Annotated in this window: 44 protein-coding genes, 1 tRNA gene and 1 riboswitch (1 of these 46 running past the window's edge); of the genes, 26 read left to right on the forward strand and 19 right to left on the reverse strand. The window is 63.7% G+C overall.

All coding sequences use genetic code 11. The features are described 5' to 3' along the window. On the forward strand, positions 1-255 hold the final stretch of the coding sequence (locus NCS28_RS11045) for a DUF72 domain-containing protein (protein ID WP_250513863.1). Its footprint begins 819 nt before the window's first position; only the last 255 of its 1,074 coding nucleotides appear in the window; its start codon lies off the left edge, out of view; its stop codon occupies positions 253-255. 7 nt (positions 256-262) lie between these two features. Here the strand turns inward: NCS28_RS11045 and msrA are convergent, their stop codons facing one another. Further along, a complete protein-coding gene (gene msrA / locus NCS28_RS11050; RefSeq protein ID WP_250513864.1) occupies positions 263-814 on the reverse strand; it encodes a peptide-methionine (S)-S-oxide reductase MsrA in 552 nt (183 codons plus the stop codon). 320 nt (positions 815-1,134) lie between these two features. Here msrA and NCS28_RS11055 point away from each other — a divergent pair, with 320 nt between their 5' ends. Next, positions 1,135-1,647, forward strand: coding sequence for a flavin reductase family protein (locus NCS28_RS11055; protein ID WP_250513865.1), 513 nt, complete (start codon positions 1,135-1,137; stop codon positions 1,645-1,647). A gap of 3 nt (positions 1,648-1,650) precedes the next feature. On the opposite strand, the gene NCS28_RS11060 is transcribed toward NCS28_RS11055, so the two are convergent. After that, entirely contained in the window at positions 1,651-2,154 is a 504-nt protein-coding gene (locus NCS28_RS11060; protein ID WP_061119413.1) for an Lrp/AsnC family transcriptional regulator, read from the reverse strand. A gap of 133 nt (positions 2,155-2,287) precedes the next feature. Between NCS28_RS11060 and kynB the strand changes: the two genes are divergently transcribed. The 3 genes from kynB to kynA are packed head-to-tail and all read left to right on the forward strand — an operon-like array spanning position 2,288 to position 5,078. Beyond that, positions 2,288-2,914, forward strand: a complete 627-nt coding sequence (kynB, locus tag NCS28_RS11065; RefSeq protein ID WP_250513866.1) for an arylformamidase — start codon at positions 2,288-2,290, stop codon at positions 2,912-2,914. A gap of 26 nt (positions 2,915-2,940) precedes the next feature. Next, a complete protein-coding gene (gene kynU / locus NCS28_RS11070) occupies positions 2,941-4,191 on the forward strand; it encodes a kynureninase (RefSeq protein WP_250513867.1) in 1,251 nt (416 codons plus the stop codon). An 11-nt stretch (positions 4,192-4,202) separates the two neighbouring features. Next, entirely contained in the window at positions 4,203-5,078 is an 876-nt protein-coding gene (kynA, locus tag NCS28_RS11075; protein ID WP_250513868.1) for a tryptophan 2,3-dioxygenase, read from the forward strand. Positions 5,079-5,082: 4 nt separating this feature from the next. Here kynA and NCS28_RS11080 read toward each other — a convergent pair whose 3' ends face one another. Continuing rightward, positions 5,083-5,883: an IclR family transcriptional regulator gene (locus NCS28_RS11080; protein WP_250513869.1), complete on the reverse strand. Its 801-nt coding sequence runs from the start codon at positions 5,881-5,883 to the stop codon at positions 5,083-5,085. Between the two features lie 144 nt (positions 5,884-6,027). Between NCS28_RS11080 and NCS28_RS11085 the strand changes: the two genes are divergently transcribed. The 4 genes from NCS28_RS11085 to NCS28_RS11100 all read left to right on the forward strand — a co-directional run bounded on the left by NCS28_RS11085 (position 6,028) and on the right by NCS28_RS11100 (position 8,856). After that, positions 6,028-7,218 carry an acyl-CoA dehydrogenase gene (locus NCS28_RS11085; protein WP_250513870.1) on the forward strand — a complete coding sequence of 397 codons (1,191 nt, stop codon included), beginning with the start codon at positions 6,028-6,030 and terminating at the stop codon, positions 7,216-7,218. Positions 7,219-7,475: 257 nt separating this feature from the next. Beyond that, positions 7,476-7,778, forward strand: a complete 303-nt coding sequence (locus tag NCS28_RS11090) for an ElaB/YgaM/YqjD family protein (protein ID WP_250513871.1) — start codon at positions 7,476-7,478, stop codon at positions 7,776-7,778. Positions 7,779-7,956: 178 nt separating this feature from the next. Then, positions 7,957-8,337: a phage holin family protein gene (locus tag NCS28_RS11095; protein WP_250513872.1), complete on the forward strand. Its 381-nt coding sequence runs from the start codon at positions 7,957-7,959 to the stop codon at positions 8,335-8,337. 21 nt (positions 8,338-8,358) lie between these two features. Next, positions 8,359-8,856 (forward strand): DUF3318 domain-containing protein, encoded by a 498-nt coding sequence (locus tag NCS28_RS11100; protein ID WP_250513873.1) that lies wholly within the window; start codon positions 8,359-8,361, stop codon positions 8,854-8,856. Positions 8,857-8,866: 10 nt separating this feature from the next. Here the strand turns inward: NCS28_RS11100 and NCS28_RS11105 are convergent, their stop codons facing one another. The 7 genes from NCS28_RS11105 to glyA form a co-directional block, all read right to left on the reverse strand. Then, the gene (locus NCS28_RS11105; RefSeq protein ID WP_250513874.1) at positions 8,867-9,331 is read right to left on the reverse strand and encodes a type IV pilin protein; all 465 of its coding nucleotides are present in this window, start codon (positions 9,329-9,331) and stop codon (positions 8,867-8,869) included. A gap of 9 nt (positions 9,332-9,340) precedes the next feature. Continuing rightward, positions 9,341-9,823: a pilus assembly PilX family protein gene (locus NCS28_RS11110; RefSeq protein WP_250513875.1), complete on the reverse strand. Its 483-nt coding sequence runs from the start codon at positions 9,821-9,823 to the stop codon at positions 9,341-9,343. Beyond that, on the reverse strand, positions 9,820-10,608 hold the full coding sequence (locus NCS28_RS11115) for a PilW family protein (RefSeq protein ID WP_250513876.1): 789 nt from the start codon (positions 10,606-10,608) through the stop codon (positions 9,820-9,822). Before NCS28_RS11115 ends, NCS28_RS11110 begins: the two co-directional genes overlap by 4 nt. Next, entirely contained in the window at positions 10,605-10,988 is a 384-nt protein-coding gene (locus NCS28_RS11120; RefSeq protein ID WP_250513877.1) for a type IV pilus modification PilV family protein, read from the reverse strand. Before NCS28_RS11120 ends, NCS28_RS11115 begins: the two co-directional genes overlap by 4 nt. Then, positions 10,985-11,527: a GspH/FimT family pseudopilin gene (locus NCS28_RS11125; RefSeq protein WP_250513878.1), complete on the reverse strand. Its 543-nt coding sequence runs from the start codon at positions 11,525-11,527 to the stop codon at positions 10,985-10,987. Before NCS28_RS11125 ends, NCS28_RS11120 begins: the two co-directional genes overlap by 4 nt. 165 nt (positions 11,528-11,692) lie before the next feature. Further along, complete coding sequence (nrdR, locus tag NCS28_RS11130) at positions 11,693-12,175, reverse strand: transcriptional regulator NrdR (protein ID WP_250513879.1); 483 nt, start codon at positions 12,173-12,175, stop codon at positions 11,693-11,695. Positions 12,176-12,193: 18 nt separating this feature from the next. Continuing rightward, a complete protein-coding gene (glyA, locus tag NCS28_RS11135) occupies positions 12,194-13,441 on the reverse strand; it encodes a serine hydroxymethyltransferase (protein ID WP_250513880.1) in 1,248 nt (415 codons plus the stop codon). A 166-nt stretch (positions 13,442-13,607) separates the two neighbouring features. After that, positions 13,608-13,706: riboswitch (ZMP/ZTP riboswitch) on the reverse strand. 206 nt (positions 13,707-13,912) lie between these two features. On the opposite strand from glyA, the gene ydfG reads away from it, so the two are divergent. From ydfG to NCS28_RS11190, 11 genes are all read left to right on the forward strand, one after another. Continuing rightward, a complete protein-coding gene (ydfG, locus tag NCS28_RS11140; RefSeq protein ID WP_250513881.1) occupies positions 13,913-14,659 on the forward strand; it encodes a bifunctional NADP-dependent 3-hydroxy acid dehydrogenase/3-hydroxypropionate dehydrogenase YdfG in 747 nt (248 codons plus the stop codon). Between the two features lie 127 nt (positions 14,660-14,786). Beyond that, entirely contained in the window at positions 14,787-15,248 is a 462-nt protein-coding gene (ybgC, locus tag NCS28_RS11145; RefSeq protein WP_250513882.1) for a tol-pal system-associated acyl-CoA thioesterase, read from the forward strand. A 165-nt stretch (positions 15,249-15,413) separates the two neighbouring features. Beyond that, positions 15,414-16,091, forward strand: coding sequence for a protein TolQ (tolQ, locus tag NCS28_RS11150; RefSeq protein WP_016346195.1), 678 nt, complete (start codon positions 15,414-15,416; stop codon positions 16,089-16,091). A 13-nt stretch (positions 16,092-16,104) separates the two neighbouring features. Next, positions 16,105-16,548: a protein TolR gene (gene tolR, locus NCS28_RS11155; RefSeq protein ID WP_250513883.1), complete on the forward strand. Its 444-nt coding sequence runs from the start codon at positions 16,105-16,107 to the stop codon at positions 16,546-16,548. Further along, positions 16,545-17,636 (forward strand): cell envelope integrity protein TolA, encoded by a 1,092-nt coding sequence (gene tolA / locus NCS28_RS11160; RefSeq protein ID WP_250513884.1) that lies wholly within the window; start codon positions 16,545-16,547, stop codon positions 17,634-17,636. Before tolR ends, tolA begins: the two co-directional genes overlap by 4 nt. Positions 17,637-17,754: 118 nt before the next feature. Continuing rightward, positions 17,755-19,047 carry a Tol-Pal system beta propeller repeat protein TolB gene (gene tolB, locus NCS28_RS11165; protein ID WP_250513885.1) on the forward strand — a complete coding sequence of 431 codons (1,293 nt, stop codon included), beginning with the start codon at positions 17,755-17,757 and terminating at the stop codon, positions 19,045-19,047. Between the two features lie 55 nt (positions 19,048-19,102). After that, positions 19,103-19,609 (forward strand): peptidoglycan-associated lipoprotein Pal, encoded by a 507-nt coding sequence (gene pal, locus NCS28_RS11170; protein ID WP_008342807.1) that lies wholly within the window; start codon positions 19,103-19,105, stop codon positions 19,607-19,609. A 33-nt stretch (positions 19,610-19,642) separates the two neighbouring features. Next, complete coding sequence (ybgF, locus tag NCS28_RS11175) at positions 19,643-20,392, forward strand: tol-pal system protein YbgF (RefSeq protein ID WP_250513886.1); 750 nt, start codon at positions 19,643-19,645, stop codon at positions 20,390-20,392. A gap of 143 nt (positions 20,393-20,535) precedes the next feature. After that, positions 20,536-20,611, forward strand: a tRNA-Lys gene (locus NCS28_RS11180). A 151-nt stretch (positions 20,612-20,762) separates the two neighbouring features. Further along, a complete protein-coding gene (locus tag NCS28_RS11185) occupies positions 20,763-21,848 on the forward strand; it encodes a helix-turn-helix transcriptional regulator (protein WP_250513887.1) in 1,086 nt (361 codons plus the stop codon). Then, on the forward strand, positions 21,845-22,669 hold the full coding sequence (locus tag NCS28_RS11190) for an SIR2 family NAD-dependent protein deacylase (protein WP_250513888.1): 825 nt from the start codon (positions 21,845-21,847) through the stop codon (positions 22,667-22,669). Before NCS28_RS11185 ends, NCS28_RS11190 begins: the two co-directional genes overlap by 4 nt. Here NCS28_RS11190 and NCS28_RS11195 read toward each other — a convergent pair. Beyond that, positions 22,657-26,115, reverse strand: a complete 3,459-nt coding sequence (locus tag NCS28_RS11195) for an ATP-binding protein (protein WP_250513889.1) — start codon at positions 26,113-26,115, stop codon at positions 22,657-22,659. The two genes, NCS28_RS11190 and NCS28_RS11195, sit on opposite strands and share 13 nt — an antisense overlap. A gap of 3 nt (positions 26,116-26,118) precedes the next feature. Then, positions 26,119-27,375, reverse strand: a complete 1,257-nt coding sequence (locus tag NCS28_RS11200) for a metallophosphoesterase family protein (RefSeq protein ID WP_250513890.1) — start codon at positions 27,373-27,375, stop codon at positions 26,119-26,121. A 171-nt stretch (positions 27,376-27,546) separates the two neighbouring features. On the opposite strand from NCS28_RS11200, the gene NCS28_RS11205 reads away from it, so the two are divergent. Next, positions 27,547-27,801 carry a hypothetical protein gene (locus NCS28_RS11205; RefSeq protein WP_250513891.1) on the forward strand — a complete coding sequence of 85 codons (255 nt, stop codon included), beginning with the start codon at positions 27,547-27,549 and terminating at the stop codon, positions 27,799-27,801. On the opposite strand, the gene rsmA is transcribed toward NCS28_RS11205, so the two are convergent. From rsmA to NCS28_RS11225, 4 genes are all read right to left on the reverse strand, one after another. Further along, positions 27,783-28,607 (reverse strand): 16S rRNA (adenine(1518)-N(6)/adenine(1519)-N(6))-dimethyltransferase RsmA, encoded by an 825-nt coding sequence (rsmA, locus tag NCS28_RS11210; RefSeq protein WP_250490303.1) that lies wholly within the window; start codon positions 28,605-28,607, stop codon positions 27,783-27,785. The genes NCS28_RS11205 and rsmA overlap by 19 nt on opposite strands. A 33-nt stretch (positions 28,608-28,640) precedes the next feature. Continuing rightward, positions 28,641-29,633, reverse strand: a complete 993-nt coding sequence (pdxA, locus tag NCS28_RS11215) for a 4-hydroxythreonine-4-phosphate dehydrogenase PdxA (RefSeq protein WP_250513892.1) — start codon at positions 29,631-29,633, stop codon at positions 28,641-28,643. Positions 29,634-29,637: 4 nt separating this feature from the next. Further along, positions 29,638-30,981, reverse strand: a complete 1,344-nt coding sequence (locus tag NCS28_RS11220) for a peptidylprolyl isomerase (protein WP_250490306.1) — start codon at positions 30,979-30,981, stop codon at positions 29,638-29,640. 122 nt (positions 30,982-31,103) lie between these two features. Then, positions 31,104-33,494: an LPS-assembly protein LptD gene (locus NCS28_RS11225; RefSeq protein ID WP_250513893.1), complete on the reverse strand. Its 2,391-nt coding sequence runs from the start codon at positions 33,492-33,494 to the stop codon at positions 31,104-31,106. A 228-nt stretch (positions 33,495-33,722) separates the two neighbouring features. Here NCS28_RS11225 and NCS28_RS11230 point away from each other — a divergent pair, with 228 nt between their 5' ends. The 3 genes from NCS28_RS11230 to purB all read left to right on the forward strand — a co-directional run bounded on the left by NCS28_RS11230 (position 33,723) and on the right by purB (position 36,931). After that, positions 33,723-34,748 (forward strand): aminoglycoside phosphotransferase family protein, encoded by a 1,026-nt coding sequence (locus NCS28_RS11230; protein WP_250513894.1) that lies wholly within the window; start codon positions 33,723-33,725, stop codon positions 34,746-34,748. A gap of 7 nt (positions 34,749-34,755) precedes the next feature. Next, positions 34,756-35,457 (forward strand): N-acetylmuramate alpha-1-phosphate uridylyltransferase MurU, encoded by a 702-nt coding sequence (murU, locus tag NCS28_RS11235; protein WP_250513895.1) that lies wholly within the window; start codon positions 34,756-34,758, stop codon positions 35,455-35,457. Positions 35,458-35,542: 85 nt separating this feature from the next. Continuing rightward, positions 35,543-36,931 carry an adenylosuccinate lyase gene (purB, locus tag NCS28_RS11240; protein ID WP_250513896.1) on the forward strand — a complete coding sequence of 463 codons (1,389 nt, stop codon included), beginning with the start codon at positions 35,543-35,545 and terminating at the stop codon, positions 36,929-36,931. Positions 36,932-37,009: 78 nt separating this feature from the next. Here purB and NCS28_RS11245 read toward each other — a convergent pair whose 3' ends face one another. Together NCS28_RS11245 and NCS28_RS11250 are read right to left on the reverse strand one after the other, a co-directional pair. Continuing rightward, complete coding sequence (locus NCS28_RS11245; RefSeq protein WP_250513897.1) at positions 37,010-37,504, reverse strand: gluconokinase; 495 nt, start codon at positions 37,502-37,504, stop codon at positions 37,010-37,012. A gap of 10 nt (positions 37,505-37,514) precedes the next feature. After that, on the reverse strand, positions 37,515-38,879 hold the full coding sequence (locus NCS28_RS11250; RefSeq protein ID WP_250513898.1) for a GntP family permease: 1,365 nt from the start codon (positions 38,877-38,879) through the stop codon (positions 37,515-37,517). Between NCS28_RS11250 and NCS28_RS11255 the strand changes: the two genes are divergently transcribed. Then, positions 38,865-39,311 (forward strand): hypothetical protein, encoded by a 447-nt coding sequence (locus NCS28_RS11255; RefSeq protein WP_250513899.1) that lies wholly within the window; start codon positions 38,865-38,867, stop codon positions 39,309-39,311. The two genes, NCS28_RS11250 and NCS28_RS11255, sit on opposite strands and share 15 nt — an antisense overlap. A gap of 268 nt (positions 39,312-39,579) precedes the next feature. Here the strand turns inward: NCS28_RS11255 and NCS28_RS11260 are convergent, their stop codons facing one another. After that, positions 39,580-40,254, reverse strand: a complete 675-nt coding sequence (locus NCS28_RS11260) for a YadA family autotransporter adhesin (RefSeq protein ID WP_250513900.1) — start codon at positions 40,252-40,254, stop codon at positions 39,580-39,582. A 78-nt stretch (positions 40,255-40,332) separates the two neighbouring features. On the opposite strand from NCS28_RS11260, the gene NCS28_RS11265 reads away from it, so the two are divergent. Next, a partial coding sequence (locus NCS28_RS11265) for a hypothetical protein (RefSeq protein ID WP_250513901.1) occupies positions 40,333-40,778 on the forward strand: 446 nt, incomplete at its 3' end.

Genomic DNA, 40,778 nt, shown 5'->3' on the forward strand with positions numbered 1-40,778 from the left:
CTCATCGTGCGCTGGAGTCTGCACGGCGGCTTTCGCTATGAACAGGCGAAGGCGAAGTACGAGCCGTTCGACAAGATCGTCGACGAAGACCGCGATACGCGCGAGGCACTCGCTGAACTGGCCGCGCGCTATGCAATCGCGGGCCAGCCGGTGGTGATCGCGGCAAACAACAAGGCGGAAGGCTCGGCGCCGCTCACCTGCTTCGAGCTCGCGCGCGGCATCGCTGAGGAATGCGAGCGCGCGCGGAGCGGCTAGAAGCGCATCACGCCTTCAGCCGATGCGTGAACTTCTTGCGAAACTTCGCGACCTTCGGCGCGACGACCGCCGCGCAATAGCCTTGATTCGGATGTTGCGCGAAATAATTCTGGTGATACGCCTCGGCGGGATAATAGTCGTCGGCGAGCGGCACGACTTGCGTGACGATCGTCTTGTCGAAGACGTCCTCGCGCCCGAGTTCCTCGATGACGTCGAGCGCGATCTTGCGTTGCTCGTCCGAATGCGTGAACACGACCGAGCGATACTGCGTGCCGACATCGTTGCCCTGCCGGTTGAGCTGGGTCGGATCGTGCGTCGCGAAGAAGATCTCGAGAATTTCGCGATAACCGATGACCGACGGATCGAACACGACCTTCACCACTTCCGCGTGACCGGTTTCGCCGTCGCAGACCTGGTCGTAGGACGGATTCACGACCTTGCCGCCCGCATACCCCGATTCGACCGACTCCACGCCCCGCACCGCCAGAAACACAGCTTCGGTGCACCAGAAACATCCGCCGCCGAGCGTCGCGGTCTCAAGTCTCGCCTGTTCAGTCATGCCCAACTCCTCGTCAAGTGCATGCGGCCTCGCCGCGGATCATGCATATGGATGCGCCCGGCCGTTTCTTCAATCTTCCGGACGCGGTGAGTCGAGCTTACTGGGTTTGGGCGGGCCGCGCAGAAAGCCTCTCGTGTCAGAAAACTTGCTGCCGGAATACGGTCATTTGGCGGCCGGCGACTGCCGATTCCGATAGAATCGAGCCAAATCTCCAGCTTTTACATGAAATCTGAAAAGGTTCTTCCGACTGAAGCGCGACGCGCGGCCGGCTCGGCAGCACACGACACACTCGACCGCCCATTTGCCTGCTCATCTGCCAAATGACACGCGCCAAAACCCCGAATTTCGACCCCACCGCGTTTCGTGCCGCGCTCGGCCAGTTCGCAACCGGCGTCACGGTCATCACGACGCGGACCGAGTCCGGCCAGTTGATCGGCATCACCGCCAGTTCGTTCAACTCGGTGTCGCTCAATCCGCCGCTCGTGCTGTGGAGCCTCGCGACGAAATCGGCGTCGATGCCGGTGTTCCGTGCGAACAGCCACTACGTGGTGAACGTGCTCGCATCGTCGCAAATCGACCTGTGCCGGCGTTTCGCAACCGTCAAGGGCGACCGCTTCGCGGGCGTCTCGCACGCGGCCGGCGATACGGGCATGCCGGTGCTCGACGGCGCGCTCGCGTGGTTCGAATGCCATAACCGAAGCCGCTACGACGAAGGCGATCACGTGATCTTCGTAGGCGAAGTGGAGCGTTGCGGCGTGCGCGAAGACGTTACGCAAACCGCGCCGCTCGTCTTCCATGCGGGCGGCTTCCATACGCTGGGAACGCTGGAATAACGCTCAGGGCGTGTGCGCGCGTCCCGGCTGCTCGATCAGCGCGACAGGCACGCCCGCGTCGTCTTTCATCGTCTGAAGCACGATGTTCGAGCGAATGTCGATGACGCCTGGCGCCTTGTAGAGCTTCGACAGAATGAAGTCGGAGTAATGCTTGAGGTTGTGCGCGAGCACGCGCAGCACGTAATGCGTGTCGCCGGTGACGACGAACGCACCGACCACTTCCGGCCATTCGCGCACGGCGGCGGCGAACTTCTCGTGCCAGTTTTCCTGGTCGTTGCGCATCGAGACGTGGACGAATGCTTCCAGTTCGATGCCGAGCCGCTCGCGGTCGAGGCACGCGCGATAGCTCGCGATCACCCCTTCTTCTTCCAGCAGGCGCATTCGCCGCAAGCACGCCGACGGCGATAGCGAAATGCGCTCCGCCAGGTCCAGGTTACTGATCCGTCCATCTTCCTGCAGTACCGCCAGAATTCGGCAATCCGTTGCATCGAGCGTGAAGCCGGTCATTTTTGAGTCCCCTAGCCCGTTTCATCGAATTATGTTCTAAGCGCGACACTTTTGGGTGGTTATTTCGCAAGCACGTTTCGAGATAACGCGACTATGATTTGACGCAACTTCACAAATTCTGTTAGGGCGCGTCATGACGCTTCTGGACATTTCGCCACCGATCGGCACCGCCACTCCCGTCTGGCCGGGCGACACGCCGGTCGGCATCGAGCGCGTTTGGCGGATGGAAGCGGGCTCGCCCGTCAACGTCGCTCGGCTCACGCTCTCGCCGCACACCGGCGCGCACGCCGACGCGCCGCTTCACTACGACGAGCACGGCAAGCCGATAGGCGAAGTCGCGCTCGATACGTACCTCGGCGAGTGCCGTGTACTGCACTGCATCGGTGCTTCACCGCTCGTGACGCCCGAGCACGTCGCCGCGCATCTCGACGGCATTCCGGCGCGCGTTCTGCTGCGCACGTACGCGAACGCGCCGCTCGATGCATGGGACAGCGCCTTCACCGCCGTCGCGCCGGAAACCATCGACTTGCTGGCGAAACGAGGCGTGAAGCTCGTCGGCATCGACACGCCGTCGCTCGATCCGCAAGACTCGAAGACGATGGATGCGCACAAGCGCATCCGCGCCCACGGCATGGCGATCCTCGAAGGCATCGTGCTCGACGCCGTCGCGCCCGGCGACTACGAACTGATCGCGCTGCCGCTCAAATTCTCGACGCTCGATGCGAGTCCGGTTCGCGCCGTCCTGCGTTCGCTTTCCTGATGATCTACAAAAATATGGACTTTTCGATGAAACATCGTGACGAAGCCGCGTCTCTCGACCGCGACGATCCGCTTGCCGCGCTGCGCGGCCAGTTCGCCTTGGCCGATGGCGTGATCTATCTCGACGGCAATTCGCTCGGCGTGCCGCCCAAAGCCGCCGCCGCGCGCGCCGCCGAGGTGATTGCCGCCGAATGGGGCGAAGGCCTGATCCGCAGCTGGAACACGGCGGGCTGGTTCGCGCTGCCCAAGCGCCTCGGCAACAAGCTTGGCCCCCTGATCGGCGCGGGCGAGGACGAGGTCGTCGTGACGGACACGATTTCCGCGAATCTCTTCAAGATCCTGTCGGCCGCGCTCAAGCTCGCGAACGAGCGCGATCCGAAGCGGCGCGTGATCGTCTCCGAACGTTCGAACTTTCCGACCGATCTATACATCGCGCAGGGTTTGATCGAGCAGCTCGATCGCGGTTATGAACTGCGCCTCGTCGACGATCCTTCGGAATTGCCGTCCGCCATCGACGAAAACACCGCCATCGCGATGATCACGCACGTCAACTACCGCAGCGGCTACATGCACGACATGGCCGCGCTCACGCAGACGATTCATCGCGCGGGCGCGCTCGCCGTCTGGGATCTGGCGCATTCGGCGGGCGCGGTGCCGGTCGATCTTAACGGCGTCGGCGCGGACTACGCGGTAGGTTGCACGTACAAGTACCTGAACGGCGGACCGGGCTCGCCCGCGTTCGTGTGGGTGCCGAAGCGCCATCAGAACGCGTTCTCGCAGCCGCTCTCCGGCTGGTGGGGACACAGGAAGCCGTTCGAGATGAACCCGGTGTATCGGCCGGACGACGGCATCGGCCGGTTTCTTTGCGGCACGCAGCCGATCGTGTCGATGTCGCTCGTCGAATGCGGGCTCGACGTGTTCCTGCAAACCGACATAGAGACGCTGCGCCGCAAGTCGCTCGCGTTGAGCGATCTCTTCATCAGGCTGGTCAAGGAACGCTGCGGCGACTTCCCGCTCTCGCTCGCGACGCCGCGCGAGCATGCACGGCGCGGTTCGCAGGCGAGTTTCGAGCATCCGAACGGCTATGAGGTGATGCAGGCACTGATCGCGCGCGGCGTGATCGGCGATTATCGCGAGCCGCGCATTCTGCGCTTCGGCTTCACGCCGCTCTACACGCGTTTCGTCGACGTGTGGGACGCCGTCGAGATTCTGCGCGACGTGCTCGCGACCGAAAGCTGGCGCGCGCCCGAGTTCGCCGAGCGCGCATCGGTGACCTGAGGACATCGATCATGAACGAAACCAAGGGCTGTCCCTTCGGCCACGGCGCTGTGGAAACCGCGCAGGAAAAAGGCTGGCACGATGCCAAGCTAGATTTCTCCGATTCGATGAGCTACGGCGATTACCTCGGCCTCGATTCGATCCTCAACGCGCAACATCCGCTCTCGCCGGATCACAACGAGATGCTGTTCATCGTGCAGCATCAGACGAGCGAGCTATGGATGAAGCTCGCGCTCTACGAGTTGCGAGCGGCGCTGGCGGCCGTGCACCGCGATGAACTGCCGCCCGCGTTCAAGATGCTCGCGCGCGTCTCGCGCATCTTCGAGCAACTGGTGCAGGCGTGGAACGTCCTCGCGACGATGACGCCCTCCGAATACACCGCGATGCGCCCATATCTCGGGCAGTCGTCGGGATTTCAGTCGCATCAGTATCGGCAGATCGAGTTCATGCTCGGCAACAAAAATGCGCAGATGCTCAAGCCGCATGAGCATCGCCCGGAAATTCTCGAACAGGTGCGCGAGACGCTCGAAGCGCCCTCCTTCTACGACGAAGTGATCCGCTTGCTGGCTCGACGCGGCTTCGACATCGATCCGAAGCGGCTCGAGCGCGACTGGACGCAGCCGACGACGCACGATCCGTCGGTCGAGGCGGCGTGGCTCGCGGTGTATCGCGATCCGTCGCATCACTGGGATCTGTACGAGATGGCCGAAGAGCTCGTCGATCTGGAAGACGCATTCCGGCAATGGCGCTTCCGGCATGTGACGACGGTGGAGCGCATCATCGGCTTCAAGGGCGGCACGGGCGGCACGGCGGGCGCGTCGTATCTGCGCAAGATGCTCGATGTCGTGCTGTTTCCGGAGCTCTGGCACGTCCGGACCGTGCTCTGAACCGCTACGCGAGACGCGCGGCCAGCGCCTTCAGCCTCGGGCCGATCGTCTCGCGAAAATACGCCTCGTCCATCGACGACGCCGGGCCGCTGCTCGACAGCACGAGCCAGCGCCCGTTGCGCAGGTCGCGAAACGGCGCGGCGATGGCGTTGACGTCGTCGTGCCATTCGCGGAACGAATAACAGCAGCCGTCGCGCGCGAAGTCTTCTATCGCGCGGCGGGCGGCATCGACGATTGCCGTGTCTGCGTTTTTCGCGAGTTCGTCGAACAGCGCCTCGCGCGCCGCCGATTCCTGCACCGCGAGATACGCGCGGCCCATCGAGCTCGTGAGCATCGACAGGCGCGAACCGGGCGCAAGGCCGAGCGTCAGCGCCGTCTCGCTGCGAATGGTTTCCAGATAGATCATGTCGAGTCCGTCGCGGCAGCCGAGCGATACCGCCGCGCCGATCTCCCGCGCGAGCTCGCGCATGTGCGGGCGGGCAAGTTCCAGCGTGTCGGCACCCGCGAGCAGCGTGAAGCCGAGCGACAGCACGCCCGTGTCCAGCGCGTATTTGCCTGCGGGTTCGTCGAAGCGCAGATAGCCGAGCGTCGTCAGCGTGTAGGCGAGACGATTGACAGTCGCCTTCGGCAAGCCGGTGCGTTCGACGAAATCGCGATTGCCGAGCAGCGTCTCGCCGGGACGAAACGCGCGCAGCAGATCGAGCCCGCGTGCGAGCGCGACGACGAACTTGCGGTCGTCGATGTCCTCGGGCGATGGATGGCGCGATGAAATCGACGCGGAATTTCGGCTGGAATCGGCTGGCATCGGATGCTAAACTCGGACTGGATTTGCAAAACATTGTTTCGCCTAGCGGAACTCATGTCAAGCGCCGCGCGCGCCGGCGATCGGGGAAACTACATGGATCCCGACACGCTTTCGGCGCTTTTCGATGAAATCAGGAGATAGCACATGGCCGACGCCGCCCGATTTAACTGGGAAGACCCGCTCTTGCTGGATCAGCAACTGACCGAAGACGAACGCATGGTGCGCGACGCCGCGCACGCTTACGCGCAGGACAAGTTGCAGCCGCGCGTCATGCAGGCGTTTCGCGAGGAAAAGACCGATCCTTCGATCTTCCGCGAGATGGGCGAACTGGGCCTGCTCGGACCGACGATCCCCGAGCAATACGGCGGTCCGGGTCTCAACTACGTCTGCTACGGCCTGATCGCGCGCGAAGTCGAGCGCGTGGATTCGGGCTATCGCTCGATGATGTCAGTGCAATCGTCGCTCGTGATGGTGCCGATCAACACGTTCGGCAGCGAGGCGCAGAAGGAAAAATATCTGCCGAAGCTCGCGCGCGGCGAGTGGATCGGCTGCTTCGGCCTCACGGAGCCGAACGCGGGCTCCGATCCGGCCAGCATGACGACGCGCGCGAAGAAGGTGCAGCACGGCTTCTCGCTCTCCGGCACGAAGATGTGGATATCAAACTCGCCGATCGCGGATGTGTTCGTCGTCTGGGCGAAGCTGGAGGAAGACGGCCGCGACGAGATTCGCGGTTTTATCCTGGAGAAAGGCTGGAAGGGTCTGTCGGCGCCGGCGATTCACGGCAAGGTCGGCTTGCGTGCGTCGATCACCGGCGAAATCGTGATGGACGAAGTCTTCGTTCCTGAAGAGAACATCCTGCCGGACGTGCGCGGCCTGAAAGGTCCGTTCACCTGCCTGAACTCGGCGCGCTACGGCATTTCCTGGGGCGCGCTCGGCGCGGCGGAAGCATGCTGGCATACGGCGCGGCAATACACGCTGGATCGCAAGCAGTTCGGCCGCCCGCTCGCGGCCAATCAGCTGATCCAGAAGAAGCTCGCCGACATGCAGACCGAAATCACCCTTGGCCTTCAAGGCGTGCTGCGCCTCGGCCGCATGAAGGACGAAGGCACGGCGGCCGTCGAGATCACGTCGATCATGAAGCGCAATTCGTGCGGCAAGGCGCTCGACATCGCCCGGCTCGCGCGCGACATGCTCGGCGGCAACGGCATCTCCGATGAATTCGGCGTCGCGCGTCATCTCGTGAATCTCGAAGTGGTGAATACGTACGAAGGCACGCACGACATTCACGCGCTGATCCTGGGCCGCGCGCAGACGGGCATCCAGGCATTTTTCTAAGCAAGCCTGGTCACGATCCGAAAGGGCCGGCGCAATGTGCGTCGGCCCTTCGTCTTTCTGCCGTTTGTAACTTTCGATACGCGACTGAAACTTTTACGGGTCAGATCGTATCCATTTCAAGCGATGTCCATGTTTCGACGAGGCGCGAGGCGACTGGAACGGAACCTGCGTCAATCCGCCCGGCAGGATGCACGCCTCCTCGTCAGCGATCCCATCTTTGGTTACGATGCGCGTAACCTCACCGATTGGAGCCTTTAATGTCAGAACTCAACAAGGAGCGATTCATGTCGGATATCAAAACCGTACTCGCTGACGCCGAAGATCTCTTGAAGCAAGCGGCTACCGCCACCGGTGAACGCGCTTCCGAACTGCGCGAGACAGCCCTCACGCGCCTCAAGCAAGCGAAGGAAAAAGCCGCCGACGCGCAGGTCGTCGTGATCGAGCGAGGCAAGAAAGCCGCGCGCGCCACCGACGATTACGTGCACGAGCATCCGTGGGCGTCTATCGGCATTGCGGCGGGACTCGGCATGGTGATCGGGCTTCTGATCAACCGCAAGTAACGGCCGTTTCATCTCGATGGCCCGCGGATTGCTAACCTGCTTCTAGTCGCGGTCCCGTTGAACTGAACCGCGAGCGCCTTGCCCGGGCGCGCGGCTCGACACTCGCACCGGCCGGCCGCTTAATGCGCCGACCGGAACCACAAAAAAGCGGCATCAACGCGCTTCTCGCATACAAGCCATGACGACCGATCGGCCCACGCAGCAATCGTCCCCCGGACCGCTGCGACGAATTCTGAGCTCCGCCTTCGCCATCTTCGAGACGCGCCTTGAACTCATCGGTATCGAGCTTCAAGAGGAGAAGGAGCGTCTCCTCGGCGTGCTTTTCCTCGGACTCGCCGCAATGATGCTCGCGATGATGGCGCTCATCTCGCTGACGGTGCTGATCGCCATTTTCTTCTGGGACACCTATCGCTGGCAGGCGCTCGGCGGCATCACGCTGCTGTATGCGCTGATTGCCATTGCGTGCGGTCTACGCGCGCGCAGCAGTCTGCTCGATGCACCGAACATGTTCGACGACACGCTCGCCGAATTCCGCAAGGACCGCGACACGTTCCGCTGATCTCCGCGCCCGACCCAAGCCATGAGCCAACACGAAGACACCTTCAAATCGCCCAAGCGCGACAAAATGCAGAAACTGCGCACGCCGCACATGCGCGCGCTGCGCAAGGAACTGCTGATCGCCCGCGCGGATGTCGAGCGCATGGAATTGCGGCAAGCCACACACGATCTGCGCTCGTCCGTCACGCATTTCAGTTTCCTGCGCTTCCTTCTGCCGGGCGGCGGCTCGCGAGGCTGGGGCAAGCGCCGCGCGTCGTCGGGCGGTATCGGCGGCGTGCTCCGTTCGCTGCTCGGCTCGGGCAATATCGGACTGCTGCTCAAGCGGTACCCGATCGTCGGCTCGGTCGCGTCGCTCGTTCTCACCAAACCCGTGAGGACGAAGTTGCTGCACAGCGCCAAGCCCGTGCTCAAATGGGGTGGCCTCGCGCTTGCCGGATGGGAAGGCTGGCGCATCTATCAGCAGATGAAGAACGCCGCGCCCGAGACTTCGACCGACGCCGTCGATCCGACCGTCTTCTGATTTCATCGCATCAACCCTTTCCCGCCCAGCAGGACGTCGACTGTGCCGCATCGAGCGGCGTGGTCGATCCGGGCGGGTGATTCCAGCGTAGTCCGGTCGCGTCGATGACGAAGGCGCCGCAAGCGTCGTCCTGCATCGCGCCGGGTGCGACGGGCACGGCTTCGATCGCATAGCCGCCATTCGTCGGCGATTCCGGCAGCACCGCGACGCTGTAGGCCGCCGTCCCGCTGGGCGGCGCGCGATCGAAACCGGCGCCGAGCGTGAGCGTTTCACCGCTTTCCGACGTTTGCGCGAGCCGCGTCGTTTCGACGAACTGAACTGCGCGCGTCAATGCCGACGCCGCGTCGAGTCGATGCGCCTTCGCCACATGCGTTCGATACGTGGGAATGGCGAACGTCGCGATGATCGCGGCGACGCCCAGCGCAATCACCAATTCCAGCAGGCTGAAACCCTTTTTGTTCTTGCGTCCGTTCATGTCGTTTCCTCAAAACGGCCTGGCGACGACGCGCCGCCAGTGCTGCGTGCTCACGCCATCGGCGATATCGGTCCGAAGCTGAAGCCACGCCTCCGAATCCGCAGTCGCGCCGAAACCTCGCGACGTGACCAGATAGGATCCGCTTCCCCACGATTCGATCAGACACTGCGGCGCGCGACGCGCATACGGCCAGGCCGGAAACGGCGTGATCGCGGCGGCGGTCGGCCCTTCGAACGATGTCTTCGCGCGCCATCGGGACGGTTCGTCCTTCGACTGGCTCGTCGACGGCAGCGCGAGGGACAGCATCCGGCTGCATCGGATCAGCGCGCTGTCCGCTGCATGGAACGCCTGCGCGCGCTCACGCGTCGCGATGGTCGCGCGGCCCGCCACGGTCGATGTCTGCAACCAGGCGCTTGCGGTCACCAGCATCATCGCTGTGAGGATCAGGACGATCGGCAACGTGGCGCCGTGTGTTCGCGAACGTCGCTTCATTGCGCGCCTCCGGATGTCATCGCCGGCGAATTGCGTATCGCGATGCGCCGCCAGAAAACCTGGCGAACGCGGCCGTCGTCGGCATACGTCGGCGAGCCGTTGCAATCGACATAGTTCGTTCTCCGCTTTGCGTTCGCGGCGAACCCACGTACGACGACGCAAATGTCCGCGCCGTAGACATCGCGCCAGCGGTCGCGCGCGATACCCGAAGCGTCCAGTGACGATGGCGCGCCCGCCCGCCAGTACATCACGCGAATCCGTTCGATGCCTTCGACCATCGGCTGGGACTGCTTGCCGCCGCCCTCGCAGTAAAGCTCGGGCTCGCCGGTCGAACTGCTGGCCTTCGCATAAAAGCGATTCGTGACGATGGCATCGGAGACGGTCTGGCCGATGCAATCCGTCGGCACGCCTGTGCTCGACGGCCATGTGGACACGACGTCGGCGGCGTAGCGAACTTGCAGGCCGTCGGAATGTCCGGCAAGCGACTCGCACGATGCCGCCGACTCCGCGCCGACGACGCGGCCTTGTGCGCAACCGAATATCGATGCTTCGACGTTGGAATCCGGTCCGGACGCGAAACCGGCCATCTGAAGTTGCTGGCCCAGCATGTCGAGCGCGGTCGATCCGGCTTCGTGGATGCGGGCGGCGTCGGCGGCGCGATCGAACGCGGCGCGCTGCCCGCGATAAAGCGATAGCGACGCCGTCACGATCAACATGCCGAGCGCGAGCGCGATCGTCATTTCGAGCAGCGTATGGCCGCGCGATGAGAAGCAGCGTGAAGTCATCGCGCGAACGCCACCGCGATGCACGAAGTGAGCGGTTTTGCCTGCGGCTCGGGGCACGGGTCGGACCGATCTTCAGCACGCCAGCTCACCGTCGCGATACGCACGGCGTCCGCACGATCGGAGACCGTGACATCGCCCGCGGGCAGCATCGACGACGCCCTCGCCTGCCATTGCGACACGATCGCGGCCCGGTCCGCGTCGCGGCGAATGCCTTCGACGACCGAATCCGCGATCAGCGCCGCACGTTCGCGCAGCAAAGCCGCCCGCTCGCCGCGCGCGAGCGCGCTTTGCACGGCGACGAGCCCGAGCGCGCTGACCGCCGCGAGCGTCAACGCGATCATCACTTCGATCAGCGAATCGCCCCGCTGTGCGCCCTTCATGCCGACGCTCCGCAAGCGCCCTGCGTCATGCGTGCCCGGCCGCCTGCCGCGAGCCGTATGCATCGACGGGATGTGGCATTCGCGGCCGAATCTGCGCCGCGCGGACCGAGGTCGAAACTGCGGAATCCGCCGATCACTTGCCCCGCGGGCGGCGTGAAAGACAGTTCGGTCGATGTCCCGGCGATGGCGACCGACGTCATCGCCGGCTGCATGCGCAGGAGCGTCGAAACGCCATCGCGATCGACGAACAGGCCCCATCCGCACGACCAGTCGGTGACGCCGGCCTCGCAGCTTCGCCCGGCCGTCAGGCAATGACGCGACGCATCGATCCGGCAAAGCGTGACGCGCGCGCCGCGTTTTACGGCTTCGGCATGGGCCAGCGAGAGCGTGGAGAAGAGCGAGCGCGCCCGCGCATCGACCTGATCGCGCAGCTGCCAAGCGACGAACGACGGCGCGGCGAACGTCGCAAGGATCGCCATCACGGCGAGCACCACGCACAGTTCGACGAGCGTGAAACCTTGATTTGAAGCGTTGATCATCTGCAATCCTTATCGATCGAATCGAGCCGAAAGACGCAATCTAGCGAAAAGGAATGCACGCCGCCATTAGCCGAATGGCCGAGTGTTCACGCCGCCCGATGCCCGGCACACTGCGCGAGCGAATGACAGAAAATCAGGCTTGGGAGGGAAACGATGCGGAACGGATCAGCGCTTGCGCGAAGTCGATTTCTTCGGCGCGGCACGCCGGAATTCTTCGAGCACGTCTTCGAATTCGGAGACGTCTTCGAAACGCTTATAGACAGAAGCGAAACGCACGTAAGCGATGGTATCGAGCTGTCGCAACTCGTTCATGACGAGTTCGCCAAGACGTTCGCTCTGTACTTCGCGCTCGCCGCTGCCGAGCAGCTGATACTCGATGCGCGACGCGGCGGCGTCGATCGCGTCGGCTGCGACCGGACGCTTTCTCAGCGCAAGCTGCATGCTCGCGACGATCTTGCGACGGTCGAACTCGGTGCGGCTGCCGTCCTTCTTGACGACAGTCGGCAGCGCCAGTTCGACGCGCTCATACGTGGTGAAGCGCTTGTCGCACGCGGGACAGCGCCTTCGCCGCCGAATGGCCGCGCCATCCTCCGACACGCGAGAATCCACGACCTGGGTATCTTCGTGTCGGCAAAATGGGCAGCGCATCGGCGTTGTGCTCGCGAATTAACGGTAGACCGGAAAACGCTTGGTCAGGTCGGCCACTTGCGCGCGCACGCGCTCGATGTTCGCCTGGTCTTCCGGATTGTCGAGCACGTCGGCGATCAAGTTGCCGACGATCTCAGCTTCCTTCGTGCCGAAGCCGCGCGTGGTCATCGCGGGCGAGCCGAGGCGCACGCCGCTCGTGACGAACGGCTTTTCCGGATCGTTCGGAATGGCGTTCTTGTTGACCGTGATATGCGCGGCGCCGAGCGCGGCTTCCGCGGCCTTGCCGGTGATCTTCTTCGCGCGCAGATCTACGAGCATCACGTGGCTTTCAGTGCGGCCCGATACGATGCGCAGGCCGCGCTTCACCAGCGTTTCCGCAAGCACGCGCGCGTTGTCGATCACGGCCTGTTGATAAGTCTTGAATTCCGGCGACAGCGCTTCCTTGAACGCGACGGCCTTCGCGGCGATCACGTGCATGAGCGGTCCGCCCTGAATGCCCGGGAAAATCGCCGAGTTGATCTGCTTCTCGAATTCGGCCTTCATCAGGATCACGCCGCCGCGCGGGCCGCGCAGGCTCTTGTGCGTCGTCGTGGTGACGAAATCGGCGTGCGGCACCGGGTTCGGATATACGCCCGCTGCGACGAGACCGGCATAGTGCGCCATGTCGACCATGAAGTAAGCGCCGACGCTCTTCGCGATCTTCGACAGACGCTCGAAGTCGATCTTCAGCGCAAACGCCGACGCGCCCGCGACGATCAGCTTCGGCTTGTGTTCCTTGGCGAGCGCTTCGGTCTTTTCGTAGTCGATGTCTTCGGCCTCGTTCAGGCCGTAGCTCACGACGTTGAACCACTTGCCCGACATGTTGACCGGCGAGCCGTGCGTCAGGTGACCGCCTTCGGCGAGGCTCATGCCCATGATCGTGTCGCCCGGCTTGAGCACGGCGAAGAACACGCCCTGATTGGCTTGCGAGCCCGAGTTCGGCTGGACGTTCGCGGCTTCGGCGCCGAAGAGCTGTTTCACGCGGTCGATTGCGAGTTGCTCGACGATGTCGACATACTCGCAGCCGCCGTAGTAGCGCTTGCCGGGATAGCCTTCGGCGTATTTGTTCGTGAGTTGCGAGCCCTGCGCGGCCATCACGGCCGGGCTCGTGTAGTTTTCCGACGCGATCAGCTCGATGTGATCTTCCTGGCGACGGTTTTCCTGCTCGATCGCCTTGAGCAATTCGGGATCGACATTGGCGAGGGTACTTTCGGCTCTGTCAAACATACGTTTTCCGTGAGATCAAAACAGGTTGACCGGATCGCGCGTGCGCCACGTTCGAAGCAGACGCAAAAGACGCTGGAAACCGATGGAGTCCAGGCGCGACGGATAGAGGATGAATCCGGTTTCGCGGAACGGACAGCCACCGGCAACGCAGCGACGGCGTGCGGATCTCAGCTGCCCAGGCGAACGGCAAAACGACGCTCCGCGCTTCCTGGTGGGTCGCTCCACCTTGAATCCGAAGATTCTATCGCCAGTCACGCGGGGTTTGAGCGTTGTAGTTTAATGGGCGGACTTGCTTTAGGCAACCGGCTTCCCGACCATTTCAGGGCGCATATAGGCGCCTCAAAAGCACGATCGTTCGCACCCGCGATTGCTTGCCGCGCCGCATCAATGGAAGTACCCTTTGCGCCGTCGACGGACGCGCTTCCCGGCGCGCTCCGGCTTTACTCATCTCATTCCGTTCGGAGTCCGCTCATGATCGTTTTTGTCACCGGCGCGTCTGCCGGATTCGGCGCTGCCATCGCGCGCACTTTCGTGAAAGGCGGCCATCGCGTAATCGCCGCCGCGCGCCGCAAGGAGCGGCTCGTCGCGCTGTCGAACGAGCTCGGCGACGCGCTTCTGCCGGTCGAGCTCGACGTGCGCGACGAAAACGCGGTGCGCAACGCCATAGCGTCGCTGCCGGAAGCGTTCGCCCAGATCGATGTCCTCGTGAACAACGCCGGTCTCGCGCTCGGTCTCGAACCCGCGCAACGCGCAAATCTCGACGACTGGAAGAACATGATCGACACGAACTGCACGGGTCTCGTGACCGTCACGCACGCGATCCTGCCGGGCATGATCGAGCGGAATCGCGGCCACGTGTTCAATATGGGCTCGGTGGCCGGCACGTATCCGTACATCGGCGGCAATGTGTATGGCGCGTCCAAGGCGTTCGTGCGGCAGTTCAGCCTGAACCTGCGTGCCGACATCGCCGGCACCGCGCTGCGCGTGACCGACATCGAACCGGGACTGGTGGGCGGCACCGAGTTTTCCAACGTGCGCTTCAAGGGCGACGACAGCAAAGCCGCGACGGTCTATAAAGACGTGCAGGCGCTCACACCCGAGGACATCGCCGATGCGATCTACTGGATCGCAACGCGCCCCGCGCACGTCAACATCAACGCAATCGAGATGATGCCGATCGCGCAAAGCTTCGCTCCGTTGCAAATTCACCGCGGCTGAATCCGAGATATGCCTAAGGATTTGGCAGTCGTGCTTCCGGTTCCGGTAAAATGCCGCCGATGAATATTTGTCAAAAAGCAAGCCGGAGCGCGCTCGAGCGCCTCCGCGCGTGCGGAGCGGCGCAAAGGTGAGTGATCCGTTGACTTTCGAATGGCCGGTTCGGGTGTATTACGAGGACACCGACGCCGGCGGCATCGTCTTCTACGCGAACTACCTGAAGTTCTTCGAGCGGGCGCGCACCGAGTGGTTGCGCGCATGCGGCATCGACCAGCAGCGCCTCGCGGATTCGAACGGCGTCGTGTTCGTCGTGAGACGCACGTCCGTCGAATATTCGTCGCCGGCGCGCCTGGATGACGTCATTCGCGTCTTGAGCCGTATCGAGCGGCTCGGGCGCGCATCGGTGGATTTTCATCAGGAAGCGTGGCGCGACGGCGTGCTGCTCGCGAGCGGCGACATTCGCGTTGCGTCGGTGGATCGCGCGTCGGTTCGTCCGGCCGCCATTCCGGATGCGGTGCTCGACGGATTGAAACGCGGCCCGCACGCCGCGCTCGCCGCCGCGTCATGCGGCGCGAACCAGGATCGAGCCTGAACGATGAACTCATCGCACCCCGAAGCGAACCAATGCATCGGGACAGTGGAAGCACTAACGAGCACGAGCCGGCCGCGGCGCGGCTTTCGTTTGATTCACATCCTTTTCACGAAAGCATGACGCTTTGACCGGACGCCCCTTTTCGGGACGTAACAGCGGACCTTTATGAACAATACACAAGACCTGTCGATCGTTTCTCTCGTCATTCACGCGAGCCTGCTCGCGCAGGCCGTGATGGCGCTGCTGCTGCTGCTGTCGCTGCTGTCGTGGACCTTCATTTTCCGCAAGTGGTTTGCCATTCGGCGCGCGCGCGCGCAAACCGAGCGCTTCGAGCGCGATTTCTGGTCGGGCGGCGACCTGCAGGCGCTCTATCAGAGCGCGGCGAACAACCGCCACACCATCGGCGCGCTCGAACGTATCTTCGAATCCGGCATGCGCGAATTCCTGAAGGGCAAGGAGCGCCGCATCACCGATCCCGGCGCGATCCTCGACGGCTCCCGCCGCGCGATGCGCGCCGCGTTCCAGCGCGAAATGGACGTGCTCGAGGCGAATCTCGCGTTTCTCGCTTCGGTCGGCTCGGTGAGTCCGTATATCGGTCTCTTCGGCACCGTCTGGGGCATCATGAATTCCTTCCGCGGACTCGCAAACGTGCAACAGGCGACGCTCGCGAACGTGGCGCCGGGCATCGCCGAGGCGCTCGTCGCAACCGCGATCGGCCTCTTCGCCGCGATCCCGGCCGTGGTCGCATACAACCGTTACGCGCACGATATCGATCGCCTGGCGATCCGCTTCGAGACCTTCATCGAAGAGTTCTCGAACATCCTGCAGCGTCAGGCGCACTAAGCAAGGAGTCGCGATGGCAGGCCCCATTCGTTCCAGCATGCGCGGCAGTTCGCGCCGCGCAATGTCCGACATCAACGTCGTGCCGTACATCGACGTAATGCTCGTGCTGCTCGTCATCTTCATGGTGACGGCGCCGCTCGTTTCACCGTCCATCATCAACTTGCCGACCGTCGGCAATGCGCAACCGCAGGAGCAGCAGCCGCCGCTCGTCATAAACATCAAGGCGGACGGCAGCATGAACGTCCGCTACAAGGAAGAAGGCGGCGCGACGCAGGAGCAGAAGATGACGAAGGAAGAGTTGAATACCTTCGTGCTCAATCGTCAGGAATCGCATCCGGATCAGCCCGTCGTGATCGCGGCGGACAAGACCGTGAAATATGAAGTCGTGATGAACGTGATGTCCGATATGAAGGCCCGCGGCGTGAAGCGCGTCGGATTGCTCGTCAAATCGCAATGACTCTTTTGCACAGGCAGACACGCGCATCGTCCGCGCGACCGATTCGCCCGCCGCGCGAGCGTGGCACGGGCCGGGCGTTCGCGCTCGCGGCGTTGATGCACCTGTTGCTCGGCTGGCTGCTGTACCACGGCATCAACTGGCAGAACAACACGCCCGCGGGTTCGGAAGCGGAAATCTGGACCGAGATTCCTGACACGTCCACGCCGACTCCCCGCCCCGCTCCGCCGCCGCCCGCCCCGGTCAAGGTGCAGCCCGCACCGCCGCCCGCGAAGGACGAGGACGCGGACATCGCGTTGCAGGAAAAGAAGCGCAAGCAGCAGGAAGCGGCCGCCCGCGAGGCGCAGCTCGCGGAGCAGCGCCGTCAGCAGGAAGAGGCGCGTCAGCAAGCGGAAGAGAAGCGTCAGCAGCAACTCGCCGCAGCGGCCGCCGCGCAGAAGGCGATGCAGGACAAGCAGAAGCAGATCGAGCAGCAGCGTCAGGCCGAACTGCAAAAGCAGCAACAGAAGGCGCAGCAGGACAAGCAGCGCCAGCAACAGCAGGCCGAAGCGCAGAAGCAGGAACAGCTCAAGGACCAGAAGGAACAGCAGGAAGCTAAGGCGAAGGCCGATGCGCAAGCCAAGGCCAAGGCTGAGGCCGACGCCAAAGCGAAGGCTGCGGCGCAGGCGAAAGCCAAGGCCGATGCGGAAGCGAAGGCCAAAGTCGATGCCGAACGCAAGGCGCGCCTCGCGCAACTGCAGGGTCAGCTGGGCGGCGGCACGGCGGGAAGCGGCGAAGGGCTGGCGAAGAGCGGCACCGGCAAGGGCGCGGGCGGCAATGCGACCTCGCCGGGATACGCCGAGAAGGTGCAGCGTCGCGTGCGGCCGAACATCCACTGGGGCGGCGAAACCGCCGGGCTCGAAACGGTTGTTTCAGTTCGCTGCTCGCCTACAGGCACACTGCTATCCGCAGCTATCACCCGTTCAAGCGGTAACGAGCAATGGGACGCGGCAGCGTTGCGTGCAGTACAGAATTCCGACCCGATGCCCGTCGACATCGACGGCAAAGCGCCCGGCTCATTCACGATCACGCTGCGCCCGGCCGGAGGCTGATGCAGTGCTCGCGCGATCGGCATGAGAGCCGCTTTGGGCGGGAACGAATTGTGCGACCGCGGGTCTGTTCTGCAGTCCGCGGACACTTGAAAACGCTTTTATCTGGAACCTATACAGCATGAGTTTGATGACGAAGCTTGGCCTGAAAACGCTGGTCGCATCCTGCCTGATCGCAGCCGGCACCGCCGCACACGCCCAGTTGAACGTACTCGTGACCGGCGTCGGTTCGACCCAGTTTCCGATCGCGACAGCCAATTTCGCCAATGAAGCGAGTTCGCCGCAGCAGGTCAGCGCGATCATTCGGCAAGATCTGCAGAGAAGCGGCAAGTTCACGAATATCGACGCCGGCAGCGCGCCGGTGTCAGAGACCGATTCGGTCGATCTCGGCGCCTGGAAGGCAAAAGGCGCGGACGCGTTCGTTTCGGGCAGCGTGAACAAGCTGCCGAACGGCCAGTACGAAGTGCGCTTTCGTCTCTACGACACCGTCAAGCAGCAGAACCTGGGCGGCCTGTCGCTCGTCAGCGCCGAGAGCGGCCTGCGCATGAGCGCGCACAAGATCGCGGACTACATCTATGCGAAGCTGCTCGGCGGCCGCGGCGTGTTCGCGACGCGTCTGTCCTATGTGATTCAGACGGGCGGCCGTTATCAATTGCAGATTTCGGATTCGGACGGACAGGACGCGAAGATCGCGCTTTCCAGCCCGGAGCCGATCATCTCGCCGGCGTGGTCGCCGGACGGCACGAAGGTGGCATACGTGTCGTTCGAAAAGAAGAAGCCGGTGGTGTACATCCACGATCTGCCGACGGGGCGTCGCGTGGTCGTGTCGAATCAGAAGGGCAACAACAGTGCCCCGGCGTGGTCGCCCGACGGCCGCAAGCTCGCGGTCGCGCTCTCGCGCACCGGCAACACGCAGATTTTCGAAGTCAACGCAGACGGCTCCGGCCTGCGCCGTCTGACACAAGGCAGTTCCATCGACACCGAGCCGTACTACTCTCCTGATGGCAACTCGATTTATTTCACGAGCGATCGCGGCGGCCAACCGCAGATCTACAAGATGCCGGCGGCGGGTGAAAGCGCCGGCGCGGCCCAGCGGGTCACGTTTGCAGGCGCGTACAACACGAGCCCGCGCGTGAGTCCGGACGGCAAGCAACTTGCGTACATTTCGCGCACTGGCGGCGGCTTCAAGCTGTATCTGCAGGACCTCGCGTCCGGCACGGCGACGGGGCTGACCGACACGACGCATGACGAATCGCCGAGCTTCGCGGCGAATGGTCAGTACATCCTCTACGCCACCCAAGTGAACGGACGTGGCGTGTTGGCAGCCGTTTCGACCGACGGTCGTACGCGGCAAGTCTTGTCCGTACAGGGCGGTGTGGTGCGCGAGCCGTCCTGGGGTCCGTTCATGCAATAAGTCCAGCAATAACGTTTCACAAACAACGTTCAGCTACAACACAAGGAGAGGTACCATGATGTCGAAACTTCGTATCGGCCTGGCAGTTGCGATGGTCGGCGCATTGGCGGCGTGTCACTCGGGCGTGAAGCTCGATGAAGGCCAGAACAAAGGTGCAGTCGGCACGCAGCCGAACCCGACGGACGTAAAGCAGGTCAACATCGACCCGCTGAACGACCCGAACAGCCCGCTCGCGAAGCGCAGCATCTATTTCGACTTCGACAGCTATGCCGTGAAGGACGACTATCAGCCGCTGCTGCAACAACACTCGTCGTATCTGAAGAGCCATCCGGAGCGTCACGTCCTGATCCAGGGCAACACCGACGAACGCGGCACGAGCGAGTACAACCTGGCGCTCGGCCAGAAGCGTGCGGAAGCCGTGCGTCGCGCAATGTCGCTGATGGGCGTCGCCGATTCGCAGATGGAAGCCGTGAGCCTCGGCAAGGAAAAGCCGACGGCGACGGGTCACGACGAATCGTCGTGGGCACAGAACCGCCGTGCGGACCTCGTGTACCAGCAGTAATCAACTTAACGTAACCCACGGGTGAGTCGCCCTATGTTGTATCGCTTTCCCTTGCTGCGCGTGGCCGCAGCCGCGTGCGTACTCGGTTCGACGATGCTCAGCGTGCCCGCGCACGCCGGCGTCTTCGACGACAACGAAGCGCGTAAAGCCGTGCTCGACCTGCGCACGAAAACTGATAGCCTGTCCAATCAGTTGCAGGCGGCACAGCGCACGATCCTCGATCAATCGAACCGTATCGACCAGCTCAATCAGCAGGTCGCGACGCTTCGCGGCCAGAACGAGGATCTGGCCAATCAGGTCGGAACGCTGCAAAAACAGCAGAAGGACTATTACGCCGATCTCGACACGCGCTTGAAGAAGTTCGAGCCGCAGCAAGAGACGATCGACGGCGTAACCGGTTCGGTGCAGCCCGGCGAGACGGAAGCGTTCAACGCAGCGTCGACTCAATTCCGTAACGGTGACTATAAGAACGCCGCGGCGTCCTTCAAGGCGTTCGTGGCGAAGTATCCGCAGAGCCCGTATCAGCCCACTGCCCGTTACTGGCTCGGCAATGCGCTCTATGCGCAGCGCGACTACAAGGGATCGACGGCGATCTGGCAGGATCTGGTGAAGAGCTATCCGACGCATCCGCGAGCGCCCGAGGCGTTGCTCGCAATCGCGAACAACCAGATCGAGCAAGGCCAGAAGGCGGCTGCCAAGCAGACGCTGCAACAGATCATCTCGCAGTACTCCGGTACGGAAGTCGCGCAAAGCGCGCAAAGCAAGATGTCGCAGGTGAAGTAAGCGAAGCATCATCGTTCGCGCCTCTCGAGGAGAATGCCCGCGGGCTATGCAGCCGCGGGCGTTTTTCTTTCGAGAATCAGGCCGTTCTTCGACGAACCGGGTTGACGGCACCCGGAATTTGAGATTATAATTTCGCCTCTTTCGGGTCGTTAGCTCAGCTGGTAGAGCAGCGGACTTTTAATCCGTTGGTCACAGGTTCGAATCCCGTACGGCCTACCAAAGAATCAGGCAGAAAGCCCAGTCATTGCGACTGGGCTTTTTGTTTTGCGCTTTCGCTTCGCTGCGAGCCCGTCCCCGCCTCTCCCTTCGAGACACAAAATGTCTCAACTCTTCCTATAATCGGAGTCGTTCCCGCCACCCTTGCGCGTCCATGACCTCCAGCCTCGACGAAGCCATCCTCCGCGTGCTGCCCACTGAACGGGACGCGACCGCCTGGCTGTCGACGCCCGAAGTTCGCAGGCGTCTCGAAGAGCGCGGGCATCGCGTCGGCTATACGAAGAAGGTGCAGCGCCATCTGACCGCGCTGGAAGCCGATTCGCGCGTCGTGTCGATGCTCAACGGCCGCGAACTGCTCTGGCAGCGCAAGCCGTGGCTGCACGGGTTGCAGGAAGGCGTCAGCGGGCTGATGAGCGCGTCCGAAGCGGTGGCGTTTCACATTCTTCAGCGCTTCGCGGGCAACAAGCTGCCGAACGCCGTCACGCGCGACATCGATCCGCTCTTCAAGGCTGCCGAATCGCGGCTGTCGCAGGAAAAGGCGGACAGCCGCATTTATCGCGCGTGGGCGGACAAGATCGATTCCGTCGACGGCGCCTTCACGCTGATCCGCCCGAAGCTGCGTCCGGAGATCTTTCAGACTGTCGCGACCGCTACGTTCTTCGAGCGTGAACTGCTCGTGCAATATCGGCCGGCGTACAAGGCGGAGCAACAGCCCGAACCAGGCAACGATCCGAAGACGAAGACGCTCTGGCCGCTTGCGCTCGTCGAATCGGCCGGCGTGATGTACATGGTCGCGCAAGACCCGAATCGCGCGCCGCGTCCGGAGAAAGGCGAAACGGAATGGACGCGCGCGCTCTACCGGCTCGAGCGCATCCGCTCGGTGGCGGAGTCCGGCGAATCCTTCACGTACCCCGACGATTTCAAGCTGCGCAAATACATCGAGACGCAGCAGGTGTTCGACTTCCTGCCCGAGCCGCCGGTGCTGCTCGAACTCGCCTTCGAAGGCAACGCGGGTAATCAGTTGCGCGAATCGCCGATGTCGAAGGATCAGCAAATCGACAGCCTTCCCGATGGCCGCATGAAAGTCACGGGCACCGTGACGCCGAGTCTCAAGCTGCGCTGGTGGCTGCGCGCGCTGGGCGCGGGCGTCGAGATTCTCGCGCCGCAAGGTCTGCGCGATGAATTCGCGGAAGACTATCGCAAGCTCGCGAGCCGCTATGTTCAGGCAGACTCGCAATGAACGACGCCGCGCACTTCGAGCAGGCAAGTGAATGGATTCGTCATGCCGACGGCCTGCTGATCACCGCGGGCGCGGGCATGGGCGTCGACTCCGGGCTGCCGGATTTTCGCGGTCCTGAAGGCTTCTGGCGCGCATACCCGGCGTTGCGGCGTCACGGCTTTTCGTTCGAGGAGATGGCAAATCCCGAAGGCTTCGTGCGGCATCCGCGGCTCGCGTGGGGCTTTTATGGGCACCGACTCGCGCTGTATCGCGCGACCGCGCCGCATGACGGCTTCCATGTGCTGAAGCGCTGGGACGCGCGCATGCCGCACGGCGCGTTCGTCTTTACGAGCAATGTCGATGGCCAGTTCCAGCGCGCGGGCTTCGCGCCCGAGCGCGTGGCCGAGTGTCACGGCGCGATCGATTCGCTGCAATGCATCGACGCTTGCACGAACGACATCTGGTCCGCCGAGGGCTTCGATCCGATCGTCGACGAGACGCGCTGCGAGCTCGTCAACGACATGCCGCGCTGCCCGCATTGCGGCGCGCTCGCGCGTCCGAACATCCTCATGTTCGGCGACTGGCACTGGATCGGCACGCACACCGCGCAACAGGAGCAAAGGCTGGCTGCCTGGCTGCACGGCGTGACGAGCCTCGTGGTCATCGAGCTTGGCGCGGGGCGCGCGCTGCCGACGGTCCGGCGCTTCAGCGAGCGCAACGGACCGCGCGTGATCCGTATCAATCCACGCGAGCACGCGACTGCGCCGGGCTTGGGCGTAGGCATCGCCGGCGGCGCGCGCGAGACGCTGATGCGGCTCGACCGCATGCTTCAGCCCATATAACGCACGTTGACCTGCGGCCCGAACACGTCGCGCACGATATCGACCAGATGATCGTGATGGCTCAGGAAGATCACCTGCGTGCGTTTGGCGATCTGCGCGAGCACGCGCAGGCCGGCACGCGCGCGGCCATCGTCGAAATTGATGAAGAGATCGTCGGCGACGAACGGCAACGCCGACGCCTTCTCGCCATGTTCCTCCAGCGCCGCGAGCCGCAGCGCGAGATAGAGCTGATCGCGCGTGCCTTCGCTCATCCCGGCGATGTCGACATGTTCGCCGCTCGCGCGGATCGCGGACAGCGCCATCGGCTGTCGATCGTAGTCGACGACGAGCCGCGAGAACATGCCAAGCGTGAGCTCCGAGAAGATCGTGCTCGCGCGTGAGAGCATCGGGCCCTGACGGCGCTCGCGATAGCGGTCGATCGCCCACTTGAGCAGCGTCGAAGCCGTCTCGACCTTCACGAAGCGTTCGGCGGCATCGGCCATCGCGGCGAGCGCTTCCTGGCGCTTCGCTTCGGCGCGCGCGGCATTCGCTTCGCCTGCAATGGCGTCGAGTTCCCGGCGTGCGGCATCGAGCGCGGTTGCGGTGTCGGTCGCGATTTTCACGGACTCGGTGAGCGCCGCGCCAATACGCGACAGCTCCGCCTGCACGTTCGGCATGTCCGCGCCCTCCACTTCCGCGACGAGTTCGTCGAGCGACAGGCCATCGCCGCCCTTGATGAGCGCGGCGCGCGCGTCGTCCACATCGGCGATCAGCTCGCGCTTTTTCTGCGACTGAACGATCAACGCCTGGAGCACGTCGGGCGTATCGACGCCGGCCAGATCGTAGAGCGGACGCAGCATGGCCTTCGCTGCTTCCACGTCGGCGCGGGCGTGGCTCACCTGTTCGCTCGCCGACGCATGCTCCTTCTTCAAGCGCTCCAGTTCGGCGTGTGCGGCAGACGCGCGATCGAGGCGTGCCGACAGCTCCGTCGCGATCGCGTTCGCATCGAATGTTGCGAGCGATTCGTCGAGTTCGCGCGCGAGTTGCGATGCCTCGGCGTCGAGTGCGGCGAGTTCGGCGCGCTTGGCGTCGATCTGTCCGCTGCGGATGGTTTCGATCTGCGTCAGCTGCTCGCCGATCCTCTTCACGATCTCGATGGCCGCTTCGGCCGCCGCCTGCGAATCCGCCACATTCGCGAAACCCGCTTTCGCGATCGCCTCCGACCACTCGCGTTGCCAGCGCTCGAATGCTTCGCGAGCCGCTTTCGCAGCGCCTTGCCGCGCGATGCGCTCGGCGTGCGTTTCGTCGAGTTGCGTCGAGAGATGACGCCGCTTCATCGCCGCCTCGTCGATCGCGCCGATGTGCGTCTCCGCCACGTCGCACAACATGTCGAGATCGGCGCGCGCATCGGGCTGTGCGCCCGCTTCCGCGAGATGTCGCGCGAGTTCGTCGCGCCGCGCGTCGGAATCGGCGGATTCGCGCGCGAGTTCTTCGGTGCGCGCATCGAGCGCCTGCGCCGCCGCCAGCGCCTTGTCGCGCGATGCGATCCATGACGGCGCATCGTCGAGCGACATGTCCGCGATATGCGATTGCGCGGCGAGCGCGCGCCACGCGTCGTCGAATGTCGTCAGCGCCGATTCGGCTTCGCGCGCGCTCTGTTCGCGCCGCGCGAGCGTCGATTCTTCGCTCGCGACACGGCGCTTCAATGCCGCAAGCTGCGTCGCGTAACCGACAGAGCCGAGCTGACGATCGGCCAAGCCATCCGCAGAATGCATCGCAGTTTCGAAGCCGGATGCGGCGTCATCGAGCGCCAAGTCGCCGGACTTGATCGCGTGCCACGCCGCATCGCGCGACGCGCGTGCTTCGCGCACCTGATCGCTCGTCACGACATCGTGTGTTTCGACCAGATCGTCGAGCTCGGTGCGCGTGACGTGGAGCGTGTCCTGCCCTTCCTTCGCGCGATCGGCCGCGAGCGTCAGCCGCGCGACCAGATCTTGCCGTTCCGCGCGCAGTGCGGCGAGGCGCTCGGCTGTCGGGAGCGACAGCGCCTTCAATTCGTCGATGGAGCGTGACCATCGGCCGAGCGACGCCATGTTCGCGTCGAGCAGTTGCTTCGCGTCGCGCTTCGCGTCTTCGAGGCGCTTCATCGTCGCGCTCTTGTCGCGATACTTCTGCGCCGCGCGCAACGCGGCACGCAGACCCGGCGACACATCGCCGGCCGCGATCGCCGCCAGCTTCGATTTCAGCGTATCGATCTGCGCCGCGCATTCGTCGGCTGACCGTTCCGCGTTGCGCGCGGCGAGTTCGAGTTCGCCGCGCTCCAGCATCAGACTCGTGACCGTTTGCAGCGCGAGCGCGCCCGGCATCGCGCGGCGCGTGCCCGCCTCGTCTTGCGGCCACCCGAGTTGCGTGCCGTCCCGTGCGACTTGCTTCAGGCGCATCGCGACTTCCTGTTCGAGCCGCGCGATTTCGCTCGCGTGATTCGCGCAGCGCTGTCCCGTGGCGTCGAGGGCACGAATGCGCGCCTGCGCGGCGAGAAGCGCATGATCGATATGGACCGCGCCCAGATCCGCCTGCAACTGTTCGGCTTTTTCCGCGTACACGTCGAACGCGCTCTGCGCGGCCGCGTGCTGCTTCAGCGCGCTTTGCAACGTCGCTTCGGCGTTCGCGGGCAGATCGACGACATCGCCCAGTTCGCGCAATTCCGCTGCCTTCTCGCGCCACACGTTCAAATACGGTGCAACGCGCCTCACGCGTTCGAGCTTGCCGCGCTGTGCTTCGAGTTCCGCGCGGCGCGCGTCCTGCTCGCGGCGCCTTTCTTCCGCTTCTTCGACCGCGTCATGCGCGCGCGTCCACTTCGCAGTGCGCACGCTGGCCAGTTTCAGTTCGTCGGTGGCTTCGTCGTATTGCTTACGGTGGATGTTGTACGCACAGCCTGACTTGCGCTTCGCCCACAGGCCGTCGGCTTCTTCCGCGAGACGCTGGCGCACGTCGCCCAGGCTTGCGATACCCGCCGCAGACTGAAACAGAACCTGCCCGACATCGCTCGATGCATCGAGAATGGCGTCGCCACCGCGCCGAAGCGCCTCGTGATTCAGACAGTACATCTGCTCGAAGAAACCCTTGTCGGCCGCGCCGAGAAACGCTGCCAAAGCATCGGCTGGCAGCGCGTCGCCGTTCGGCGCATTCAGCGACGACTTGCGGCTCTTCGTGCGATGAAACGCGAACGTCTCGCCGCTCGTTTCGATCGACGCACCGAGCCGCAGATCGCTTTGCGGATGCACGAACGCGAGCGGCGAGCTGTGCGGCATGCCGAAGAGCAGCTCGGAAATAGCGTTCTTGATGGTCGATTTGCCGGCCTCGTTCGGACCGACGACGAAGTGGAAATCAAGTTCCACCGCCGGAAACTCGACGGCGTGATCGGTGAACTTGCCGTAGCGGATGAGTTCGAGCTTGCCGATGCGCATGGCTTACTCCGCGTCCGACAACTGCGCGATCAGCCCCGAGCGCACTTCGCCGACGAGCCTAGCGAGTTCGCCGTTGCGCACGTGCTCAAGTTCGGGCACCGACTTATGCAATTCGCTCGGCGCTTGCGCGGCCAGCGCGATGAGCCGTTCCTTAAGCATGCTCAAAAACTCAGGGTCCGATTCGGCTTCGATCAGAAGGCCGTGAAGATCGGCGAGCGCATCGGTGCGGCCGGTTGCCGGTTCGCTGCGCGCGAGCGGCTTGGTCGCGATCTTCACTTTTTCGAGCCACAGCCGGTCGTGGCTGATCGCCGCGATCTGCGCGAGCACTTCCACGCGCAATTGCGTCTCCAGTCCGAACAGCTCGCCGTGCGCCTGTGTCGCGCCGGTGATCGTCACGCGCACCGCGTGCGGCACCGACGACGCGGAAGACTCGACGAGCGCTTCGAGCTCACGCCCGACAGCCAGCGCGACTTCATCGAGCGTGCTTGCCTGCGATGCGTCCACCGTCACGGATTCCCAACGCAGCACGTCGATGAAAAGCCGCTCGACGCTCACCTCCTCCGTATCCGACACCGTGACGATCACCGCGCCGCGCCTGCCCGTCTCGCGGATATTGCGCCCTTGCAGATTGCCCGGAAAAACGATGGTCGATGCGTCCTGCCACATCGCGTAATCGTGCACGTGACCGAGCGCCCAGTAGTCATATTCCTTCGCGTGCAGTTCGGCGACGGAGCACGGCGCGTAGCTCGCGTGCATCGAACCGCCTTCGAGCGCCGTATGCAGCACGCCGATATTGAAATACCCCGCGACAGGCGACGGATACGCGGTGACGAGATTCGTCGTGACCGCCTTTTCCTTGAAGCTATGACCGTGCAACGCGACCTTCAGATCGTCGATGCGAAACGTCTGCGGCTTTCTCGTCGAGAACGTGTGGACGTTGTGGGGCAATCGGAGTTGACTCGTCATCTCGCTCTCGGCGTCGTGATTGCCGAAGAGCACGTAGACCGGAATGCCCGCGCGACGCAGCCGGCCCATTTCGCGGCAAAAGAAGATGCCCGTGTTGTGATCGCGCCAGGTGCCGTCGTAGAGATCGCCTGCGATCACCATGAAATCGACCTGTTCGTCGATCGCCGCCGACACGAGCTTCGAGAAGGCCTCGCGCGTGGCGTTGCGCAGCATGTCCGCGGGTGCGTCCGCGTAGGCGGAAAGGCCGTGCAACGGGCTGTCGAGATGGATGTCCGCCGCGTGAATAAAGCGCATGCTGTCTTCCCTTGAAGGATGTCTTTCTGTCCCGCACCGATGGGGACGACGATCGTAGCAGCCGATCCGGACACATCGCGTCCCGATCGACATTTGCGTGTTCGGGACGCCGAATGTCCCTTCCCGCTCGCAGAATCGGCCGCTCGGATTCAACGCGACACGAGGATAACGATGAACGAAACACTCGAGCGGCACGCCACGATCACGAGCCCCTACACGCTCAGGAATGTCGATGCCGCGATCGGGCATCTGGAGCGCGTGCTGTCGGCGGAAGGTGCGAATTCGCTGTTCGGCCAGACCTACTGGCGCACGCGCGTGCAACAGGTGAGCGCGACGCACGGCTTGCAACGCGAACAGCGCGCGCGACTTGAACGGCTGATGAAATTGCTGACGGATGGCGGCTGCGTTCAGACCTTCGAGCGCTGAACCGCCTGCGCCAGCGCGACAAATTCCGCCACCGGCACTTCTTCGGCGCGGCGCGTGAGATCGAAGCCGAGGGCGTCGAAATCGATCGTGTCGCGATACGCGCCCAGGTTGTTTCGCAGCACCTTGCGGCGTTGCGCGAACGCGGCCTTCACGACGTCGCTCAATACGGTTTCGTCGACCTCGGGCAACTCGTGCGGTGCGAAGGGAATCATGCGCACGATCGCGGAATTCACCTTCGGCGGCGGATTGAACGACTGGGGCGGCACGTCGAGAAGCTTGTCCATCACGTAGCGGTATTGCAGCATCACCGAGAGACGCCCGTAATCCTTGCTCGCGGGCTCGGCGATCATGCGGTCCACCACTTCGTCCTGCAACATGAAGTGCTGGTCGATCACCTTGTGCGCGAACGTCGTCAGGTGAAACAGCAGCGGACTGGAAATGTTGTACGGCAGATTGCCGACGATGCGCAGCGTCGGCTTTTCGTTGTCCTCGCCTTCGAGCGCGAGCGACGCGAAATCGAAATCGAGCGCATCGGCGGAATGCACGACGAGCCTGTCGCCGAAACGCTTTTCCAGACGGCCGATCAGATCGCGATCCAGTTCGACCGCATGCAGCGGCGACTCGGGCGTGGCGAGCCGCGCGATCAGCGGCTCGGTGAGCGCCGCGAGGCCCGGCCCGATCTCCACCATGCGCTCGCCGCGTTTCGGCGCGATCACATCGACGATGGAATCGATCACGCCCTGATCGACTAGGAAGTTTTGCCCGAAGCGCTTGCGCGCGAAATGGCCTTGATGTTTGGTCGACATACTCGTTTGAAGGAAGCGGCGCGCGGCGCCGGATCACGCCGCGCGCGTGTGACGCTTGTGACGCGCCATCGTGACGGCGGCGTCGATCGCGGCGATCATGCTGCCCGGATCGGCGCGGCCGGTGCCCGCGAGATCGAGCGCGGTGCCGTGATCCACCGACGTGCGGATGATCGGCAAGCCGAGCGTCACGTTGATGCCCTCGCCGAACGTCGCGTACTTCAGCACCGGCAAGCCTTGATCGTGGAACATCGCGAGCACGCAATCGGCGTCTTGGAGATAGCGCGGCTGGAACAGCGTGTCGGCGGGATACGGTCCGGGCGCGTCGATGCCGAGCGTGCGCGCGCGTTCGAGCGCAGGCGTGATGACGTCGATTTCCTCGCGGCCCAGATAACCGTTCTCGCCCGCGTGCGGATTGAGACCGGTGACGAGAATGCGCGGCGCGGACAAACCGAAATGCGCGCGCAGATCGTGATTGATGATGGCGAGCGTCTCGACGAGGCCATCGATGGTCAGCGCCGCGGACACATCCTTCAGCGGCAAATGCGTGGTCGCGAGCGCGACGCGCAACGGACGCTCGCTCGACCCCGCCAGCATCATCACGACGCGCGGCGTGTTCGTGCGCTCGGCGAGGTACTCGGTATGGCCGGTGAAGGGAACGCCGGCATCGTTGATGGTGCTCTTTTGCAGCGGCGCGGTGACGATGGCATCGAAACGGCCGGAAACAGCGCCGTCGATGGCGGCATCGAGCAGACCCAGCACATAGCGCCCGTTCGCCGCATTCAGCTTGCCCGGTTCGGCGGGCACGGCGAGCGCGTGATGCTCGATCTCGACCGCGCCGTGCGACTCTTGCCAGCCCGCGCCGGCGCGCGCTTCGAGCAGCGCACGGTCGCCGAGCACCGTGAAGTGCGCCGACGGCCAGCGCTCGCGCGCCTGCCTGAGTGCCGCCGCCGTCAGTTCCGGGCCGACGCCCGCCGGCTCGCCAGTCGTAATGGCGATGGCGAGCGGTCGGGCGTCGGCGGTGCTCATGCTGTTACTGCTGCTGGGCAGCGATGCCCTTGTATTGCACGTACGCGGTGTCGCGCAGTTCGCGCAGCCAGTCGGAGTACGCCTGCTCGGCCTTGCGCTGGCCAATCGCCTGACGCGCGATGTCGAGCTGCTGCGACGCCGATCCTTCCGCTTCGCGGCGACCGAGCACCTGAATCAGGTGATAGCCGTACTCGCTGCGCACCGGATCGCTGACCGCGCCGTCCTGGAGATTGTTCATCGCCCGCTCGAACTCGGGCACCGTCTCGCCCGGGCTGATCCAGCCGAGATCGCCGCCTTGCGACGCCGAGCCGTCCTGCGAATACGTACGCGCGAAGTTGGCGAAATCGCCGCCCGACGCGACTTGCTGCTTGATGTCGAGCAACTTCTGGCGCGCGGCTTGTTCGGACATGCCGTCCGACACGCGCAGCAGGATGTGGCGCACGTGCGTCTGCACGAGCTTGGGCGCATCGGCGGCGGTGCCTTGGCTCGCGCGGCGATCCACCAGCTTGATGATCTCGAAGCCGCCGTCGGTGCGCAAAAGCGTGGGGACGACCTGGCCCGGACGCAACGTCGAAACCGCGTTCACGATACCCGCCGGCAACGTGCCGGGCGTACGGAAACCGAGATCGCCGCCCTTGCTGGCGTCGGTGTCCTGCGAATTCTGCTTGGCCAGTTTGGCGAAATCCTCGCCGCCTTGCGCCTGCTTGAGCACGGCGTCGGCCTGAGCCTGGACCTTCGCGACTTCGCTGTCAGGCGCATCCGACGGCAGCTTGAACATGATGTGCTGGAGGCGCAGATCACTCGTATTGCGCGCGCCCGGACCGCGCTGACTGGCGATGTAGTTCGCCACTTCGCCGTCGGACACGGTGATTTTGCTATCGACTTCCTTCTCACGCAGCTTCGAGAGCGTCAACTCCGTGCGCGCGTCGCGCGTGAAGGTGGACCAGGGCACGCCCTGCGCTTCGATGCGCGCGCGGTACACGTCGAGCGTCATCTGATTTTGCTGCGCGAGACGCGCGAGCGTGCGGTTGACGGTGGCGTCGTCGATGACGATGCCGTCTTCCTTCGCCTTCTGGAGCTGAATGCGCTCGAGCACCATCTGATCGAGCACTTGCCGCTGCATCTGGTCCGCGGGCGGCACCGGCGCGTTCTGCTGCTGAAGACGCTTGGCGATGAGCGCCGTGCGCTCTTCCAGCTCGCGCCGGGTGATGACGCCGTCGTTCACCACCGCGACGACGGAATCGGCGACCTGCGTATTGCGATTCGACAACGCCTGCGCACCGGCCGGCGAACTCAGGATCAGCGCGCCGGTCAGCACGCCCGCTGCGATTGCCATCGATCGAAACATATTCACGTTTGCCACAGATACTCCATCAAATACGGGCTTCGCCCGTTCGTGTACTGCCTGTACATGCTGCTCATGCTGCTCTGCCTGTCGCTGAATGCCGCGCGCGAACGCCCGTTACGTCTTTACTCGTAATCGCTGTACCGGGAGAGCGGCGGCGCTGCCGGCGGCGGCGGCTGATAACCCTGGACGCTCGCGCGGAACGCGCTGACGAGGCCGTTGTCGACGTTCGACAAGCCCTTGAATGTCAATTGCGCGAGCACGCGCGTGCCCGACGAAGGCTGGCCCTGCGTGTTCACGCCGTTGGCATAGCGCTGCATGCCGAAGCCGAACGCCCAGCAGTCGGCATCGTACTGGAAGCCCAGGAGCCCGTCGACGAGACGATGGCTCGCGAGATCGTAATTTACGCGGCCGACGGCGTAGAGGCGATTCGTGAGCGGCCACTCGGCCGACAGCAGGATCTGGTTGATCGGCTCGTTCACCAGCGTGGTCTGGTTCGAACGCGTGTAGCGGTAGCCGATGTTGATCACCTTGCGTTCCGCCGGACTGAACGCAAAACCGATGCTCGAGCGCACGAGTTGGTTGTTGTCCACATTATATTGGAACGCGGTTTCCGAGGCGAAACCAGCGCCCAGCTTGATGGCCGCGCCCGCGATCAGATCCGAGTGCTTCGCCTGGTCGGGCAGTTGGCCCGGCGTGATCGTGACGCGCTGGCTCTGGAAATAGTACTGCTGCGCGATGACGAAACGCGCGCGCTCGTCGCCCGTCGCCGGATTGATGAAGCGCGTCGTCAGGCCCGCCGTGATGCGGTTCGCGTCCGCGATCCGGTCGTTACCGACGAATGTGTTCGGCGTGTAGATCTCGGCGAGGCCGAAGTCGGATTCCGCGGTATCGAAAATCGGCGCGAAGTCCTGATTGTGATACGGCGTGTAGACGTAGTAGAGCCGCGGCTCCAGCGTCTGAATGTAATCCTGGCCGAAGAGCCGCACCGAGCGGTCGAACACGAGCCCCGTGTCGAAGCTGACGGTCGGAATCGATTCGGTGAAATTCTTCGGCTGCCCCGCGACCGGCGGCGACGAGCCCGCCACCTGGCTCGTCGCGATGTGGCTCAGGTCGTACGACGCGAAGTGCCATTGCACCTTCGGCGTGACGAAATAGCCCGGCGCGTTGATCCCGTAGCTCAGGTACGGATTGAAGTACAGGCGATTGCCGTCGGTCGCGCCGTCCTGCGTGATCGTGAAACGCGTCGCGTCCAGCTCCGCGCCGTAGTCGAAGCCGCCGACGTTGTACTTGTTGTACTGAACGTTCACCTGCGGCTCGCGCGCGTACGGCGGAATCGACGGCTGCAGCGTCTGCCAGCGCTGTTCGCGCGCGAGCACCGACCACGGGCCGTTGTTGTACGTGAGTCCCGCTTCCTGCTGATACAACAGCTGCGTGCCGTTCAGGAACTGATTCGACGCGTTGCCCAGGTCTTCCGGATATTGATCGTCCGAAACCTTGTTGTAGTTGACGTAGCCGCCGAAACCGTTGCCGAAATTCTGCCGATGCTGCCAGAAGATCGCGTAGCGGTTCGTGTGCGTCTGACGGTCGTCCGGCAGATAGTCGCCGGTGAACGACCCGGAATACGTCGGCGACAGATACCGGTACGTCGCCTCTCCGAGCACGCCGCGCCGCGTCATGATGCGCGGCGTGATGGTCAGATCGCGATTCGGCGCGATATTGAAATAGTACGGAATCGTCGCTTCGAAGCCGGTCGTCGAGCTGAGCGAGAAGGTCGGCGGCAGCAGGCCGCTGCGACGGTCGCTCGTCAGCGGAAACGACAGCCACGGGCTGCCGAAAACCGGCACGCCCTGGAAGAACAGCACGCCGTTGTGCGCGATGCCCTCTTCGGCGCCGGTATCGAAATCGAACGACGAACCCTTGATGTACCAAGCCGGATCGGACTCGCACTGACAGGCGGTATAGGTGCCGTGATCGATGCGCGCGCGCTCGTCGTCGATCATGTCGGCGCGTTCGGCGCTGCCCGAGCCGCCCGTCAGGTTGAAGCGGTACTTCGGGTTCGTCATGAACCCCTCGTTGGCTTCCACCTTCAAATGTGCTTCCGGACCGACGAACGACACGCCATTGTTGATCAGCCTGACATTGCCGAAAGCATCGGCCATGTCCGTATCCTGGTCGTAATGCAGCGCGTCGCCCTTGATGACCGTCACCGTGCGCCGGATCTCCGCCGAGCCCTTCGCCGCCATGTCTTCGTCGGTGGTGCCCGTCGCCTTGTCGCTCAGAAGGAATGTCGAAGGCTGCTGGCCGTTTTGCAGCGGGCGCTCTTCGAGTTGCGGCGCGAGGCGCAGACTGCCGGGGCCGTCGAGCGGCTGAGGATACGCGGCGTCGCCCACGAGCTGGGCGTGCGCGAGAGCCGGCATCAGGCCCGGAACGGATAGAAGCGCGACGACGAGCCGCCGCCTGCGTGGCTGAGCGTCGCCTTGGATTTTCGATACGGGAAACTGTCGTGGCGGCATGTATGGGTGGCGGTTCGATCCCGTTCGCGTCCCACGCGCCCGATGCCGCCGGGCAGGCGGCCGCGCCCTTTCCGCAGTCACGAACTTGACGGTCCGTTGCTAAGCAGGGACGACACTCGATCGAACGGTGACGCTCACAGTCGTCGGGGGCCTGGCGCCAGGCGTGAAACGGATCGCTTAAAAAAGTCGTGGGGTATTATATGGCAAGATGTTTGGCCCCTCGAATTTATGACGCACATTCCTTCCGACGCCCGCCTGAATCAGCTCCGCTCGTGGCTTGAAAATTTCGCCGGACGCTACCGGCTGAATGTCGCCAGTCTCGCCCCCGCTTCCGCCGATGCAAGCTTCCGTCGCTATTTCCGGCTGGAGAGCGATTCTGAGCATGGCAAGACGCTCATCGCTGTCGATGCGCCGCCGCCCGAAAAATGCCGCGAGTTCGTGCAGGTCGCCGGGCTGCTCGAAGCGGCGAACGTGCATGTGCCGAAAATCCTCGAAGCCGATTTCGATGCCGGCTTCATGCTCGTGACCGATCTCGGCACGACGACTTACATTTCCGTTCTCGACGAAAAAAACGCGCGGCCGATGATGCGCGCCGCGATCGACACGCTGATCCGCTTCCAGCAGACCGCGCGCGAAGGCGTGCTGCCTTCGTTCGACGAGGCGTTCCTGCGCCGCGAGATGGAACTGATGCCTGAATGGTTCATCGGGCGACATCTAGGCCGCGAAGTCACCGCGGACGAACGCAAGACGCTCGACCACACGTTCACGCTGCTCGTTCAGAGCGCGCTCGCGCAGCCGCAGACCTTCATGCTGCGCGATTTCATGCCGCGCAATCTGATGGTGTGCGAGCCGAACCCGGGCGTGCTGGACTTTCAGGACGCGGTGTACGGGCCGATCACATACGACATGGCGTCGTTGATGCGCGATGCGTTCATCAGCTGGGAAGAGGCGTTTCAGCTCGATTGCGTCGCCTATTACTGGGAGCGCGCGAAGAAGGCCGGACTGCCCGTCGATGCCGATTTCGGCGAGTTTTATCGCCAGCTCGAATGGATGGGCCTGCAGCGGCACATCAAGGTGCTCGGCCTGTTCGCGCGCATCCATTACCGCGACGGCAAGCCGCAATATCTCGCCGACCTGCCGCGCTTCATCGGCTATGCGCGCACGGTCGCGGAGCGCTACGCGCCGTTGTGGCCGTTCGCGCGTCTGCTCGATTCGCTGGAAGGCCGCGCGACAGAAGTCGGTTACACCTTCTGAGTTCACGATGACGCACGCTTTGAAAACGGCGATGATCTTCGCCGCCGGCCGTGGCGAACGCATGCGCCCGCTCACCGATACCTGTCCGAAGCCCTTGCTCGAAGTCGGCGGCAAGCCGCTCATCGTGTGGCAGATCGAGCGCCTCGCGGCGGCGGGCGTCGAGGTGATCGTCATCAATCATGCATGGCTCGGCGAGCAGATCGAAGCCGCGCTCGGGTATGGCTCGCGCTGGGGCGTCGAGCTGCGGTATTCGCCCGAGACCGAGGCGCTGGAGACGGCAGGCGGCATCGCACAGGCACGGCATCTGATCGGGGACGGCGTGTTCATCGCGGTGAGCGGCGACGTGTTCTGCGACTTCGACTATGCGAGCTTGCGCGATCACGCCGAAGCGCTGAAGGCGCGCGAGGAACCCGGCATGCATCTCGTGATGGTGCCGAACCCGCCGTTTCATCCCAACGGCGATTTCGCTCTGCGCGACGGCGTGCTCGCAATCGACGGCGAGCCGCGGTACACCTTCGGCAACATCGGCCTGTATGACACGCGCATGTTCCGCGATCTCGCGCCCGGCACACGCCGCGCGCTGACGCCGTACTACCGCGAAACGATCTCGGCCGGACGCGCGAGCGGCGAACGCTACGACGGCCGCTGGGAAAACGTCGGCACGCCCGCGCAACTTTGCGCACTCGACGACGAACTGCGGGCCCGCTGACCGGCAGGCGCGTCGGGGATTGGGACGCATCCGATGGTAAAATGCGCGGTTCTCCCGTCTTTTCCTTCCGGCCGCGCCTGCAATCATGTCCGATACCCGTCCCGATACACTCTTCGCGCTCACCGCGCTCTCGCCGCTCGACGGCCGCTATGCCGCCAAGACAGAAGCCCTGCGCGAATGGCTCTCCGAAGCCGCGTTCATGCGGCATCGCGTGACGGTCGAGATTCATTGGCTGATCGCGTTGTCGCGCGCGGGTTTCGCGGAAGTGCCGCGCTTTTCCGAAGCGTCCGAGCAATTCCTGCTGAGCCTCGCCGAGCGCTTCACGGCGCACGACGCGGCGCGCATCAAGGACATCGAGCGCGTTACAAATCATGACGTGAAGGCCGTCGAATACTGGCTCAAGGAGTCGGTGAAGGGCCAGCCGGAACTGGAACGCGCGAGCGAGTTCATCCACTTCGCGTGCACGTCTGAAGATATCAACAACACGTCGCACGGCCTGATGCTCGCCGGCGCGCGCGAACACGTGATCCTGCCGGCGCTGCGCTCGGTGCACGAACGCCTCGTGAAGCTCGCGCACACGCACGCCGAACAACCGATGCTCTCGCGCACGCACGGCCAGCCCGCCAGCCCGACCACGCTCGGCAAGGAAATCGCCAACGTCGCGGCGCGTCTTTCGCGCGCAATCCAGCGCATCGAGAAGGTCGAGTTGCTCGGCAAGATGAACGGCGCGGTCGGCAATTTCAACGCGCATTTGTCTGCGTATCCGGAGTTCGACTGGGAGACGTTCTCGAAGGATGTCGTCGAAAATCGGCTGAAGCTCACCTTCAACCCGTACACGATCCAGATCGAGCCGCACGATTACATGGCCGAACTGTTCGACGCGGTCGCGCGCGCCAACACGATCCTGCTCGACCTCGATCGCGACGTGTGGGGCTACATCTCGCTCGGCTACTTCAAGCAGAAAACGAAGGCCGGCGAAATCGGCTCCTCGACGATGCCGCATAAGGTCAATCCGATCGACTTCGAGAATTCGGAAGGCAATCTCGGCCTCGCGAACGCGACGCTGCGCCATCTCTCCGAGAAGCTGCCGGTCTCGCGCTGGCAGCGCGATCTGACGGATTCGACGGTGCTGCGCAATATCGGCGTCGCGTTCGGCTATTCGCTGCTGGCGTACGACGCGCTGATCCGCGGTCTCGATAAGCTGGAGATCAACGCGGCGCGCCTGAACGAAGATCTCGACAACACGTGGGAAGTGCTCGCCGAGCCGGTACAGACGGTGATGCGCCGTTACGGCATCGAGAATCCGTACGAGCAACTGAAGGAGCTGACGCGCGGCAAGGGCATCACGCGCGAGGCGCTGCAGACGTTCGTCGGCGGTCTGGCGATTCCCGCCGACGCGAAGAAGCTGCTGCTCGAGATGACGCCGGGTTCGTATATCGGCAAGGCGGTGGAACTGGCGAAGCGCATCGCCTGACACGCGCCACGTCGCGACGATAAAAAAAGGCCACACGTTTTGCGACGTGCGGCCTTTTCCCTTTGCTGAAGTGCGCGCTCAGCGCGTCTTCAATGTCTCCAGCACGATATCGACGATTTCCTCGGGCGTGTGCTCGATGCTCACGATGATCGCCTCATCCTCGCCCGGCGGTTCGAGCGTTTCGAGCTGGCTCTTCAACAGCGACGGATCGAAGAAATGGCCCGTGCGCGTTCCGAGCCGCTCGTGCAGAACCTCGAACGTGCCTTCGAGATAGACGAAGCAGACGTCTTTGTCGCCATCGCGCAGCACATCACGATACGAGCGCTTCAGCGACGAGCACGTAAACACCGCCGTCTCGCCCGCGCGCTGCTTCTCCTCGATCGCGGCGCGGATCGTCTTCAGCCACGGCCAGCGGTCTTCGTCGGTCAAGGGAATGCCCTTGTGCATCTTCTCTTTGTTGGCGGCGCTGTGAAACGCGTCGCCATCGGTGAACGAACAGTGCAAGCGCTCCGCCAGCAATTCACCGATGAGAGACTTGCCGGCGCCCGACACGCCCATCGCGATCAGAATCATCGAAATCTCCTTACACGACCGCCGCAAGCGCGAAGGTCAAACCGAGTCCCATCAGGGAAATGATGGTTTCGAGCAACGACCAGGTCTTGAACGTCTGTCCGACCGTCATCCCGAAGTACTCTTTGATCAGCCAGAAGCCACCATCGTTCACATGCGAAAAGATCAGCGAGCCGGAACCGGTGGCGAGCACGAGCAACTCCGGGCTCGTGTGGCCGCCCGCCGCGGCCGCGATCGGTGCGACGATACCGCAGGCGGTCGTCATCGCGACCGTTGCCGAGCCTGTCGCAAGACGGATCAGCGCGGCGACGAACCAGCCGAGCAAGAGCGGCGATAGGCTTGCCGACGACGCCGTCGCGACGATCTGCTGCGAGATGCCGCTGTCGCGCAGAACCTGGCCGAAACCACCGCCCGCGCCGACGATCAGTGTAATCCCCGCGATCGGCGCAAGACACTCGCCGCAGAACTTTTGAATCTGCTCACGGTTGAAGCCCTGCTTCGCGCCGAACGTCCAGAAGCTGACCAGCACGGCGATCAGCAGCGCCATATCCGACTGGCCGATAAAGCGCAGCAAATCGTTCGGCAACGTCTTCGGCGTGAAGACCAGATCCGCCCAGCTTCCGATCAGCATCAGAATGACCGGCAGCAAGATGGTGAACAGCGTGATGCCGAAGCTCGGCAGATCGCGCTTTTTCTCGGTGTCGCCATGCTTTTGAGTGAACTGGTCGGCGAGCGCGTTGGCATCCGGCAGTTTGATGTACTTGTGGATCATCAGCGCGAACAGCGGGCCCGCGACGATCGCCGTCGGCACGCCGACGATCAGCCCGTAAGCGATCGTCTTGCCGATATCCGCGTGATACGCCTGCACCGCGAGCAACGCGGCCGGATGCGGCGGAATCAGACCGTGCACGACCGAGAGGCCCGCGACCATCGGCAGGCCGATCAGCAGCAGCGATTTTCCGGTGCGTCGCGCGACGTTGAACGCGATCGGAATCAGCAGCACGAAGCCTACTTCGAAGAACACCGGCAAGCCGACGATGATCGCGACGACCATCATCGCCCAGTGAATGTTCTTCTCGCCGAACAAATTGATCAGCGTATTGGCGATGCGCTCGGCACCGCCCGATTCGGCCATCATCTTACCGAGCATGGTGCCCAGACCGACCACGACCGCAATGTGCCCGAGCGTGTTGCCGTTACCGGTTTCGAACGACTTCACGATTTTGTCCATCGGCATGCCGACCGCGAGGGCCAGCAGTACGGACACGATCATGAGGACGAGGAACGGGTAAACCTTGAAGCGGGCGATCATCAGGATCAAAACCGCGATCGCGATCACCGCGTAGAGCAGCAGCATGCTCCCGTGGACGGCTGGCATAACGCCTCCTTGATTTTGTTGAGGTTTTTTGCGCTATGTATGCGTTTGCCGTCGCTGCACTGCACACATCGGCGGCGTCCGGCAAGCGCAAACCCGGCGCAAGGCAACGGAATTTTACTTGTAAGCGGGAAGATTGGCCGGGAAAAAGCCTTTGCGGATGTATGGGGCGGCTCGCACGGTTGTTCGTCGAGGCGCGGAACACGCGAAGCAAAAAAAACCGACGTTCAAGCGAACGTCGGTTTTCAGAAGAGCGATGCGAGCCGCAGTGGCTCGATCATTCGTTACGCATCAAGCCGCCGGCTTGAATGGCGAACCGCCAGCACACGTGAAGTTGAGCTCGCGCGCGCTGCTGCCGCCCGGCCTGAGTTTCGGATTGTCGAGCGCCTGAGCGACCACGACTTGTTGATCCTTGCAGATCCGCGAAGCCTCTGACATGCACGACTTCTGCGACTCGAATATGCCCGAGCAAGTGACGCGATGCGCCTGCGGTTGCTCGGCGACATTCAGTTTGTGCGCCGTGTAAGTCATACCCGTATCCGTCGAGCAAGCAGAGAGCACGCCGATGGCGGTAAAAACGGTGAGAAGAAGTTTGGACATCTTGATTAGCTACCTAAATCGGTTCAAAGAGCTGGGCTCCCGGGCGACCGCGTGACTTCGCGGTCGCCCGGGCCATCCCGAGCGTTAGCCCGGGACGTTCGCCTTACCACCGATACGACGCGTTAGCACCGTAGACCGTGCCGTTGCGAGTCGAACCCGCGCCGGCCTTCAGCACCAGGTTTTGCGTGACGCGCAGGTTCAGCGCGACAGCTGCAGCCGCGTAGCCCTGATACGTCGCACCGCCCACACCGATCGACATCGTCTTGTCCTGATCGATGTTCGGGATCATCGCCAGAGCGGTGGCCGCAGCGATGCCCGAGTAGGCGTTACGGCCCACGTCGGTGACGGCGCCTTGCATGCCGTTGACCACGCTGTCCGTGTAGGAGTTCGCCTGTGCGACCGCGTCGTTCAACTGGTTGACGTTGACGAGATCGGTGCCTTGCGTACCGGCGGCCACGTTGGTGATCTGACGCTCGCTACCCGCCGCGCCGACCGACACCGTGTTCGCACGATCCGCCACTGAGCTCGCGCCCAGAGCAACCGAGTCATCCGCAGTTGCGTGGCTGCCTGCACCGATCGCCGCCGCGCCAACGCCGCTGGCCACCGCGCTTGTGCCGTGCGCAACCGAGTCCTCACCCGTTGCCTGAGCACTCGCGCCGCTCGCCGTTGCATGCGTGCCGCTTGCTACCGCGGCTTCGGAAGCGCGATCGCCGTTTGCAGCGAACAGCGAGTCGTCTCCGACCGTGCCCGTCGAAGCCGAGCTCGACAGCGAACTCATACCCGTGGACAGCGAGTCGATACCCGTGGACAGCGAGCTGATGCCCGTCGAGGTCGAGGCCGACAGCGAGTTCAGACCGTGGACAGCGAGCTGATGCCCGTGGAGGCCGACGCCGACAACGAGTTCATACCCGTGGACAGCGAGCTGATGCCCGTGGAGGTCGAAGCCGAGAGCGAGCTCACGCCAGCCGACAGCGAGCTTACGCCGCTCGACAGCGAGCTGATGCCCGTAGAGGTCGAGCTCGACAGCGAGTTCATACCCGTGGACAGCGAGCTGACGCCAGCCGAGAGCGAGCTCACACCCGTGGACAGCGAGCTGATCGCAGCCGAGGTCGAGCTCGACAGCGAGCTCATGCCCGTCGAGAGCGAGCTCACGTTGGTCGACAGCGAGCTCACGCCCGTGGACAGCGAGCTGATCGCAGCCGAGGTCGAGCTCGACAGCGAGCTCATGCCCGTGGACAGCGAGCTCACGCCCGTGGACAGCGACGTGACGCTGGAGGACAGCGAGTCGAAGTTACCGTTCGA

The organism is Caballeronia sp. INDeC2 (assembly GCF_023631325.1).
GTDB lineage: Bacteria > Pseudomonadota > Gammaproteobacteria > Burkholderiales > Burkholderiaceae > Caballeronia.

What these genes read in the sequence shown, in the direction of transcription:
- msrA (WP_250513864.1), bottom strand. Translation starts at nt 814, where the DNA reads ATGACTGAACAGGCGAGACTTGAGACCGCGACGCTCGGCGGCGGATGT.
- NCS28_RS11055 (WP_250513865.1), top strand. Translation starts at nt 1,135, where the DNA reads ATGACACGCGCCAAAACCCCGAATTTCGACCCCACCGCGTTTCGTGCC.
- NCS28_RS11060 (WP_061119413.1), bottom strand. Translation starts at nt 2,154, where the DNA reads ATGACCGGCTTCACGCTCGATGCAACGGATTGCCGAATTCTGGCGGTA.
- kynB (WP_250513866.1), top strand. Translation starts at nt 2,288, where the DNA reads ATGACGCTTCTGGACATTTCGCCACCGATCGGCACCGCCACTCCCGTC.
- kynU (WP_250513867.1), top strand. Translation starts at nt 2,941, where the DNA reads ATGAAACATCGTGACGAAGCCGCGTCTCTCGACCGCGACGATCCGCTT.
- kynA (WP_250513868.1), top strand. Translation starts at nt 4,203, where the DNA reads ATGAACGAAACCAAGGGCTGTCCCTTCGGCCACGGCGCTGTGGAAACC.
- NCS28_RS11080 (WP_250513869.1), bottom strand. Translation starts at nt 5,883, where the DNA reads ATGCCAGCCGATTCCAGCCGAAATTCCGCGTCGATTTCATCGCGCCAT.
- NCS28_RS11085 (WP_250513870.1), top strand. Translation starts at nt 6,028, where the DNA reads ATGGCCGACGCCGCCCGATTTAACTGGGAAGACCCGCTCTTGCTGGAT.
- NCS28_RS11090 (WP_250513871.1), top strand. Translation starts at nt 7,476, where the DNA reads ATGTCAGAACTCAACAAGGAGCGATTCATGTCGGATATCAAAACCGTA.
- NCS28_RS11095 (WP_250513872.1), top strand. Translation starts at nt 7,957, where the DNA reads ATGACGACCGATCGGCCCACGCAGCAATCGTCCCCCGGACCGCTGCGA.
- NCS28_RS11100 (WP_250513873.1), top strand. Translation starts at nt 8,359, where the DNA reads ATGAGCCAACACGAAGACACCTTCAAATCGCCCAAGCGCGACAAAATG.
- NCS28_RS11105 (WP_250513874.1), bottom strand. Translation starts at nt 9,331, where the DNA reads ATGAACGGACGCAAGAACAAAAAGGGTTTCAGCCTGCTGGAATTGGTG.
- NCS28_RS11110 (WP_250513875.1), bottom strand. Translation starts at nt 9,823, where the DNA reads ATGAAGCGACGTTCGCGAACACACGGCGCCACGTTGCCGATCGTCCTG.
- NCS28_RS11115 (WP_250513876.1), bottom strand. Translation starts at nt 10,608, where the DNA reads ATGACTTCACGCTGCTTCTCATCGCGCGGCCATACGCTGCTCGAAATG.
- NCS28_RS11120 (WP_250513877.1), bottom strand. Translation starts at nt 10,988, where the DNA reads ATGAAGGGCGCACAGCGGGGCGATTCGCTGATCGAAGTGATGATCGCG.
- NCS28_RS11125 (WP_250513878.1), bottom strand. Translation starts at nt 11,527, where the DNA reads ATGATCAACGCTTCAAATCAAGGTTTCACGCTCGTCGAACTGTGCGTG.
- nrdR (WP_250513879.1), bottom strand. Translation starts at nt 12,175, where the DNA reads ATGCGCTGCCCATTTTGCCGACACGAAGATACCCAGGTCGTGGATTCT.
- glyA (WP_250513880.1), bottom strand. Translation starts at nt 13,441, where the DNA reads ATGTTTGACAGAGCCGAAAGTACCCTCGCCAATGTCGATCCCGAATTG.
- ydfG (WP_250513881.1), top strand. Translation starts at nt 13,913, where the DNA reads ATGATCGTTTTTGTCACCGGCGCGTCTGCCGGATTCGGCGCTGCCATC.
- tolQ (WP_016346195.1), top strand. Translation starts at nt 15,414, where the DNA reads ATGAACAATACACAAGACCTGTCGATCGTTTCTCTCGTCATTCACGCG.
- tolR (WP_250513883.1), top strand. Translation starts at nt 16,105, where the DNA reads ATGGCAGGCCCCATTCGTTCCAGCATGCGCGGCAGTTCGCGCCGCGCA.
- tolA (WP_250513884.1), top strand. Translation starts at nt 16,545, where the DNA reads ATGACTCTTTTGCACAGGCAGACACGCGCATCGTCCGCGCGACCGATT.
- tolB (WP_250513885.1), top strand. Translation starts at nt 17,755, where the DNA reads ATGAGTTTGATGACGAAGCTTGGCCTGAAAACGCTGGTCGCATCCTGC.
- pal (WP_008342807.1), top strand. Translation starts at nt 19,103, where the DNA reads ATGATGTCGAAACTTCGTATCGGCCTGGCAGTTGCGATGGTCGGCGCA.
- ybgF (WP_250513886.1), top strand. Translation starts at nt 19,643, where the DNA reads ATGTTGTATCGCTTTCCCTTGCTGCGCGTGGCCGCAGCCGCGTGCGTA.
- NCS28_RS11185 (WP_250513887.1), top strand. Translation starts at nt 20,763, where the DNA reads ATGACCTCCAGCCTCGACGAAGCCATCCTCCGCGTGCTGCCCACTGAA.
- NCS28_RS11190 (WP_250513888.1), top strand. Translation starts at nt 21,845, where the DNA reads ATGAACGACGCCGCGCACTTCGAGCAGGCAAGTGAATGGATTCGTCAT.
- NCS28_RS11195 (WP_250513889.1), bottom strand. Translation starts at nt 26,115, where the DNA reads ATGCGCATCGGCAAGCTCGAACTCATCCGCTACGGCAAGTTCACCGAT.
- NCS28_RS11200 (WP_250513890.1), bottom strand. Translation starts at nt 27,375, where the DNA reads ATGCGCTTTATTCACGCGGCGGACATCCATCTCGACAGCCCGTTGCAC.
- NCS28_RS11205 (WP_250513891.1), top strand. Translation starts at nt 27,547, where the DNA reads ATGAACGAAACACTCGAGCGGCACGCCACGATCACGAGCCCCTACACG.
- rsmA (WP_250490303.1), bottom strand. Translation starts at nt 28,607, where the DNA reads ATGTCGACCAAACATCAAGGCCATTTCGCGCGCAAGCGCTTCGGGCAA.
- pdxA (WP_250513892.1), bottom strand. Translation starts at nt 29,633, where the DNA reads ATGAGCACCGCCGACGCCCGACCGCTCGCCATCGCCATTACGACTGGC.
- NCS28_RS11220 (WP_250490306.1), bottom strand. Translation starts at nt 30,981, where the DNA reads ATGTTTCGATCGATGGCAATCGCAGCGGGCGTGCTGACCGGCGCGCTG.
- NCS28_RS11225 (WP_250513893.1), bottom strand. Translation starts at nt 33,494, where the DNA reads ATGCCGCCACGACAGTTTCCCGTATCGAAAATCCAAGGCGACGCTCAG.
- NCS28_RS11230 (WP_250513894.1), top strand. Translation starts at nt 33,723, where the DNA reads ATGACGCACATTCCTTCCGACGCCCGCCTGAATCAGCTCCGCTCGTGG.
- murU (WP_250513895.1), top strand. Translation starts at nt 34,756, where the DNA reads ATGACGCACGCTTTGAAAACGGCGATGATCTTCGCCGCCGGCCGTGGC.
- purB (WP_250513896.1), top strand. Translation starts at nt 35,543, where the DNA reads ATGTCCGATACCCGTCCCGATACACTCTTCGCGCTCACCGCGCTCTCG.
- NCS28_RS11245 (WP_250513897.1), bottom strand. Translation starts at nt 37,504, where the DNA reads ATGATTCTGATCGCGATGGGCGTGTCGGGCGCCGGCAAGTCTCTCATC.
- NCS28_RS11250 (WP_250513898.1), bottom strand. Translation starts at nt 38,879, where the DNA reads ATGCCAGCCGTCCACGGGAGCATGCTGCTGCTCTACGCGGTGATCGCG.
- NCS28_RS11260 (WP_250513900.1), bottom strand. Translation starts at nt 40,254, where the DNA reads ATGAGTTCGCTGTCGAGCTCGGCTTCGACGGGCACGGTCGGAGACGAC.